At 67.5% G+C, this 55,505-nt stretch carries 59 protein-coding genes, 2 tRNA genes and 2 pseudogenes (2 of these 63 only partly in view); 32 read left to right on the forward strand and 31 right to left on the reverse strand.

The window, feature by feature from the left end:
• The 3 genes in view from ACQ86L_RS12270 to ACQ86L_RS12280 are tightly spaced (at most 45 nt apart) and all read right to left on the reverse strand, a layout consistent with a single transcriptional unit that may run on beyond the window.
• Positions 1-735, reverse strand: partial view of a thiamine pyrophosphate-dependent dehydrogenase E1 component subunit alpha gene (locus ACQ86L_RS12270; protein ID WP_434315650.1) — the 5' portion only. Its footprint begins 405 nt before the window's first position; only the first 735 of its 1,140 coding nucleotides appear in the window; its start codon is at positions 733-735; the stop codon falls past the left edge of the window.
• A 4-nt stretch (positions 736-739) separates the two neighbouring features.
• Positions 740-1,849: a histidinol-phosphate transaminase gene (locus tag ACQ86L_RS12275; protein ID WP_434315651.1), complete on the reverse strand. Its 1,110-nt coding sequence runs from the start codon at positions 1,847-1,849 to the stop codon at positions 740-742.
• A 45-nt stretch (positions 1,850-1,894) separates the two neighbouring features.
• Positions 1,895-2,386 (reverse strand): hypothetical protein, encoded by a 492-nt coding sequence (locus ACQ86L_RS12280; protein ID WP_434315652.1) that lies wholly within the window; start codon positions 2,384-2,386, stop codon positions 1,895-1,897.
• A gap of 60 nt (positions 2,387-2,446) precedes the next feature.
• On the opposite strand from ACQ86L_RS12280, the gene ACQ86L_RS12285 reads away from it, so the two are divergent.
• On the forward strand, positions 2,447-2,836 hold the full coding sequence (locus ACQ86L_RS12285) for a phage holin family protein (protein WP_382462004.1): 390 nt from the start codon (positions 2,447-2,449) through the stop codon (positions 2,834-2,836).
• Positions 2,837-2,897: 61 nt separating this feature from the next.
• Positions 2,898-4,277 (forward strand): adenylosuccinate lyase, encoded by a 1,380-nt coding sequence (gene purB, locus ACQ86L_RS12290; protein WP_434315653.1) that lies wholly within the window; start codon positions 2,898-2,900, stop codon positions 4,275-4,277.
• 28 nt (positions 4,278-4,305) lie between these two features.
• Here the strand turns inward: purB and ACQ86L_RS12295 are convergent, their stop codons facing one another.
• The 3 genes from ACQ86L_RS12295 to ACQ86L_RS12305 all read right to left on the reverse strand — a co-directional run bounded on the left by ACQ86L_RS12295 (position 4,306) and on the right by ACQ86L_RS12305 (position 5,894).
• Positions 4,306-4,665 (reverse strand): hypothetical protein, encoded by a 360-nt coding sequence (locus ACQ86L_RS12295; RefSeq protein ID WP_434315654.1) that lies wholly within the window; start codon positions 4,663-4,665, stop codon positions 4,306-4,308.
• On the reverse strand, positions 4,662-5,195 hold the full coding sequence (locus ACQ86L_RS12300) for a DUF308 domain-containing protein (RefSeq protein ID WP_434315655.1): 534 nt from the start codon (positions 5,193-5,195) through the stop codon (positions 4,662-4,664). The genes ACQ86L_RS12295 and ACQ86L_RS12300 overlap by 4 nt, the downstream gene beginning before the upstream one ends.
• 192 nt (positions 5,196-5,387) lie before the next feature.
• Complete coding sequence (locus ACQ86L_RS12305; protein WP_434315656.1) at positions 5,388-5,894, reverse strand: hypothetical protein; 507 nt, start codon at positions 5,892-5,894, stop codon at positions 5,388-5,390.
• Positions 5,895-6,000: 106 nt separating this feature from the next.
• Here ACQ86L_RS12305 and ACQ86L_RS12310 point away from each other — a divergent pair, with 106 nt between their 5' ends.
• Positions 6,001-7,023 (forward strand): prolyl oligopeptidase family serine peptidase, encoded by a 1,023-nt coding sequence (locus ACQ86L_RS12310; protein ID WP_434315657.1) that lies wholly within the window; start codon positions 6,001-6,003, stop codon positions 7,021-7,023.
• Positions 7,024-7,051: 28 nt separating this feature from the next.
• Entirely contained in the window at positions 7,052-7,207 is a 156-nt protein-coding gene (locus ACQ86L_RS12315) for a hypothetical protein (RefSeq protein ID WP_434315658.1), read from the forward strand.
• A gap of 28 nt (positions 7,208-7,235) precedes the next feature.
• On the opposite strand, the gene ACQ86L_RS12320 is transcribed toward ACQ86L_RS12315, so the two are convergent.
• Entirely contained in the window at positions 7,236-7,493 is a 258-nt protein-coding gene (locus ACQ86L_RS12320; protein ID WP_434315659.1) for a DUF4287 domain-containing protein, read from the reverse strand.
• A gap of 64 nt (positions 7,494-7,557) precedes the next feature.
• Here ACQ86L_RS12320 and ACQ86L_RS12325 point away from each other — a divergent pair, with 64 nt between their 5' ends.
• Complete coding sequence (locus tag ACQ86L_RS12325) at positions 7,558-8,400, forward strand: CPBP family glutamic-type intramembrane protease (RefSeq protein ID WP_434315660.1); 843 nt, start codon at positions 7,558-7,560, stop codon at positions 8,398-8,400.
• Positions 8,401-8,455: 55 nt separating this feature from the next.
• On the opposite strand, the gene ACQ86L_RS12330 is transcribed toward ACQ86L_RS12325, so the two are convergent.
• Positions 8,456-8,641, reverse strand: coding sequence for a hypothetical protein (locus ACQ86L_RS12330; RefSeq protein ID WP_434315661.1), 186 nt, complete (start codon positions 8,639-8,641; stop codon positions 8,456-8,458).
• A gap of 52 nt (positions 8,642-8,693) precedes the next feature.
• Between ACQ86L_RS12330 and ACQ86L_RS12335 the strand changes: the two genes are divergently transcribed.
• Positions 8,694-8,876 carry a hypothetical protein gene (locus ACQ86L_RS12335; RefSeq protein ID WP_434315662.1) on the forward strand — a complete coding sequence of 61 codons (183 nt, stop codon included), beginning with the start codon at positions 8,694-8,696 and terminating at the stop codon, positions 8,874-8,876.
• 115 nt (positions 8,877-8,991) lie between these two features.
• Positions 8,992-9,279: a hypothetical protein gene (locus tag ACQ86L_RS12340; protein WP_434315663.1), complete on the forward strand. Its 288-nt coding sequence runs from the start codon at positions 8,992-8,994 to the stop codon at positions 9,277-9,279.
• Between the two features lie 186 nt (positions 9,280-9,465).
• On the opposite strand, the gene ACQ86L_RS12345 is transcribed toward ACQ86L_RS12340, so the two are convergent.
• Positions 9,466-10,848, reverse strand: a complete 1,383-nt coding sequence (locus tag ACQ86L_RS12345; RefSeq protein ID WP_434315664.1) for a hypothetical protein — start codon at positions 10,846-10,848, stop codon at positions 9,466-9,468.
• A gap of 436 nt (positions 10,849-11,284) precedes the next feature.
• On the opposite strand from ACQ86L_RS12345, the gene ACQ86L_RS12350 reads away from it, so the two are divergent.
• Both ACQ86L_RS12350 and ACQ86L_RS12355 read left to right on the forward strand, forming a co-directional pair.
• Positions 11,285-14,038, forward strand: coding sequence for a hypothetical protein (locus tag ACQ86L_RS12350; RefSeq protein WP_434315665.1), 2,754 nt, complete (start codon positions 11,285-11,287; stop codon positions 14,036-14,038).
• Positions 14,035-14,973 carry a hypothetical protein gene (locus ACQ86L_RS12355; RefSeq protein ID WP_434315666.1) on the forward strand — a complete coding sequence of 313 codons (939 nt, stop codon included), beginning with the start codon at positions 14,035-14,037 and terminating at the stop codon, positions 14,971-14,973. The genes ACQ86L_RS12350 and ACQ86L_RS12355 overlap by 4 nt, the downstream gene beginning before the upstream one ends.
• Before the next feature lie 210 nt (positions 14,974-15,183).
• On the opposite strand, the gene dnaB is transcribed toward ACQ86L_RS12355, so the two are convergent.
• The 6 genes from dnaB to ACQ86L_RS12385 all read right to left on the reverse strand — a co-directional run bounded on the left by dnaB (position 15,184) and on the right by ACQ86L_RS12385 (position 20,529).
• Positions 15,184-16,557, reverse strand: coding sequence for a replicative DNA helicase (gene dnaB / locus ACQ86L_RS12360; protein WP_185275660.1), 1,374 nt, complete (start codon positions 16,555-16,557; stop codon positions 15,184-15,186).
• A gap of 547 nt (positions 16,558-17,104) precedes the next feature.
• Positions 17,105-17,557 carry a 50S ribosomal protein L9 gene (rplI, locus tag ACQ86L_RS12365; protein ID WP_434315667.1) on the reverse strand — a complete coding sequence of 151 codons (453 nt, stop codon included), beginning with the start codon at positions 17,555-17,557 and terminating at the stop codon, positions 17,105-17,107.
• Positions 17,558-17,571: 14 nt separating this feature from the next.
• Complete coding sequence (gene rpsR, locus ACQ86L_RS12370; protein WP_018189012.1) at positions 17,572-17,835, reverse strand: 30S ribosomal protein S18; 264 nt, start codon at positions 17,833-17,835, stop codon at positions 17,572-17,574.
• A gap of 65 nt (positions 17,836-17,900) precedes the next feature.
• Positions 17,901-18,416, reverse strand: coding sequence for a single-stranded DNA-binding protein (locus ACQ86L_RS12375; protein WP_345838781.1), 516 nt, complete (start codon positions 18,414-18,416; stop codon positions 17,901-17,903).
• Between the two features lie 4 nt (positions 18,417-18,420).
• Complete coding sequence (gene rpsF / locus ACQ86L_RS12380) at positions 18,421-18,816, reverse strand: 30S ribosomal protein S6 (RefSeq protein WP_345838780.1); 396 nt, start codon at positions 18,814-18,816, stop codon at positions 18,421-18,423.
• 288 nt (positions 18,817-19,104) lie between these two features.
• A complete protein-coding gene (locus ACQ86L_RS12385) occupies positions 19,105-20,529 on the reverse strand; it encodes a CCA tRNA nucleotidyltransferase (protein WP_434315668.1) in 1,425 nt (474 codons plus the stop codon).
• A 132-nt stretch (positions 20,530-20,661) separates the two neighbouring features.
• On the opposite strand from ACQ86L_RS12385, the gene ACQ86L_RS12390 reads away from it, so the two are divergent.
• From ACQ86L_RS12390 to ACQ86L_RS12415, 6 genes and pseudogenes are all read left to right on the forward strand, one after another.
• A complete protein-coding gene (locus ACQ86L_RS12390) occupies positions 20,662-22,935 on the forward strand; it encodes a DUF6049 family protein (RefSeq protein ID WP_434315669.1) in 2,274 nt (757 codons plus the stop codon).
• A complete protein-coding gene (gene murJ, locus ACQ86L_RS12395) occupies positions 22,928-24,535 on the forward strand; it encodes a murein biosynthesis integral membrane protein MurJ (RefSeq protein ID WP_434315670.1) in 1,608 nt (535 codons plus the stop codon). The genes ACQ86L_RS12390 and murJ overlap by 8 nt, the downstream gene beginning before the upstream one ends.
• A gap of 82 nt (positions 24,536-24,617) precedes the next feature.
• A pseudogene (gene trxB, locus ACQ86L_RS12400) lies at positions 24,618-25,605 on the forward strand (thioredoxin-disulfide reductase).
• 15 nt (positions 25,606-25,620) lie between these two features.
• Complete coding sequence (gene trxA / locus ACQ86L_RS12405; RefSeq protein ID WP_179604159.1) at positions 25,621-25,947, forward strand: thioredoxin; 327 nt, start codon at positions 25,621-25,623, stop codon at positions 25,945-25,947.
• A 150-nt stretch (positions 25,948-26,097) separates the two neighbouring features.
• A complete protein-coding gene (locus tag ACQ86L_RS12410) occupies positions 26,098-27,420 on the forward strand; it encodes a PLP-dependent aminotransferase family protein (protein WP_434315671.1) in 1,323 nt (440 codons plus the stop codon).
• 36 nt (positions 27,421-27,456) lie between these two features.
• Complete coding sequence (locus tag ACQ86L_RS12415; RefSeq protein WP_434315672.1) at positions 27,457-28,419, forward strand: D-alanine--D-alanine ligase family protein; 963 nt, start codon at positions 27,457-27,459, stop codon at positions 28,417-28,419.
• A gap of 42 nt (positions 28,420-28,461) precedes the next feature.
• On the opposite strand, the pseudogene ACQ86L_RS12420 reads toward ACQ86L_RS12415, so the two are convergent.
• The 8 genes and pseudogenes from ACQ86L_RS12420 to rpmH form a co-directional block, all read right to left on the reverse strand.
• A pseudogene (locus ACQ86L_RS12420) lies at positions 28,462-29,414 on the reverse strand (ParB/RepB/Spo0J family partition protein).
• Entirely contained in the window at positions 29,414-30,253 is an 840-nt protein-coding gene (locus ACQ86L_RS12425; RefSeq protein WP_434318887.1) for a ParA family protein, read from the reverse strand. The pseudogene ACQ86L_RS12420 and the gene ACQ86L_RS12425 overlap by 1 nt, the downstream one beginning before the upstream one ends.
• Before the next feature lie 220 nt (positions 30,254-30,473).
• Entirely contained in the window at positions 30,474-31,103 is a 630-nt protein-coding gene (gene rsmG / locus ACQ86L_RS12430; protein ID WP_434315673.1) for a 16S rRNA (guanine(527)-N(7))-methyltransferase RsmG, read from the reverse strand.
• A 14-nt stretch (positions 31,104-31,117) separates the two neighbouring features.
• Complete coding sequence (locus ACQ86L_RS12435) at positions 31,118-31,669, reverse strand: protein jag (protein ID WP_434315674.1); 552 nt, start codon at positions 31,667-31,669, stop codon at positions 31,118-31,120.
• Positions 31,670-31,673: 4 nt separating this feature from the next.
• Positions 31,674-32,642, reverse strand: a complete 969-nt coding sequence (gene yidC, locus ACQ86L_RS12440; protein WP_345838770.1) for a membrane protein insertase YidC — start codon at positions 32,640-32,642, stop codon at positions 31,674-31,676.
• Between the two features lie 9 nt (positions 32,643-32,651).
• Positions 32,652-32,963: a membrane protein insertion efficiency factor YidD gene (gene yidD / locus ACQ86L_RS12445; RefSeq protein WP_434315675.1), complete on the reverse strand. Its 312-nt coding sequence runs from the start codon at positions 32,961-32,963 to the stop codon at positions 32,652-32,654.
• Positions 32,960-33,376, reverse strand: a complete 417-nt coding sequence (gene rnpA / locus ACQ86L_RS12450) for a ribonuclease P protein component (RefSeq protein WP_434315676.1) — start codon at positions 33,374-33,376, stop codon at positions 32,960-32,962. The genes yidD and rnpA overlap by 4 nt, the downstream gene beginning before the upstream one ends.
• Positions 33,377-33,418: 42 nt before the next feature.
• A complete protein-coding gene (gene rpmH, locus ACQ86L_RS12455; protein WP_021763546.1) occupies positions 33,419-33,556 on the reverse strand; it encodes a 50S ribosomal protein L34 in 138 nt (45 codons plus the stop codon).
• Between the two features lie 444 nt (positions 33,557-34,000).
• Between rpmH and dnaA the strand changes: the two genes are divergently transcribed.
• From dnaA to ACQ86L_RS12505, 10 genes are all read left to right on the forward strand, one after another.
• Positions 34,001-35,425: a chromosomal replication initiator protein DnaA gene (dnaA, locus tag ACQ86L_RS12460; protein WP_434315677.1), complete on the forward strand. Its 1,425-nt coding sequence runs from the start codon at positions 34,001-34,003 to the stop codon at positions 35,423-35,425.
• Positions 35,426-35,862: 437 nt separating this feature from the next.
• Complete coding sequence (gene dnaN, locus ACQ86L_RS12465) at positions 35,863-37,008, forward strand: DNA polymerase III subunit beta (RefSeq protein WP_434315678.1); 1,146 nt, start codon at positions 35,863-35,865, stop codon at positions 37,006-37,008.
• 36 nt (positions 37,009-37,044) lie between these two features.
• Positions 37,045-37,932: a phosphogluconate dehydrogenase (NAD(+)-dependent, decarboxylating) gene (gnd, locus tag ACQ86L_RS12470; protein WP_434315679.1), complete on the forward strand. Its 888-nt coding sequence runs from the start codon at positions 37,045-37,047 to the stop codon at positions 37,930-37,932.
• Between the two features lie 6 nt (positions 37,933-37,938).
• Positions 37,939-39,093, forward strand: coding sequence for a DNA replication/repair protein RecF (recF, locus tag ACQ86L_RS12475; protein ID WP_434315680.1), 1,155 nt, complete (start codon positions 37,939-37,941; stop codon positions 39,091-39,093).
• 26 nt (positions 39,094-39,119) lie between these two features.
• The gene (locus ACQ86L_RS12480; RefSeq protein WP_434318888.1) at positions 39,120-39,566 is read left to right on the forward strand and encodes a DUF721 domain-containing protein; all 447 of its coding nucleotides are present in this window, start codon (positions 39,120-39,122) and stop codon (positions 39,564-39,566) included.
• Positions 39,567-39,689: 123 nt separating this feature from the next.
• A complete protein-coding gene (gyrB, locus tag ACQ86L_RS12485) occupies positions 39,690-41,699 on the forward strand; it encodes a DNA topoisomerase (ATP-hydrolyzing) subunit B (RefSeq protein ID WP_434315681.1) in 2,010 nt (669 codons plus the stop codon).
• A gap of 43 nt (positions 41,700-41,742) precedes the next feature.
• A complete protein-coding gene (gene gyrA, locus ACQ86L_RS12490; RefSeq protein WP_434315682.1) occupies positions 41,743-44,301 on the forward strand; it encodes a DNA gyrase subunit A in 2,559 nt (852 codons plus the stop codon).
• The gene (locus ACQ86L_RS12495) at positions 44,291-44,704 is read left to right on the forward strand and encodes a DUF3566 domain-containing protein (protein WP_369961733.1); all 414 of its coding nucleotides are present in this window, start codon (positions 44,291-44,293) and stop codon (positions 44,702-44,704) included. The genes gyrA and ACQ86L_RS12495 overlap by 11 nt, the downstream gene beginning before the upstream one ends.
• Positions 44,705-44,770: 66 nt before the next feature.
• Positions 44,771-44,847 (forward strand) — tRNA-Ile (locus ACQ86L_RS12500).
• Positions 44,848-44,872: 25 nt separating this feature from the next.
• A tRNA-Ala gene (locus ACQ86L_RS12505) sits at positions 44,873-44,945 on the forward strand.
• Positions 44,946-44,949: 4 nt separating this feature from the next.
• Here the strand turns inward: ACQ86L_RS12505 and ACQ86L_RS12510 are convergent.
• Complete coding sequence (locus ACQ86L_RS12510) at positions 44,950-45,414, reverse strand: Lrp/AsnC family transcriptional regulator (RefSeq protein ID WP_434315683.1); 465 nt, start codon at positions 45,412-45,414, stop codon at positions 44,950-44,952.
• 93 nt (positions 45,415-45,507) lie between these two features.
• On the opposite strand from ACQ86L_RS12510, the gene ACQ86L_RS12515 reads away from it, so the two are divergent.
• Positions 45,508-45,939, forward strand: coding sequence for a rhodanese-like domain-containing protein (locus ACQ86L_RS12515; RefSeq protein WP_434315684.1), 432 nt, complete (start codon positions 45,508-45,510; stop codon positions 45,937-45,939).
• Positions 45,940-46,043: 104 nt separating this feature from the next.
• Here ACQ86L_RS12515 and ACQ86L_RS12520 read toward each other — a convergent pair whose 3' ends face one another.
• Together ACQ86L_RS12520 and ACQ86L_RS12525 are read right to left on the reverse strand one after the other, a co-directional pair.
• Positions 46,044-46,646: a DUF3800 domain-containing protein gene (locus tag ACQ86L_RS12520; RefSeq protein ID WP_434315685.1), complete on the reverse strand. Its 603-nt coding sequence runs from the start codon at positions 46,644-46,646 to the stop codon at positions 46,044-46,046.
• Positions 46,647-46,664: 18 nt separating this feature from the next.
• Entirely contained in the window at positions 46,665-47,528 is an 864-nt protein-coding gene (locus ACQ86L_RS12525) for an Fpg/Nei family DNA glycosylase (RefSeq protein ID WP_434315686.1), read from the reverse strand.
• A 48-nt stretch (positions 47,529-47,576) separates the two neighbouring features.
• On the opposite strand from ACQ86L_RS12525, the gene ACQ86L_RS12530 reads away from it, so the two are divergent.
• Complete coding sequence (locus ACQ86L_RS12530) at positions 47,577-48,014, forward strand: NUDIX hydrolase (protein ID WP_434315687.1); 438 nt, start codon at positions 47,577-47,579, stop codon at positions 48,012-48,014.
• Positions 48,015-48,021: 7 nt separating this feature from the next.
• Here the strand turns inward: ACQ86L_RS12530 and ACQ86L_RS12535 are convergent, their stop codons facing one another.
• Together ACQ86L_RS12535 and ACQ86L_RS12540 are read right to left on the reverse strand one after the other, a co-directional pair.
• A complete protein-coding gene (locus ACQ86L_RS12535) occupies positions 48,022-48,225 on the reverse strand; it encodes a PspC domain-containing protein (RefSeq protein ID WP_434315688.1) in 204 nt (67 codons plus the stop codon).
• 83 nt (positions 48,226-48,308) lie between these two features.
• Positions 48,309-48,863: a hypothetical protein gene (locus tag ACQ86L_RS12540; protein WP_434315689.1), complete on the reverse strand. Its 555-nt coding sequence runs from the start codon at positions 48,861-48,863 to the stop codon at positions 48,309-48,311.
• A 124-nt stretch (positions 48,864-48,987) separates the two neighbouring features.
• On the opposite strand from ACQ86L_RS12540, the gene ACQ86L_RS12545 reads away from it, so the two are divergent.
• Both ACQ86L_RS12545 and ACQ86L_RS12550 read left to right on the forward strand, forming a co-directional pair.
• The gene (locus tag ACQ86L_RS12545; protein WP_434315690.1) at positions 48,988-49,527 is read left to right on the forward strand and encodes a peptidylprolyl isomerase; all 540 of its coding nucleotides are present in this window, start codon (positions 48,988-48,990) and stop codon (positions 49,525-49,527) included.
• A 27-nt stretch (positions 49,528-49,554) separates the two neighbouring features.
• Positions 49,555-50,412: a rhomboid family intramembrane serine protease gene (locus ACQ86L_RS12550; protein WP_434315691.1), complete on the forward strand. Its 858-nt coding sequence runs from the start codon at positions 49,555-49,557 to the stop codon at positions 50,410-50,412.
• Positions 50,413-50,592: 180 nt separating this feature from the next.
• On the opposite strand, the gene ACQ86L_RS12555 is transcribed toward ACQ86L_RS12550, so the two are convergent.
• Positions 50,593-50,853 (reverse strand): cell division protein CrgA, encoded by a 261-nt coding sequence (locus ACQ86L_RS12555; protein ID WP_434315692.1) that lies wholly within the window; start codon positions 50,851-50,853, stop codon positions 50,593-50,595.
• Positions 50,854-50,961: 108 nt separating this feature from the next.
• Here ACQ86L_RS12555 and ACQ86L_RS12560 point away from each other — a divergent pair, with 108 nt between their 5' ends.
• From ACQ86L_RS12560 to ACQ86L_RS12570, 3 genes are read left to right on the forward strand one after another with little or no spacing between them, the layout of a single operon-like run.
• Entirely contained in the window at positions 50,962-51,768 is an 807-nt protein-coding gene (locus tag ACQ86L_RS12560) for a class E sortase (protein WP_434315693.1), read from the forward strand.
• 3 nt (positions 51,769-51,771) lie between these two features.
• Positions 51,772-51,930, forward strand: coding sequence for a hypothetical protein (locus ACQ86L_RS12565; RefSeq protein ID WP_434315694.1), 159 nt, complete (start codon positions 51,772-51,774; stop codon positions 51,928-51,930).
• Positions 51,927-52,565: an anthranilate synthase component II gene (locus ACQ86L_RS12570; RefSeq protein ID WP_434315695.1), complete on the forward strand. Its 639-nt coding sequence runs from the start codon at positions 51,927-51,929 to the stop codon at positions 52,563-52,565. Before ACQ86L_RS12565 ends, ACQ86L_RS12570 begins: the two co-directional genes overlap by 4 nt.
• A 21-nt stretch (positions 52,566-52,586) precedes the next feature.
• Here ACQ86L_RS12570 and pknB read toward each other — a convergent pair whose 3' ends face one another.
• Together pknB and ACQ86L_RS12580 are read right to left on the reverse strand one after the other, a co-directional pair.
• A complete protein-coding gene (gene pknB, locus ACQ86L_RS12575; protein ID WP_434315696.1) occupies positions 52,587-54,281 on the reverse strand; it encodes a Stk1 family PASTA domain-containing Ser/Thr kinase in 1,695 nt (564 codons plus the stop codon).
• 114 nt (positions 54,282-54,395) lie between these two features.
• Positions 54,396-55,505 carry the 3' portion of a serine/threonine protein kinase gene (locus ACQ86L_RS12580; protein ID WP_434315697.1) on the reverse strand. Its footprint extends 606 nt past the window's final position, so the window shows 1,110 of its 1,716 coding nt (coding positions 607-1,716); its start codon lies off the right edge, out of view; the stop codon is at positions 54,396-54,398.

Raw genomic sequence — 55,505 nt, forward strand, 5'->3', positions numbered from 1 at the left:
GTCGTTGCCGTCGAGCTGCACGCCCGGGATGCCGAAGCCGCTCGACCGCAGGTAGAGCGGAGTCCGCGACTGCGTCTTCACCGGGACCGAGATGGCCCAGTGGTTGTTCTGCAGGAAGAACACCTGCGGGGTCTGGTAGCTGGCCGCGAAGACGAACGCCTCGCTGACGTCGCCCTGGCTCGTCGCGCCGTCGCCGAAGTAGGCGATCACCGCCTCGTCCACGTCCGGGTCGCCCGTGCCGACCTTGCCGTCGAGCTTGACGCCCATCGCGTAGCCGGTGGCGTGCAGTGTGTGCGAGCCGATGACGAGGGTGTAGAGGTGGAAGCCCTGGATCGCCGGGTCGGTCGGGTCCCAGCCGCCGTGCGTGGTGCCGCGCAGCAGGCCCATGATGCCGACCGGGTCGATGCCGCGGATCATGCCGACCACGTGCTCCCGGTACGACGGGAAGAGGTTGTCCTGCGGCTTGGCCGCCCGGGCGGAGCCGACCTGGGCGCCCTCCTGGCCGCGGCTCGGCACCCAGAGGCCGAGCTGGCCCTGGCGCTGGAGGTTGGCCCCCTCGTTGTCGACCGCCCGCACGCGGACCATGTCGCGGTAGAAGGTGCGGTAGTCCTCCTCCCCGAGTCGCTCGAGGTAGGGCAGGTACTCTCCGGCCGGGTCGCTCGGCTGGAACCGGCCGTCTGCGGTCAGCAGCTGGACGGTGTTCGCCGGGCGCGGGGTATCGTTCGTCGCAACCACCGTTCTAACCTAACCGCTTGCCGGGGTGCCCATTTGGTAGGTTCCGCACAAGATCGGCGGTGACCTCCAGGAGTTTCTCCACAGATTCCTGCTCCCCGACGCTGATCCGGATGCCCTCCGGCGGGAACGCCCGCACCGTGAGCCCGGCGTCGAAGAACGCGTCGTTGGCGACGGAGGTCTCCCGGCCGGTGTTCAGCCAGACGAAGTTGCCGTTGGCCTCCGGGACATCCCAGCCCTGGTCGATCAGGGCGTTCCGCAGCTTGTCGCGGCGCATGGCGATGCGCGCCACGCGCTCCATGAGTTCGTCCTCCGCCTCGATCGAGGCGAGCGCCGCGACCCGGGAGGCGTCCGTCACCGAGAGCGGGATGGCCGCCGACCGCGCCGCGTTCAGCACCGCCGCGGGACCCACGGCATAGCCGATCCGGAGCGCGGCGAGCCCGTAGGCCTTCGAGAACGTGCGCAGCACGACGAGGTTCGGGTAGCGCGTGAGCAGTGGGATGCCGTCCACCGAGGCGTCGTCGGTGACGAACTCGTAGTAGGCCTCGTCCAGCAGCACCAGGAGGTCGCGCGGAACCGAGGCCATGAACGCCTCGAACTCGGCGGCCGAGACGACCGGACCAGTGGGGTTGTTGGGCGTGCAGACGATGACGACGCGCGTACGGTCGGTGATCGCCGCGGCCATCGCCGGGAGGTCGTGCCCGCCGTCCGCCCGGTTCGGCACCTGGACGCTGGTCGCGCCCGCGACGGTGACCAGGCCCGGGTAGGCCTCGAACGACCGCCACGCGTAGACGACCTCGTCACCCGTGCCCGCGGCGGCGGAGATGAGCTGCGCGAGCAGCGCGACCGACCCGCTGCCGAGGTGGACCTGGTCGACCTCCACGCCGTGCCGCTCGGCGAGCCGCTCCCGGAGGTCGGCGCCGCCCGCGTTCGGGTACCGGTTGAGCTCGGCGAGGGTGCCGGCCACGGCCTCCACGACGGAGGGCAGCGGGGGATAGGGGTTCTCGTTGCTGGACAGCTTGAAACCGTCCGCCGGCGCGGGCCGCCCCTGCTTGTAGGCGGGGACCGCCACGATCTCGGGCCGCAGCCGCACGCGGAGCGCGTCTTCGTCAGTCACAGACCCAACTTAGTCGCGGGCGCATACCCGCGGGAGCATTCCTCTCTATTGGGGGCGACGACGCAGGATCGTGAGGCGGATGGAGGAGTTGAGGAAGGCAAGGCCGAGGAACAGCCCGCACACGACGCTGACCGCCGTCACGAGGTAGTGATCGACACGCACCGGGAGGAAGAATGCCAGTAGCTCCTCGAGGACATAGAACCCGCCGATGAACCACCCGATCCTCGGCCGCGCGGTCAAGCGCCACCACGGTCTCGGCGGTTGCACGGGCTCGCCCTCACCACGGAATGAGCGAGCGAGCGCGATGACAGCGGCCGGCCAGAGAACGTCGCTGACCACCGTGATCGCCGTCTGCGGGATCCCGAGCGTAGTGAGTTGTGCGGCCGCCCTCACCGCCGCCTCGAGCAGCACGATGAAGGCAAGCTTGTGCCACGGATTCATCACCCGAAGCGGCCACCACTGCAGCGGCGCGTACACCTTCTTCTCGCGCTGAGCTGGGAAGGACTCCGGCTCCACAAGGCCGTCTTTATGGGGCACGCTCGCGACTCTAGCGGCGAGCCCCTGCCCTCCGCGCCTCCCGTTTGGGAGGATGTGCCCATGAGATTCCTGCTCAAGGTGATCATCAACGCGGTGGCCCTGTGGCTGACGACCCTCATCGTCAGCGGCATCACCGTCGTCCCCTACGCCCCCGGCACCACGGCGACCGTCCTGACCTACCTGCTCGTCGCGCTCATCTTCGGCGTGGTCAACGCGATCGTCGGCACCGCGATCCGCATCGTCGCCTTCCCGATCTACATCCTGACGCTGGGGCTCATCTCGTTCATCGTGAACGGCCTGCTGCTGCTCCTCGTGTCGTGGATCAGCGGCCTGATGGGCTTCGGCCTCCACGTCGCCGGCTTCTGGTGGGGCGTCCTCGGCGCTCTTGTGCTCGGGATCATCGCCTGGCTGATCGGCCTGATCTTCCGGCCGTTCACGCGCGAGCGCTGACCTCCTCGCGAGTGCGGGAGAATAGAGGCGATCCCACCACGCCGATTCCGCGAGGAGCCTCATGACCGCCCTGCCTCCCCAGCCGCTCAGCCCCCTGGACGGCCGTTACCGGTCCGCGGTGCTCGGCCTCGGCGACCACCTGTCGGAGGCGGGCCTCAACCGGGCGCGCGTCCAGGTCGAGGTGGAGTGGCTCATCTACCTGACGGGCCACCGGATGTTCGGCTCCTCCCCGCTCACCGACGAGCAGGTCGGCCAGCTCCGCGCCCTCGCCGACGAGTTCGGCCAGCCCGAGATCGACCGGCTCGCCGAGCTGGAGGCCACCACCAAGCACGACGTGAAGGCCGTCGAGTACCTGGTCCGCGAGCGCCTGCACGCCCTCGGTCTCGACCACATCGCCGAGCTCACCCACTTCGCCGCGACCAGCGAGGACATCAACAACCTGTCCTACGCGCTCACCGTCAGCGCCGCCGTCGCCCAGGTGTGGCTGCCCGCGTTCCGCGCCGTCATCGGCGAGCTGCGCGCGCAGGCGGTCCAGTACCGCGACGACGCCATGCTCGCCCGTACGCACGGCCAGCCGGCGACGCCCACGACGATGGGCAAGGAGCTCGCCGTCTTCGTGCACCGCCTCGACCGCATCCGCACGCAGGTGGAGGCCACCGAGTACCTGGGCAAGTTCAGCGGCGCGACCGGCACCTTCGCCGCTCACCTCGTCGCGGACCCCGACGCCGACTGGCCCCGCATCTCGCAGGAGTTCGTGGAGAGCCTCGGCCTCGACTGGAACCCGCTCACCACGCAGATCGAGTCGCACGACTGGCAGGCGGAGCTGTACTCCCGCATCTCCCACGCCAACCGCGTCCTCCACAACCTGTGCACCGACATCTGGACGTACATCTCGCTCGGCTACTTCCGGCAGACCCCGGAGCCCGGCGCGACCGGCTCCTCCACCATGCCGCACAAGGTCAACCCGATCCGGTTCGAGAACGCCGAGGCCAACCTCGAGCTCTCCAGCGCCGTCCTCGACTCGCTCGCCGCGACGCTGGTGACCAGCCGACTGCAGCGCGACCTCACCGACTCGACCACGCAGCGCAACATCGGCGTGGGCCTCGGCCACTCCCTCCTGGCGCTCGACAACATCCAGCGCGGCCTGGCGCAGATCTCGCTCGACCGCGCCGCGCTCGCGACGGACCTCGACCTCAACTGGGAGGTGCTGGCCGAGGCCATCCAGACCGTGATCCGCGCGGAGGTCACCGCCGGCCGCTCCACGATCTCCGACCCGTACGCGCTGCTCAAGGAGCTGACCCGCGGGAAGCGCGTCGACCACGAGGCGCTCACGGCGTTCGTGGACGGCCTGGAGATCGGTCAGGCGGCGAAGAACCGCCTGCTGGCGCTCACGCCCGCCGGGTACGTGGGGCTGGCGTCGGAGCTGGTCGACCGGCTCTGACGCCGCTCGCGGCGGGCGCCGCGGGGGCTCAGTGTCCCCGGGGCTCCCGGTCGTCGCCGTCGGTCGGGGTGGCCGGCTTCGGGGCGTCGCCGTGACCCGCGGCCTTCTCCTGGGCTTCGACGTCCTGCTCGTGGATGTCCTCCACCTCGGCCGCGGTCGGCTTGAACGCGAGGGCGAACAGCGCCATCAGCACGAGCGACAGGATGAACGCGATCCCGAGCGCGACGCCGGCGAGGATGAACTCCCGCGTCGCGATCAGGACGATGAGGCCGACGAAGACGCCGAGGCCCGCGGAGATGCCGAGCAGCTCGGCGGGCAGGAAGCGGTCGCGGCGGGTCGGCTGGAGGCTGTTGGTCACGCTGGGGTCTTTCTTGTCGCGCTTGGTCACGATCCGCTCTCCGTCCGGCGGGCGGCCGCGGCGGAGCGGGCCGCCGATCGCAGGGAGGCCGCGCCGATGCCCTGGAAGACGCCGACGATCACGGCCCAGGCCCCGAACAGTCCGATGGCGAGAACGGCGTCGGCGGGCACGAAGACGAGCACCAGGGCCAGGATCGCGGTGAGCGCCCCGGTGATGAGCCAGTCACGCGCTGCCGCGTCGTTCCGGCGCTCGCGCACGCCGCTGTAGAGCTCGAGGATGCCGGTGAGCGCCGCCCACACGGTCACGACGTAGAGGTAGAGGCCCAGCCCGCTGGTGTTGAGGGCGAGGGCGAACGCTCCGGCGAGGATGCCGATGCAGCCCTGGACGGCGAAGAGGATGCGGCTGAGGCCCTTCGGCGCGAACAGGAGGCTGAGGACGCTGGTCGCGAGTCCGTCGGCCACGGCGAAGACGCCGAAGACGATCAGGCCGAACTGGGGGGTGTGCGCGTCGCGGGTGAAGGTGACGACGGCGGCCGCGGCGAGCGCGACGATCGCGCGCACGGCGGGGACGACCCAATAACGGCTCGAGTTCGGATCGCCCTGATTCTGGGGAACGGCGGGTGCCACTCGGCGACCTCTCTCAGTCAGGATGCCGTCCCAGTCTAGTCGCGGGCTACCTGCGCGTTTGCCGCGCGGCGGCCTTCCCAGGCCGCTGCGAATCCTCAGATTCGGCGCGGTCGCGGGCCTCCGCCGTCAGGCCACGGCGGGGAGGTCGTCGGAGTCCGGTCGCGCCCACGCGACGATCCACGCGATGGCCCCCACGACCAGGACGAACGCGCCCGTGGGCAGGACGGTGCTGCCGATGGGGTGGTGCCAGCTCACCGCGACGAGGATGCCGGCCGCGGCGCCGAACAGCGTCACGATCGAGAAGGCCACCGACACCACCCGGGCGATGCCGGTCTGGAAGAGCGACCGGAACGCCAGCGCGACGGCCACGATGACCCACGTGACGGCGAGCGGCGCCGCCACGAACGCGCCGAAATCGTCCTTCAACAGAACCCCGGGCACGACGTAGACGATGGCCGCCGCGACCAGCAGCAGAGCGCCGACCGCGGAGAAGCCGGCCAGCCTCCCGCGCTCGGGCCCAAGGCGCTCGACGGGTTCGATGAGGGAGGGCCACGTGAACGCGAGCGCGAACGACACCACAGCGAGCGCGACGGGACCGGCGCCCTGCAGCAAAGGGATGAGGATGGTGTTCACCCTTCCATTTGACGTGTCCCGGCGCCCGCGCGCGTCCTCCCTGAGGATGATCCGGGTCTACCGCGGGTCATCCGCCCCGCGGTACCCTGCGGCGGAAAGGCCGATCGTGTTCCGCACTGCCGCGTGTGCTGCCGTGCTGACGGCAGCGGTGATCCTCCTGACCGGGTGCTTCCCGGACAGCAGGCCACCCACGGCCACGACCACCGCCGTCGACGCGTCGACCGTTCTCCTCGAGTACGCGCCCAGCGACCCCAGCACCGGCGAGGGCCACCTCCTGCATCTGTACCTGCCCGCTCGGAACGGGGAGAAGCGTCTGCCGCTGATCGTCTGGACGGGCGGCAACGGCTGGCTCCGGGACGACGGAGGCGACAGCGGCGAAGGCGTGGCGGAGCTCTTCGGTCCCGCGGGATACGCGGTCGCCGGTGTGAACCTGCGCAGCAGCGCCCAGGCCACGTTCCCAGCGCAGCTGACCGACATCCAGGCCGCCATCCACTACCTCCGCGCCAACGCCGGCACGTACGGGCTCGACCCCGACCGATTCGGGGTCGCGGGTGACTCCTCCGGTGGATGGGCGGCGCTGATGGCTGCGCTCACCGAACCGCAGGGCGGTGCAGCCGGCGGCCCGCACGCGAACCCGGTCAGCGCGGTCGCCGCATTCTTCCCGCCGACCGACTTCGCGACCATGGACGCGGACCTTCCCAGCAATTGCGTCGGACCTCCCAAGACGAACATCAGCACCTGCCAGGATGACGCCTCCTCACCGACCTCACGGCTCCTCGGCTGCGCGCTGCCGACCTGCCCGGCCGCACTCGTCCAGGCCGCGTCTCCGGTCACGTTCGTCGACCGGAAGGAGCCGCCGATCCTTCTGCTGCACGGTCAGCAGGACGACACGGTCGGATGGCAGCAGAGCCGGCGGATGTTCGACGCCGCGCAGGCCGCCGGCGCCCGGGCTCAGCTCATCCTGATCCCACGTGGCCACCACAACGAAGCCGGGCAATTCCTCTACAGCGGCGCGGTCGGCGAGGGCGCGACCTCGACGTCCACGTCCGGCGGTGTCACCACGCCGCCCGCGCCGATCCGGATGAGCCCCGACGTCCTGGTCGACTTCTTCACGGAGGCGATGAGATGAGAACCCCGAACGAGAAGGGAGAGAGATGATGGCTGCCGGACGACGCAAGCCGTTGCTGTGCCGGCTCAACCTCCACCACCACTGGCATCTGGAGAGCACTCCTGACGGCGACCGCTACATGCGCTGCAGCAAGTGCGGCAAGGACCGCGACGAGGACCTCGACATCCCCGTGGACTTCTTCTAGGGCGGAGCCGCGGGTCCGCCCCGAGTGCTCACGCCTGCTCGGCCAGCTTGCCCTTCGCGTAGCCGACGAGGGCGTTGGCGTGCCCGTGCCCCATCCCGTAGTCGGACTTCAGCCAGCCGACGACCTCCATGTGCGTGGCCCCGGAATCCAGCCGCTCGACCACGAGGTCCAGCCACTCCTGCACCGGCCGCCCGTAGTTCTTCTCGATGCTCGGGAAGTACGACGGCGGCCCCATGACCTTCTCACCGGGTGCGATCACGGGCGCGACGACGCGGTGCTGGGTCATGCCGGGAGTCTAGCGCCGGAAGCGCGGGCTCCCGCTGCCGTCTCCTGGGCAATAGGTTCTGGGTATGTCGGAACACGAGACGTCCTCCCTCTGGCGGCGATTCTGGGAGAAGGGCGGCTGGTGGCGCTCGCTGCTCGTGGTCGTCGCCTACTTCGTCGTCTACGAGGGCGTGCCGCTGCTGTTCGCTCCGCTGTTCCCGGCCTCGCCCGGGCCGGCCGCGAGGGTCTGGATCTTCACGGTCATCCCGATCGCGTTCGGCGGTCTCGTGCTGGTCGCCTTCGCGTGGTCGCTCGGTTGGCTGCGCGAGCTGTTCGGCCCCCAACCGGTCCGCGGTCGCGGCTGGATGTGGATCGCGGTCGCCGTGGTCCTGGTCTTCAACATCCTGCGATTCGCCACCGTGGACTACGCCAAGGCGGGCGCCGGTATGGTCGTCGCGTGGCTGGTCGCCGGACTGTGCATCGGTTTCGCCGAGGAGACGCTGACGCGCGGTTTCGTCGTGAACCTCCTGCGCAAACACGGCTACCGGGAGATCGCCGTGGCGTCCGTCTCGGCCGCGCTCTTCGCCGCCCTCCACGCGGGCAACCTCCTGACGGGCCAATCGCTCGTGGCGACCGCGATCCAGTTGGTCTACACCTTCGCGTTCGGCATCCTGATGTACCTGACGCTGCGCGTCACCGGCAACCTGATCTGGCCGATCCTCCTGCACGCGTCGACGGACCCGTCGACCTTCCTCTCTACGCTGTACCCGACACAGGGCCCGGTGGCCGCCGTCGCCGGGCTCGGGAACCCCTCCGTCATCGTCGCGGGGCTGGTGCTGCTCATCTTCATCCGCGGGAGGGTCGCTCAGAGCACGGAAGAAGGACTCGAACCTCCGGCGCGATTGTCGACGCCTGGAAAGGCGGGATGACCCGGCATCCATACGATCACGGCACGACGACACGGTGCTGGATGCTTCGGGACGCTTAGCGTCGGAAGCGGGAGGAGGTGCGGACGAAGGCCGTCACGACGACGACCGCCACGATGACCGCGAGAATCACGAGGGGCAGCCACGAGGGCGTCCCTCCGGCGATCACCGCGGTGTCGACACAGGTCCCACCGGCCGGGGGAGCGGTCGCGCAGGACGCGTCGACGATCTGCAGGACGGTCACGCAGACAGTGTTGCACGCTGCGACGGCGAGTTGCGGGAGTAGGCTGCCCGCTGTGAGCAGCCTCCGGGAACGCATCGTCAGCTGGTTCAAGCGCGAGCGCGCCTATCAGCCCCCGCCGGGCCGGCTCACCGAGGACACGACGCAGCGTCTTCCCAGCGGCGGCGTGATCCAGCGCATGCCCGGGGACGGCGTCGACCCGGGGAGCTTCAACCCTCAGACGGGACGGAACCCGTAGGCGCTCACCGCGCAGCAGAACCGTTTTCTCTGACGACGTGTCGATTTCGTATGCGATCGCACGTCGTACTGCTGAGTCGACATCTCACGTCGACCAGAATCAGAAGGAGCCGACCATGTCTGCTTTCATTCTTGCTTTCCGCAACGACCCCACCGTGAACGCCACCGAGGAGGAGGTCGCCGCCTGGGGCGCCTGGTTCCAGAAGCTCGGCCCCGCGGTGACCGACATGGGCAGCCGCGTCGGGGCGACCACGCTGCTCGGAACGTCCGCCGGAGCCAACGCGTTGTCCGGCTACGCGCTTGTGGATGCAGCCGACCTGACTGCGGCGAGCGCCCTGGCCGAAGGATGCCCCGGCCTCTCCTACGGGGGCAGCGTCGAGGTGGGCGAAGTCATCGAGATGTAGTCCAGCGCGGTTGCCGGGCGCAGCTGTCGGCCGTTCGAATAGATTGTCCCGATTCGCCGACTTCTTGCCCCGTCCGCCAAGAGATTGTCCTCGAAGCCCGCCAAATAGATTGTCCTGGACATAGTTCGTTCGCCGCAGGGCTGAGCGTGCTGTGTCGAGGTCAGGGATGAGGGGAATCGTGCATGCTCAGAATGGCAGTTCCGGGGAACTGGTCACGACAGGATCCGCCAATGGCGCTACGTCGTCGTTCTGCCACTCTGTCCTGATGGCGACGATTAGTTCTCGCTTCTTCGAACCAAGCAACTTCTTGAACGACTTGGATCGAGCCCTCGTCGTGCCGACGAAGCCCCTCGAAATCAACTGTGTGAAGGCGCTGCGGCCGATGTACTTGGTGTTGTCGTAGGTAACACGGAAGCCACCCCGCGCCCCGGACCTGAGGGAGCCATCCGCCACCGCGAGCCGCAGCCAGTCGGCCGGTACGTGCATACCCTTCAAGGTTTTTTCATCGAGTCGGGTTCCAGCATCACCGCGGACGAACTTAAACCAGAATGGCGTCCCGAATGCACGCCAGTCTGCAGCCGACGACGATGACACTCGTCCGGCCGGCATCAAAGCGAGCTGTTTCGTAATCTCGGACTCACGCAGATACGCCCACTCGGACTCGCCCGTCGGCTTGCTCGTCTTCTCTAGCCGTTTGTACTGGATGAAAGTGAAGGCGTCATGAACCTGGTCCCAGTAGAGAAGGTCGACGCCGAGTTCAAGCTCAATCGGCTTCTTGTTAACCGACATCACGACCAGCCTCGCGCGCCCCCTCGCGTCCTCGAATACCGCTAGGCTGGCGCTCTCCTGCTTCCCAGTCAGTTTCCCGTCGAAGCGCTGGAGATCCAGAGGAAGCAGTTCTTCCTCGAGATCCTGCTCATATCCCGCGTTGATGAGCGTCTGGAGCAGCGTCTCGTTCTCTGTCATTGCCGGAGGCGAGACGAAGGCATCCGGCGGGAGTTCGACGTCCGCAAATTGAGCAGCAAGCTGCACAGCATCCCTCGCTTCGGCACGAGATTGATTGACCGCGACAGAAAACTCACGAGGCGCAGTCAACTGCCCCACTAGCCATGCTTCAAGATCAGGGTCAAGGCCCTTCAGACGCCTGATGAGAGCAGTGGCCAATCGCGGAGAGAGCCGCTCGGAGTAGAACGGGGCCGGGACCTCCCCAAGCTCGATCTCTGTGGTTCGCAGCTCCGATATCAGTACTGGTCGGACCATGGGGTAGATGGGTGAGAGGGTAGCTCGCACCGTGCCGCTGGCCACGCCTGCTACCCCGCGCACGATGGCAATAGCGATGACTCGTCCGTCGCTGTCATCAGTGCCGTCATCGCCTTCGTCTGGGTCCTCAAGGCTGTAGTCATCTGCTTCGTACTGGACGAGGACACAGACGTCCCCGATCTCGGGAGAAGCGTTCTTTTCGAATGCTTCAGAGATACTCGTCGCACTCCAGTGCCTGATCCGATTGGCGCCTTTCGCCACAAAGAGACGAAGTGGCCGCGGGAACGGCTCGTCGTCGTGGCTGGGCATAGCGACATCTAACCAGAGTGTCTGAACCCCGCAGCGGGTGAGGCTCCTGGTTTAGGATTCCGGCGGCATTCAGGGTCGCTGCGCTGTGCCACTGCACAGGTGTCTGTTCGCGCCGCGAATGCGACATCTTCAGATCCAAAGACCCCTGCGTCACCACAGTCGAACCGGACGTGGCACTCACCGTGAGCGGGATCGTCGGGTCCGGAGTACTGGGCGTCGCGGAGCGAGTGCTGCGAGCATTCACCGCCTTCCTCGAAGGAGACGTACACCCACGGGGAGGAGGCTATCCGGGGCGGCCGACATTTGAGAAGGGCGCCCGACCGTCGGTCGTAAGCGGTGCAGAAGCCTGTGCCGACGCTTGCTCGGCCGATCAGGGCGGAACCGGGCCTTAGTCTCAATGCGCACTGATGTCAGTTTCCACTCATAGGCTCAATCTGTGGGGCGGAACAAAGCGAAGAAGCCGAAGAAGGCAAGGTCGAATGCGCTAAGCAGCCTCGACCGGCTGGTACAGACATATCAAGCCGATGACCTTTGGGAACTGATTGTCGCGGCTGGCGCATCGCCGAATTTGCGCCATCGTTGGGCTTCAGTGGGTGCCGTGGCGCATGCCAGCATCCGAGCCAATTGGGCCGGATCGGGCGCCGCCGTCGGTACGGACGCACTTGAGCCGCTCCTCGACGGGGCGGTGGATGTCTTTCCGGACCTCGCGTGGAACGAAGATTTCGTTGCCGCCGATCCACGCTTGGACGTCCGGCTGCGGATAGGCGACTCGCTACGGCGCCTTTTCCCTGGATGCATCGAGCGCCCCGTCGCGGATATCGATCGCGCAACCCTCACTTCGCGCGCGATCGATGAGTTCGTTGTTGCCGTTCATGGATTCGGCATTCAGGATGTTGTTGACGTCATCACCGCCCACGTCGATGCGTCGTTGAGGGTCCTCGCGCCCGCATGGCCAGCGTCCATCTCTCAAGATGATGACGAACCGACGGAAACCCTCCATGAGGCGGAATTGACCGCTTCGCGAGAGCTACTGGCCACTGAATCTGCTGACGTCGATACTCAGAGCCGCCAAGTCGCGCTCGAATGGCTGACAAAGGATGCGTCCGCGGTGGCTTTCGATCCGACGCATCCAATGAGCGCTTTCGGTAGATGTGCGCGGGTGCGGCGCGGCTCCGATTTCCGCTGGCTACCTTTGGCTTTCTTGCCTGAAGTGCTCAGCTATGCCGTCGGCGAACTGGCTGCCTCTGTCGCGAATCTGCCTGAGGCCCGTCTTCGATTTGCTCAGGAGTCGGCGGCTGCGGCCCGCAACTACCTATGGAGGTTCTCGTCGTCGGTCTTGGGCCCAAATGATCTGAGCGACGGGCCAACGGTGTCGCCGCGCAACGTGGTGCAGTGGATCGCACCCGTCGCCCGGGATGTGGCCATAGCCGTCCAGATGCTTTCCCAGCTGGGTGACCTGGTCGGCTTCCGCGAGAAACCGATAGTCAAGCAGATCGCCGACGCGAGCCCGTCACCCACGCAGCTCTCCGTCCCGATGGCGTACCGCGGCTTACGTGTTCCAGCGGGAACCGAGGTCGTCCCGCTTCTCATTGCCTCGTCACCGCACCACATCACCGCCAGCCCAGGAGGACCGGGACTTGCTTCCATGTCACTTGACGAGCTGCGCTGGATCGCGCAAACCGCTGATGACGACCTCGACCTAGCGCACTTCTGCAAGGATTTGGCGAACCCGACGGGCCCGCAACTATTCGGGTGGGAGGTCATCGACCGCTGGGAAGCCTGGCGCAGCGGCGGCAAGACATTCTTCGCTGGCGGCGCTAGCCCGCCAATGATCGCTTTCGCCCCGCACAGTGGGGAGGCCGAGTGGCAACTCGCGGCGACACATAGCGACGTCGAGGCAGCCCTCGCCACACTTCAATTACCCATAGCGCACGACGCTGCACTCGTAGAACGATCCGGGACCGACGCACCCACGGTCGCCGCCTGGAGGACGCCGGCAGCCGACGGCACACCTGGGATCAGTGAGACGGCCCGAGAGGTCAACGCCTGGACGCTGCATGTCGGTCAGAGTCCCGTCGCTGTGACGTGGTCAGATCAATGGCCAGCCGATCAGTGGAAGCTCGTCATGGACATCGCCGGCGCAATCCCCTTCGGTATTGCGCAGGTCTCGTCGGAGTGGGAGACCGCGCACACCGCAGAAACGGCGCGAGGCCACATCGTCGAGCTGGTTCCTCCGAACGCAGCGGACCAGACGACCCTCTTTTCGATCGGCACCAACGAGCTGGGCTCCGATGGCATCCAGCGCGTTTCAGTTGGCCTGGCCTTTTCAGTCCTCGAGGGCTTCGAAGGAGAAGACTCGGACCTCCGCATCCGCGAAGAGATGGCAGTGCTAATCCGGAAGTTGCTTCACCTGAGTGGCGTTGCCCGGTCAGATTGTGACGCAGTCGAGAGCGCGTGGCGGACGGCCCCGCCGACACTCACGTTCCAGATCATCAACACGATCACTCGCCACAACGACCTCCGGCCCCCCGTGGATTTCAACGAGTCTCTGGGCTCGGAGATCGACCGGGTGATCGCGACGAAGGTTAAGGACGCCGGGGTCACACCTGGCATATTCACGGGCGCCGAGGCGAAACGGCTTGATCGCGAGATCCTTTCCCGGGCGGCACTCGATGCACTTCGAGCGAAGCTCGCTTTCTACGACCGCGACGATCTCGTCCGATATGGAATGACACAGCTCGAACGAGGCGCAGCCCAAAGAGATGCCGCATTGCGCGGTATACGCCAGTCGCAAAAGTCACTCTCGCTTGCGTGGGATCCGGTTACTACGGCGAACAAGGTTCAGAGCGACGCTTTCCAGCTTCGCCGCGCGAACGAAATGATCGTCGAAGCCGCCCTTCGTGATAGTCCGCGGGGTGAATCGCAGATCAACGAGATCACGTGGGCGAGCCTCCTGGCCGCAGCTAACGCGTTCGTTGAAGCCACTACCCGCAGCGAAGGAGTACACCTGCAGGTGACCCCCTTGGCGCTTGAGATCAACGACCTATACGAGATAGCCACGATCGATGACCCCACGCCAATTGAGCCGCATGAAGGCGCCCCCTATCGCTTGAACCAGCATGAGCTGAGTCTGGCAATGGCTGCGGAGCAGTTCGATTCCGACTCCGGGGAAGTCCCGGCGCCCCCATGACTGCAGAGATCGATGGCGCGATGGCGGCCGCGTATGGAATCGGCGTAACGGATCTCTTTGCCGTGTTTGGCGGCCTCGCGTCATGGCCGTTGGACGGGTCCGCCGGCGATATCGCCGCGGCCACCCCACCCGAGGTCTCGCAGCAGGTGCTTGACCTCACCGATCTCGGAGCAGACGACGATGGAGCGCAGAAGGTCGAAGCTGCGATGAACCTTCTAACATCCACAACTGACTCGCTAGCAGATGGGGAATGGCAGCCCTGGCGCACGAGACAGAGAAAGCGTCGCCTGCTGGCTCAACCGATCCCGGAATTGTCGGATGGGACCGTTGTCATCGCGCCGCACTACCTGCTCACCAGCCTGCGGGTCTACCAGGGCTACCTGTCGCAAGGCGTCTTGCCCTGGACACAGCCGCAACCTCCGAAAGAGCTCGACCTAGCCCTCCAACGGTTTCGTGACGCCAAGAACAAGGCGCTCGAAGACGACGTCGCGACGCTTCTTGAGGATTACGGCTGGAGTGTGGAGAAGAACATCAAGGAATCAAAGGCACGACGCCTGAATCTTGAGGTTCTCTCTACTGAAATCGATGTCGTGGCGGGTAAGCCCGGGAAGAAAACCCTGCTTCTTCTCGAGGCGAAAGATCCGGCCTCCGTTCACGCCCTCTCGCAGATGCGTGATCAACTGGACGATTTCTACCTCGACCGAAGCAACAAGCCTGCTTACGCGACCCAACTTGCGCGCAAGCGAGATGATCTGATCTCTCACGAGTTCGAAGTCGCTGCGGCGCTCAACTTGCCGGCATCCGCAACTGGGCAGGTGGTCCGCCCCTTGTTCGTATCGCGGCACCCAATACCGGCCGGGTACGTCGACGGACCGTTCGAGGTTCGGACGATTGCTGAACTACGAAACATGCTGGAGCAGGATCTGATCGACTAGGCGACCTCTGCGACGACTTCTCCGCGCTGACCGCACCCAGTCAGAGCTGAAGTCTCGTCACAGCATTTCCGTGAGGAAGATCATGCCGGCGTCGATAGCGCTCGACGTAGGCAGCATCGCGGTGGCCGGTTTGCTCTCGAATCTCTGAAGAAGTCGAACCGTCGAGCATCGCCGGAAAGACAATCTGTCTTGGCGGTCGACAGCAGCCGATTAGATCGGCGCCATGTCCGCGAACCGCGAGTACATGCCCTGGAACGCCACCGTGACGGTCTTCGTGGGGCCGTTGCGGTGCTTGGCGACGATCAGGTCGGCCTCGCCCGCGCGGGGGTTGTCCTTCTCGTAGGCGGACTCACGGTGGAGGAGGATGACGACGTCCGCGTCCTGCTCGATCGAGCCCGACTCGCGGAGGTCGCTCAGGGCGGGGAGCTTGTCGGCGCGCTGCTCCGGGCCACGGTTGAGCTGGGACAGCGCGATCACGGGTACCTGCAGCTCCTTGGCGAGCAGTTTCAGTGCGCGGGAGAACTCGCTGACCTCCTGCTGGCGGCTCTCGACGCGCTTGCCGCTCGTCATGAGCTGGAGGTAGTCGATGATCACCATCTTGAGGCCGACGCGCTGCTTGAGCCGTCGGCACTTGGCGCGGATCTCGACCAGGGTCATGTTCGGGCTGTCGTCGATGTAGAGCGGGGCGTCGTTGATGCGGCCGCGCGTGGAGGCGATGGTGGTCCAGTCGCGGTTGTCGACGGTCCCCTTGCGCATGTGCTGCAGCGGGACGGTCGCCTCGGCGGAGAGGAGGCGCATCGCGATCTCGCTGCGCCCCATCTCCAGCGAGAAGAAGATGGTCGGCATGTCGTGCTTGATCGCGGCGGCGCGTGCGAAGTCCAGCGCCAGCGTGGACTTTCCGAGGGCGGGTCGGGCGGCGACGATCACCATCTGGCCGGGGTGGAGGCCGTTGGTCAGCTCGTCGAGCTCGGCGAAGCCGGTCGGCACGCCGGTCATCGAGCCGTCCTTGTGCTTGGCCGCCTCGATCTCGTCGATCGCGACGGTCACAGCCTCGGTCAGGGGGACGTAGTCCTCGACCTCCTGGTGGCCGGTGACCGAGTAGATCTCCGCCTGGGCGTTGTTGACGAGGTCGAGGACCTCGCCCTCCGCCTTGTAGCCCATCTGGGTGATGCGGGTGCCGGCCTCCACCAGGCGGCGCAGCAGTGCCTTCTCGGTGACGATGTTGGCGTAGTAGCCGGCGTTCGCGGCGGTGGGGACGAGGCTCGTGAGCGTGTGGAGGTACTCGGCGCCGCCGGCACGGGACAGCTCGCCCAGCTTGGTCAGCTCATCGGTGACGGTGATGACGTCGGTCGGCTCGCCGTGCGAGTACAGCGAGAGGATCGCGTCGTAGATGATCTCGTGCTTGGGGATGTAGAAGTCCGTGCCGCGCACGACCTCGACGACGTCGGCGACGGCGTCCTTGCTGAGCAGCATGCCGCCGAGAGCGCTCTGCTCGGCGAGGAGGTCGTGAGGAGGGGTGCGCTCGGGAGAGCGGGCCTCGCCCGGCTCGCGGCTGTCGGCGAGACCGATATGGGCGATCGACACGTGCTCTCCTCAGTTCTCCTGTTTCGGGCGCGCACCGGTCGGTGCTTCCCCCAAGCCTGCGCCGCCCACGTCCGGACGGCACGCGGGCACGCCGGGTGCGGCCGCCTCCGCACGTTGTCCTGACCGTGCCGTGGAGGCCGCGCCGAAGCGCGTCCGCTCGCAGACTACGGACGGCCACCGACAACGTCCCGCAGCCTGCTGCGAGCCGATCCTCGGCGGTCTTCCGTCGACGTCGCTCCACCCTACGAACCCCTCGCCGCGCCCACAACTCCACCTGTGGATAACTCTGGGGATAATCTGGGCGAAACGCCGACGCGGCTGTGCACAAGGTGTGGGATACGCTGTGGAAAACCAAAAATCTTCACACCGAAACGCCTGGTTGATCAGGGGTTTATGTTTGCACAGGCTGTGTGTAAAAGTTCCCTGCGGCCTGTGGTCGACCTCGTCCGGCGGGGCCTGTGCACTGTGGATGGAGCCGGGGAAAACTCCGTTAACGAGGTGTAGCGGCGGGCTCTCGCCCGCCGCTACACTGTGAGATTTCCGTCCGCTACTTGGCGGCGACCACCTGCAGCGCGATGACGGCCGAGAGGTCGTCGTGCAGGCGGACGGTGGCCTCGTGGTCACCGACGACCTTGATCGCGTTCGGGAGCTCGATCTTGCGCTTGTCGAGCTCGCCGATGCCTGCGGCCTTGACCGCGTCGGCGACGTCGCCCGTCTTCACGGAGCCGAACAGACGGCCCTCGCGGCCGGCCTTGACGACCAGCTTGACGCGGGTCGCCTCGAGCTTGGCCTTGAGGTCCTGAGCGGCCTCGATCGTGTGCAGCTCGCGAGCGGCACGGGCCGCCTTGATCTGCTCCACCTGCTTCTCGCCACCACGGCTCCACACGATGGCGAAGCCCTGGGGGACGAGGTAGTTGCGTGCATAGCCGTTCTTGACGTCGACGACGTCACCGGCGGAGCCGAGGCCGGTGACCTCGTGCGTGAGAATAACCTTCGACATTCTGTCCCTACTCCTTAACGGCCAGAGCCGGCGTAGGGGAGGAGTGCCATCTCGCGCGCGTTCTTGACTGCGCGGGCGATGAGGCGCTGCTCCTGCACGGAGACACCGGTGATGCGGCGGGCGCGGATCTTTCCGCGCTCGGAGATGAACTTCCGCAGGGTGGCGACGTCCTTGTAGTCAATGACGCCCACGCGGACGGACTTCGCCGGTGCGGCGTTCTTCCCGTCCTTGCCCTTGCGGATCGGCTTGCGGCGGTCGCCGCTCGACTTTCCAGCCATGATTTCCTTTGCTTTCCGCCTGACGTGGCCGAGGCCGGCCAGGCAAACTCAGTTGGAGGGACCCTTTAGAACGGGGTCTCGTCGTTGTAGGAGCCCGGAGTGTTCCAGACGTCGGCGCCCGCGGACGGGTCCGCCGGAGCGGAAGCGGCCCACGGCTCCTCGACGGCGGGAGCGCCGCCACCGAAGCCACCGGCGCCACCCGGGCCACGGCCCGAGGACTGCGCACGGGTCACCTGAGCGGTGGCGTACCGCAGCGACGGCCCGATCTCATCGATCTCGAGCTCGATGGAGGTGCGCTTCTCGCCCTCCTTCGTCTCGTAGGAGCGCTGCTTGAGACGCCCCTGAGCGATGACACGGGACCCCTTGGTCAGCGAGCCTGCGACGTGCTCGGCGAACTCGCGCCAGACGCTCGCGCGCAGGAAGAGAGCCTCACCGTCCTTCCACTCGTTCGCCTGACGGTCGAACGTGCGGGGAGTGGATGCGATGGTGAAGTTGGCGACAGCCAGCCCGTTCTGCGTGTAGCGCAGCTCGGGGTCGGCCGTGAGGTTGCCCACCACGGTGATGACGGTCTCGCCGGCCATGGGACTAGGCGCCGGCCTTCTCGGGGGCGGCAGCGGCCTTGTCGGCGGAGGTGGACGCCTTGCGGGCGGCCTTCTCGTCGGCGCGCTTCTGAGCGGCCGCGACCTGGGCGATGGCCTCTTCGGCGCGGAGCACCTTGGTGCGCATGACGGCCTCGCTGAGCTTCAGCTGGCGGTCGAGCTCCTTCGTGGTGTCACCGGTCGCGGTGAGCTGCACGACGGCGTAGATGCCCTCGGACTTCTTGTTGATCTCGTACGCCAGGCGACGACGACCCCAGATGTCGATGTTGTCGACAGATCCGCCGTCGTTGCGAACGACGTTGAGGAACTTGTCGAGGCTCGGAGCTACGGTGCGCTCATCGATCTCGGGATCGAGGATGACCATCAACTCGTACTGATGCATGACTAACCCACCTCCTCTGGTCTCAGCGGCTGCAGACGTTCTGCAGCAGGAGGGTTTGACATCGGTTGCGCAGGCAGGACTCCGCCCGGGCAACTTATCTAGGGTAGCCGATGGGCCGCTCCCGCGCCAACCGGGGCGCTGGGCGGTGGGGTCTGCGATGGTCTCTGCGATGCTCATGCGTCCAGCCTCGCGATGAACGGAGGCCCGCAGGGCGGCGTCCGCGAATCTGTGGACAACTCGTCCGGGTGCCGACGCTGTGGAGGACTTGGTGCCGTGGCGGCCGCCGGCCTACCGCGCCTCCCACCACGCGAGCAGGCGCCGCGTGGCCTCCTCCTCACCGAGCGGTCCCTCATCGAGCCGCAGCTCCAGGAGGAAGGAGAGCGCCTGTCCGACCTCGCGTCCGGGCCTCAGCCCCAGCAGCCGCATCACCTGCTCCCCGTCGAGGTCGGGGCGGACGGCGTCCAGCTCCTCCTGCGCCTTCAGCTCGGCGATACGCCGCTCGAGGTCGTCGTACGCGAAGCCGAGCCGGTCGGCCTTGCGCCGGTTGCGCGTGGTCACGTCGGCGCGGGTCAGCATGTGCAGGCGCTCCAGTTCGCCTCCGGCGTCGCGCACGTACCGGCGGACCGCCGAGTCGGTCCAGTGCGCGTCGGAGTACCCGAAGAAGCGGAGGTGCAGCTCGATGAGGCGCGCGACCGAGTCGACCGTGGCCTTGTCGAAGCGCAGGGCGGTCAGCCGCTTCTTGGCGAGCTTCGCCCCGACGACGTCGTGGTGATAGAAGGAGACGGCTCCGCCCGGCTCGAACCGCCGCGTCGCGGGCTTGCCGATGTCGTGCAGGAGGGCGGCGATCCGCAGCACGAGGTCGGGCGCCTCGCCGGGGTGGCGCTCCTTCTCATAGCCGATCGCCTGTTCCAGCACGGTCAGGCTGTGCTGGTAGACGTCCTTGTGGTGGTGGTGCTCGTCGACCTCCAGGCGCAGCGCGGGCAGCTCCGGCAGCACGTGGTCGGAGAGTCCGGAGTCCACGAGCAGCTCGACGCCGGGCCGCGGGTCGTCGGCGGACAGCAGCTTCGTGAGCTCGTCGCGCACGCGCTCGGCGCTGACGATCCCGATCCGCTCGGCCATGTCGGCCATCGCCTCGCGCGTCTGCTCGTCGACGTCGAAGCCGAGCTGGGCGGCGAACCGCGCGGCGCGCATCATCCGCAGCGGGTCGTCGCCGAACGACACCTCCGGGCTCGACGGCGTGGTGATGCGCCGGGCCAAAAGGTCCTCCACGCCGCCGGACGGGTCCACGAGCCGCACCTCCGGGACGCGGAGGGCGAGCGCGTTGACGGTGAAGTCCCTGCGCAGGAGGTCGCCTTCGAGCGCGTCCCCGAACTGCACCTCCGGCTTGCGCGTCGCGCCGTCGTAGCTGTCGCTGCGGTAGGTCGTGATCTCGACCGTGTCGTCGCCGAAGCGCGCGCCGATCGTGCCGAACGCGCGGCCGATGTCCCACACTGCGTCGGCGATGGGCCGGACGACTCCGAGGATGTCGTCCGGGCGCGCGTCGGTGGTGAAGTCCAGATCGTGCACCTCGCGGCCCAGGAGGGCGTCGCGCACGGGACCCCCCACGAGCGACAGCTCGAACCCGGCTGCGGCGAACGCCTGTGCGAGCCGATCGACCGTCGGGGTCCTGGCCAGGGCGCCGAGGCGGTCGAGGGATTCGGCGACGGACTGCATGGTGACTCAGTTTAATGGGAGGCCGGACGCGCCGCTCGCCTCGGCGCGAGGCCGCGTGCTCGCCGGGCTCTCACAGGGGGCGGCCCCTAGAATCGTCGACATGGAGGCGGAACCGGGATCGTGCGTCGGCGCATGAGCGTACCCGGCTTCCCCCTCCGGGGTGCGCGACTGCCTGCTGCCCTGATCGGTGCGGGGGTGGCCATCGTCACCCTCCTGGCCGGTCCCGCCGCGAGCCCAGCGTCAGCGACCTCCGGCCCCGTGTCCGTCGCCTCGGCCTCCCTCCGCACAGCGACGAACGCCTCGATCAGCGCGTCCCTGACCGCCGACAACGGAGGGGTGCTCGCGCCGGGGCAGGAGCTGGTCGCGTCCGTCACGGTGACCAACCCGACGGACGCCGCCTACACGGGCGGCTCGGTCGGGCTGTGGCTCGACCCGCAGCCGCAGAAGTCACGAGCGGATCTCGCCTCCTGGCTCACCTCGACGGACACGGTCCCGGGCCGGGTCGACCTCGGCACGGCGACCCTCCCCATCCTCGAACCGGGCGCCAGTGTCGTGGTGCGCGTGAACGTGCCCGCGGCGGCCGTCCCGTTCGCGGGGAGGACCACCTCGGCCGTCTACGGGATCGGCGCCACGGCCGACATCGGCCGGGCGGTCGCGAACGCCCGGGGATCGGTCGTCTGGAACCCGGGCGACCCCTCGACGCGCTCCACCGTCGGCGTGGTGATGCCGATCGTGAGCCCGTCCACCGGTGACGGCCTCATCTCCGCGCAGGAGCTGGCCACCTACACGGCGCCCAACGGCGTGCTGACCCGCGACCTCGACGGGCTCCAGAACCACGCGACCGTCACGGTCGGCATCGACCCGATGATCCTGGCGTCCATCCGCGTGCTCGGGAACACTGCGCCCGCCAGCGCGACGGCGTGGCTCGACCGGCTGAGCGCCCTCCCGAACGACACCTTCTCACTCGGTTACGGTGACGCGGACGTCGCCGGCCAGATCCAGGCCGGTCTTCCCGCGCCGCTGCAGCCGACGGCGCTGGGCTACGCGCTCGACCCCAAGAACTTCTCGCCGGCCCCGACGGCGATCGGGGAGCCGCAGAGCCCGACCCCCACTCCCGCGGCGACGCCCAGCCCGACGCCGACGCCCGGCACCGGACAGACGCTCCCCACCCTCGACCGGCTGCTGGCCTGGAACTACACCCTCCGCGGCATCGCGTGGCCCGGCGACGACACCCTCCGCTCGGCCGACCTCGCGCCCCTCGCGGCGGCAGGGCTCGGCACCGTCGTCGTGTCGGGCGGCAACACCAACGCCGACAAGCTCGACTCGACGCCGAACGCGCCGCAGCACAGCGGGTCGTCGACCCTCGCGGTCTCGGATCAACGGCTCTCCGAAGCGCTGCGCCAGGCCGTCTCCGCGCCGAGCGACCTCGCCTGGAACGCCGCGATGTCGAAGCTGAACGCCCAGCTCCAGCTCGTCAGCGCCGAGGGGACGACGCCCCGCCACCTGCTGCTCGCGCTCGACCGCTCCTGGCCGTCGAGCGGGACGCAGCTCCAGCGCACGCTGGACGCCCTGTTCACCAGCCCGTTCGCGGCGCCGTCGACGTTCCCCGCCCTGCTGTCGTCCGCGCCGTCGTCCGAGCTCGCGCTGACCGACGCCCCGGAGTCGCAGACCCGGATCGACAGCATCCACCTGCTGCTGCAGGACGAGAAGTCGATCGACGCGTTCGCGACCGTCCTCAGCGACCCGACCACGCTCACCGGGCAGACGCGGGCGCAGCTGCTCACCCTGCTCGCGGTCTCGTGGCAGAACCCGCGCACCGGCTGGACGGCCGCAGTGAGCGGGAGCAGGCAGGCGACGGTCAAGACCCTCCACGCGGTCCACATCCTGCCCACCGAGAACGTGAACCTGGTGAGCGCGCAGGGGTCGATTCCGTTCACGGTCAGCAACGAGCTGAGCACGGAGGCCGTCACAGTCGTGCTCAGCGCCTCGCCGTCGAACAGCCGGCTGGAGATCGACGCGCCGACCACGAAGACGATCCCGCAGGACTCCCGGGCGACGATGCTCGTGCCGGTGAAGGCCAAGGTCGGTAACGGCCAGGTCATCCTGTCGCTGCAGCTCTACAGCCCGACAGGCGTGCCGATCGGCGACCCGAGCTCGGTCACGGTGGATGTGCACGCCGACTGGGAGGGCATCGGCGCGCTGATCTTCGGCGGCCTCCTCGTGCTGCTGTTCGGCTTCGGGATCGTGCGCAACATCCTGCGCCGCCGCGACCAGCGCCGGAAGGGCGAGGGCGCCGAGGACGAGGATGGCGCAGCCGCCGCTGACGGTGACGCCTCCGACGAGGCCTCCGGCAGCGCCGAGGACGCGGACACCACCCGCCCCGCCCCGGGAGGCGCCGATGGCTAGCGTCGGCCGGGCGAGCGCGATGCTCGCGTCCGGCACCCTCGTCTCGCGCGTCCTCGGGTTCGGGAGGGCGTGGCTGCTCGTCCAGGCGATCGGGCTGTCGAGCATCGCCGCGAACGCGTACAACACCGCCACGATCGTTCCGAACAGCGTCTATGCGATCATCGCCCAAGGCATCCTCAACGCCATCCTGGTGCCGCAGATCGTGCGCGCCTCGGTCAACCCGGACGGCGGACGCGCCTACATCAACAAGCTGATCACGCTCGGGATGGTGGTGTTCGCGGGGGTGGCCGCGATCGCCACACTGCTCTCACCGGTCCTGATGTCGCTCTACGGCCTCCGCGGGGCCCAGGCGGAGCTCGCGACCGCGTTCGCATACTGGTCGCTGCCGCAGATCTTCTTCCTCGGGCTGTACACGCTGCTCGGGGAGGTCCTCAACGCGCGCAAGTCGTTCGGTCCGTTCACCTGGGCGCCGGTGGTCAACAACGTCGTCGGCGTCGCCATGCTCGGCGTGTTCGTGCTCGCCTTCGGCGCCTACGCCACCGGGAACAACCATCCGGTGTGGTCGCCGGGGATGGTGGCGCTGCTCGCCGGAGGAGCGACGCTGGGGCTGGCGGCGCAGGCGCTCGTGCTCTTCCTCTTCTGGCGGCGGATCGGCCTCCGTTTCCGCTTCGACTTCCGCTGGCGCGGGGTGAACCTCGGATCGGCCGGAAAGGCAGCGGGCTGGACCTTCGCCATGCTCATCGCCACCCAGGTCGCGGGTCTCGTGGAGACCAACGTCGCGAACTCCGTCGGTGAGGGGCACGCGGGCTCCTTCGCGATGACGAACGCCTGGCTCGTCTTCATGCTCCCGCACGGCATCATCGCCGTGTCGATCGTGACGGCCTTCTACACGCGGATGGCGGAGCACGCCCACCGCGGAGCCGTCGAATCCTTCCGCGACGACTTCTCCAGCGCGGCGCGGTCCATCATGTTCCTGATCGTGCTGGCGTCGGCCGTGCTGATCGTCCTCGCCTATCCGGTCGCCCGGGTGTTCACCTCGTCGTACCAGTCGATGGGCAATGTGCTCATCGCCTACCTCATCGGCCTGGTGCCGTTCTCCCTCGTGTTCATGGCGCAGCGCGCCTTCTACTCGCTCGGGGACACCCGCACGCCGTTCATGTTCACCCTCGTGCAGACCGTGGTGATCGTCGTCGGCGTGCTCGCGTGCTTCGCGGTGCCCGCCGACTTCCGCGCCGCCGCCATCGCCTTCGTGGTCTCCGGCGCCAGCGTCGTGCAGGCGGGCCTCGCGTTCGCGTTGCTGCGCCGCCGCACCGGGGGAGTGGACGGCCGGCGCATCCTGAACGGGATGTGGCGCTTCCTGGTCGCCGGTGTCGCGTCGATGGTGGCGGGTGGCGGGTTCCTCGTCATCCTCGGGGGAGTGGACCACGGCTCCTTCCCGGTGAGCGGCCCGATCGCCGCCGTCGTCTCGTCGGCGATCGTCGGCGTGATCATGCTGGTCGTCTACCTCGGCTTCCTCGCCCTCCTGCGATCGAGCGATCTGGAGGCCGGTCTGGCGCCCGTTCTGGAGCGCGCCGCGGCCCGTTCCTCCGCTCGCAGGTGACACGGAATAGCATCCGCCTAGGATGTGTTCTACAGGGCGGTGTCTCCGGACGGAGCACCGCAGACCATCAAGGAGTTCCTCCGTGCGGCAGATCATCATCATCGGTTCCGGCCCTGCCGGTTACACGGCGGCCATCTACGCCGCTCGCGCCAACCTCAAGCCGCTGCTGATCGCCTCCTCCGTGGAGGCCGGCGGCGAGTTGATGAACACCACCGAGGTCGAGAACTTCCCCGGCTTCCCCGACGGTGTCATGGGCCCCGACCTCATGTTCAAGATGCAGGCGCAGGCCGAGAAGTTCGGCACCGACATCGTCCTCGACGACGTCGTGTCCGTCGACCTCTCCGGCGACGTCAAGACGGTCACGCTCGGCTCCGGCGCCGTGCACGAGGCGCTGTCGGTCATCTTCGCCACGGGCTCCGCGTACCGCAAGCTCGGGCTGGAGGACGAGGAGCGCCTGTCCGGTCACGGCGTGTCCTGGTGCGCCACCTGCGACGGGTTCTTCTTCCGTGAGCGCACGATCGCCGTCGTCGGCGGCGGCGACTCGGCGATGGAGGAGGCGACCTTCCTGACCCGCTTCGCGGACAAGGTGTACGTCATCCACCGCCGCGACTTCGCTCCGCGCCTCCAAGATCATGCAGGAGCGCGCGTTCGCCAACGAGAAGATCGAGTTCATCTGGAACTCGGAGGTCGTCGGCATCAGCGGCGACGAGCAGGTGCGCGCGGTGACGCTGCGCGACCTGGAGACCGGCGAGCAGAGCGAGCTGGAACTGCAGGGCCTGTTCATCGCGATCGGCAACGACCCGCGGGTCCACCTGGTCCACGGCCAGCTCGACCTCACTCCGGAGGGGACCATCGCGGTCGCCGGCCGGAGCTCCAAGACGAAGGTCGCGGGCGTGTTCGCCGCGGGCGACGTGATCGACCCCACCTACCGCCAGGCGGTCACCGCCGCCGCGTCGGGTACGGTCGCCGCGCTTGACGCCGAGCACTACCTCACGACCCTCCCCAAGGACCTGCTGGAGCGCGCTGCGGAGGGCGCGTCCGGCGATCTCGAACTCACGACCACCGCATAAGGAGAATCAGCAACTATGTCAGCAGCACGTTCCGTCACGGACGCCACTTTCGAGCAGGACGTCCTCAGCAGCGGAAAGACCGTCCTCGTCGACTTCTGGGCCGAGTGGTGCGGTCCGTGTCGCGCCGTCGGTCCGATCCTCGACCAGATCGCCGCCGAGCACGCGGACAAGATCGAGATCGTCAAGCTCAACGTGGACGAGAACCCGCAGACCGCGGCGAAGTACCAGATCACCTCCATCCCCGCGATGAAGGTCTACCAGGGTGGCGAGGTCGTCAAGACCGTCATCGGCGCCAAGCCGAAGCCCGCCCTCGAGGCCGACCTGGCCGCCTACCTCGCGTAGCGCGACAGCCAGGCAGCTTCCACACACTGTCAGACCCGTCCGGCGCTCATCCGCCGGGCGGGTCTTTCGTGTATCCGGGAGTCGGCTCGATTTCCAGCGGGGTGCATGCCGCCCCTAGCATGAATGAACGACACGAGAAACGGACGATTCGTGACAGAACAGGGCAGCCCTCGCCAGCAGGGAAACAATCTGGACCCGTGGTATCACCACTACGCACAGCGCACCAGCGGCCTGGCCGCCAGTGAGGTCCGAGCCCTGTTCGCCGTCGCCAGCCGCCCCGAGGTGGTCTCGCTGGCCGGCGGCATGCCGTACGTCGCGGCGCTCCCCGATGATCTGGTCGTGGGGGCGATGGACCGGGTGATGCGCGAGCAGGGTCCGGTCGCTCTCCAGTACGGGTCCGGTCAGGGCGTTCCCGCGCTCCGGGAGCAGATCCTGGAGGTCATGGCCCTCGAGGGGATCAGCGGCAGCGCTGACGACGTCATCGTGACGACGGGCTCGCAGCACGCGCTCGAACTGTTCAGCAAGCTGTTCATCGACCCGGGCGACGTGGTGCTGGCCGAAGGCCCCAGCTACGTGACGGCGATGGTCATCTTCCGCTCGTACCAAGCGGAGGTCGACCACATCCCGATGGACGAGCACGGGCTCATCCCGGAGGCGCTGCGCGAGCACATCGCCCGGCTGAAGGCAGCGGGCCGGCGGGTGAAGTTCCTCTACACGGTGCCGACGTTCCACAATCCGGCCGGGGTCACCCTGTCCTGGGAGCGGCGGCTCGAGATCCTTGAGATCGCCCGCCAGAACGACATCCTGGTGCTGGAGGACAACCCTTACGGGCTGCTCTACTTCGGAGAGAAGCCTCCTGCCGCGATGCGGTCCGTCGAGCGTGAGGGCGTCGTCTACCTCGGCACCTTCTCGAAGACTCTCGCGCCCGGATTCCGGGTGGGCTGGGCGCTCGCTCCGCACGCCATCCGCGAGAAGCTCATCCTCGCCAACGAGGCGGCCGTCCTGAGCCCGAGCTCGTTCAGCCAGCTCGTCATCTCGGAGTATCTGCGCGATGCCGACTGGCGCGGCCAGATCGACACGTTCCGCGGGGTGTACCGCGAGCGCAAGGAGGCCATGATCGCCGCGCTGGAGGAGTACCTCCCCGAGCTGTCCTGGACGAACCCGAACGGCGGCTTCTACGTGTGGCTCACGCTGCCCTCGCACCTCGACTCCAAGGCCATGCTGCCGCGCGCCGTCACCGAACTCGTCGCGTACACGCCCGGCACCGCCTTCTACGGGGACGGGTCGGGCGCGCAGAACATCCGACTGTCGTTCTGCTATCCGACGCCGGAGAGCATCAAGGTCGGGGTCCGCCGGCTCGCCAATGTCATCAACGGCGAGCAGGACCTCCTCGACACCTTCGCCGGCACCGGCCCCCTCACCGCGTCCCGCGCCAGCCGCACCAGCCCGAACCCGCCGACGGATCTGCGCTGATCCCCGGCGCATCCATTGCCGAAGAAAGAGCAGATCATGGCCGAAAAAGAAGCACTCGACATCGTTGTTCTCGCCGGCGGAATCTCGCACGAGCGCGACATCTCGCTGCGCAGCGGACGACGTGTCGCCGACGGCCTCCAGTCGTTCGGACACCACGTGACTGTGCGCGAGCCGGACGGCGCGCTGCTCGGTTACCTCAGCGAAAGCCGCCCGGACGTCGTCTGGCCGGCGCTCCACGGATCGAGCGGTGAGGACGGCGCCCTGCGCGCGCTGCTGGAACTGGCCGGCGTGCCGTTCGTCGGGTCGACCACCGACGCCGCCCGGCTCGCCTGGTCGAAGCCGGCCGCCAAGACCGTCGTGTCCCGTGCCGGCGTCGCCACTCCGGCGTCGGTGACGCTTCCGAAGGAGACGTTCCGGGAGCTCGGCGCCAACAGCGTACTGGCCACGGTGCTCGGCGCGTTCGATGTCCCGCTCGTGGTCAAGCCGGCCCACGGCGGCTCAGCGCAGGGCGTCACCATTGTCACCGCTGCCGAGGAGCTTCCGCGAGCGATGGTCGACGCGTACACGTACGCCGACGTCGCGCTGATCGAACGGAAAGTCGCCGGCGTGGAGGTCTCGGTCGCCGTACTCGACACCGGAGACGGTCCGATCGCGCTTCCGCCGGTCGAGATCGAGCCGATCGAGGGTACGTATACGTTCGATGCGCGGTACAACGCGGGGGAGACCCGGTTCTATGTGCCGGCGCGGCTGGACGAGTCGACCACCGAGGCAGTCTCGGGCGCGGCGACCGCAGCACATTCCGCGCTCGGCCTCCGGCACCTGTCCCGCGTCGACCTGATCGTCGACGCGGCGGGCATCCCGTGGTTCCTGGAGGCGAATGTTCTGCCGGGTCTCACGGAGACGTCGATCATGCCCCAGGCGATCGCGGCGTCCGGTCGCGACCTTGGGGACGTCTACGCGACGCTCGCGGCAGCGGCGATCGCGGACGCAGGGGAGTAGGCGGGGGTTTCACGTGAAACGGGAGGCTGATTCACCCCCGTTTCACGTGAAACGGACCGGCGAGCTGTAGGTCGGCTGGCCGATCTCGTCCAGGATCCGGTTCAGGTCCTGGATCGTGGCGAAATCGACCACGATCTGGCCTTTTCGTGCGCCCAGGCTGATCTTGACCCGGGTGTTCAGCCGGTCGCCGAGCCGCTCGGCCACCTCGTCCAGGTGGCCGCGGTGCTTGCCCGGGGAGGCCTTCGTCCGGACCGGCTTCGGTGATCTGCTTGCGGCGGCCTCCGCCGCGCGCACCGAAAGGTCCTCGTTGACGATCTTGTCCGCCAGTCGCACCATCGCGTCCTCGTCGTCGCCGACCGAGAGGATCGCGCGAGCGTGGCCCGCGCTGAGGACGCCGGCCGCCACGCGCGACTGCACAGGCGCCGGGAGCTTCAACAGGCGGATCGTGTTCGTGATCTGCGGGCGCGAACGCCCGATCCGGGTCGCCAGCTGCTCCTGCGTGATCCCGAAGTCGGCGAGGAGCTGCTGGTATGCCGACGCCTCTTCGAGCGGGTTGAGCTGCGACCGGTGCAGGTTCTCCAGGAGGGCATCCCGCAGCATGTCCTCGTCCGCGGTGTCTTTGATCACCGCCGGGATGCTGTCGAACCCGAGTTCCTTGGTCGCACGCAGCCGGCGCTCACCCATGATGAGTTCGTACTTGTCCACCTGCCCGGCGACCGGGCGGACGACCACCGGCTGGAGCACGCCGACCTCGCGAATGCTCGCTACGAGCTCGTCCAACGCCTCGCGGTCGAACTCGACGCGTGGCTGCGCTGCGTTGGGGACGATGTCAGCGGGGAGAGGTTCGCGAGCCGAGCGCCGGGCACCGCGACGAGCTCCGCCGTTGCCACCGCGGACGTCTCCGGGAAGAAGACATCCACCGGTCGCGACGCCTGATCGCTCGTGGGGATGAGTGCGCCGATACCGCGGCCCAGTCCAGTGCGCTTCGCTGCCATTAGCGGGGTACTCCTCTTCGTGCGATTTCAGCGGCCGCCTCGAGGTACGAGAGCGACCCGGACGAGTTCGCGTCATAGCTGATGACGCTCTGCCCGTAGCTCGGCGCCTCCGAGATCCGCACAGAGCGCGGAATGATCGTGTCGAGCACCTCGTCGGGGAAGTGTTGCCGGACATCGTCCGCCACCTGGTGGGCGAGGTTGGTCCGCGAGTCGTACATGGTCAGCAGGATCGTCGACACCCGCAGCTTCGGATTGAGGTGCCGCTCGATGAGCTGGATGTTCTTCAGCAGCTGGCTCAGGCCCTCAAGCGCGTAGTACTCGCACTGAATCGGGATGAGGACCTCGGTGGCAGCGACGAAGGCGTTGATGGTGAGCAACCCGAGCGAGGGCGGGCAATCGATCAGGACGTAGTCGATGTCGAATTCGTCCAGGAAACGCGAGAGCGCGCGCGAAAGACGCTGTTCACGGGCGACCATCGAGACGAGCTCGATCTCGGCGCCGGCGAGGTCGATGGTGGCGGGAATCACGAACAGCCCATCGAACTCGGGGCTCTTCTGGATGACCTCCTCGAGCTCCTTGTCGTTGACGATCACGTCGTACACGCTCGGCGTGCCCTCCCGGTGCTCCACGCTCAGCGCGGTGGAGGCGTTTCCCTGGGGGTCGAGGTCGATCGCAAGCACGCGCGCGCCGGACTTGGCCAACGCGGCCGCGAGGTTCACGACCGTCGTCGTCTTTCCTACGCCACCCTTCTGGTTGGAAATCGTGAAGATCCGAGTTCGTGACGGCAACGGCAGCGTCGTTGAAGCGATGGCTTGTCTCCTCCTGGCCAGATCCTGCATCTCGCGCGCAAGTGGCGTCGACGCATCGAAGGTGATCTCACCCACCTCAACGGGAGCATCCTGGTCGGGTTGTTTCACGTGAAACCTCGTTGCTTGGTACGGTGTACGGCCTCGCCGCGGGGGAGTTACTGGAACGCGGTGCGAACCACTCGTCAACTCTAGCTTGACTGTCCGGCGACACCCTTCAGCATCGCGGAAGCTGTGGAGAACGCAGTTATCCTCAGCGGACCTGCGCCCGAATGACCCGGGTGACGTCGTCCAGGACGCCCTCACCCAGCGTGAGGACTTCAACGTCATGGACGCGATACTTGCGCATCTCCTTCGAGGCCGCTTCGACCTCCGCGGGCGCGCCGGCGCCCTTCATCAGCACCAGTTCACCGCCGTCGCGCAGCAGGGGAGAGGTCAGAGGAATGAGTTTGCGGAACGCGCTCACGGCTCGGGCGGTGACCTGGTCCAACGGCTCAGCAAGCCGTGCATCCTCGGCCCGATCCCGCACGACGGTCACGTTGTCGAGTCCGAGCTCGCTCACCTGCTCATTCAGCCAGGCGACGCGGCGCTCCATCGGCTCGATGAGCACGAATTCCACATCAGGACGGGCGATCGCAAGCACGAGTCCAGGCAGACCGGCGCCGCTTCCGACATCCCCAACGCGTCCCGGCTTGAGCAGCGGCGCGACGATCGCGCAATTCAGGATGTGACGCGACCAGATGCGGGGGAGTTCGAGGGGTCCGATCAACCCACGCTCTTCACCCTGGGCGACCAGATTGGCCGTAAATGCGCGAGCGACGTCGATTCGCTCACCGAAGAGTGTCCCAGCGACCGCAGGTTCGGTCTCGACGGAATCAGTCACCGTTTCACGTGAAACTATGCAGCGGTGATGACCGTGTGGCGGTCACGACCCTCGCCGCGGGAGTTGGACACGTAGCCTCGCTCGGACACGATGTCGTGCACGAGCTTGCGCTCGTACGAGGACATCGCGGGCAGCGACGCCTCGGCCGAACCTTCCTCCAGCCGGGCGATCGCCCGGTCCACCAGGGTGGCGAGCTCCGCCTGGCGCGCGTCGCGCGAACCGGCGATGTCGAGGATCAGGCGCGAGAATCCACCCGTCTGGTTCTGAACCGCAAGGCGGGTCAGCTCCTGCAGCGCAGCGACCGTGTCCGGCTTCGACAGCAGGCGGAGGTTGGTGCCCTCTTCAGCGTTCACCGAGATGTACGCGCGGCCGTTGCGGGTGTCGATGTCGATGTCGCCATCGATGTCCGCGATGTCCAGCAACTCCTCGATGTAGTCCGCGGCGATGTCGCCCTCACGGTCGAGATCGGCAGGGGCCGCCGACTCGGCGTCGCCCTCCACGTCAGCAATGGGGGAGTGGACGGCTTCCTCCTCGGAAGGCGTGAACTCGGTCTGCACGTCGGTCATATCCCTACTTCTTTCCGGCCTGCTTCTTCGCGCGGTTCTTGTTCACCGGCTGCACGCGCTGCGTGGTGACCGGCTTCTGCGGCACTTCGTCGACCTGGAGGACGACGGCGCCGTCCTGCACCAGTTTGCCCTTGCGTGCGAGGCGGGCCTCGCGGGCCTTGGCCGCGTCCGACCCCGGCGTCGGCATGTTGCGGATGACCAGGAACTGCTGGCCCATCGTCCACAGGTTGGAGGTCAGCCAGTAGAACATGACGCCGAGCGGGAACGCGAAGCCCGAGAACAGGAACACGAAGGGGAGCAGGTACAGCAGGATGCGCTGCTGCTTGAACTGCGGGCTCGCCTTGGTCTCCGGCGACATGTTCTTGGAGACGATCTGCAGCTGGGTGAGGAACTGCGATCCGGTCATCAGCACGACCATCGTCGCGGCGATCACCATGACGGCGACCTGCTGCGGGTGGGCGTTCAGAGCGCCCTGGAAGCTCTGGTGCAGCGGGGCCACACCGAACAGCGTCGCGTTGCCGAACTGCTGGGCGAGCGTCGCGTTCAGCGGACCGACGCCGGCCTTGCCGCTCTGGGCGCCGTTCAGCACCTGGAACAGGGCGAAGAACACCGGCATTTGCAGCAACAGCGGGAGGCACGAGCTCAGCGGGTTGGTGCCCGTCTTCTTGTAGAGCTCCATCGTCTCGCGCGACATCGCCTCGCGGGAGAACTGGTCCTTCTTGCCCTTGTACTTGTCCTGGATCTTCTTGAGCTGCGGCGCGATCTCCAGCATGCGGCGCTGGTTCTTGATCTGCCGGACGAAGATCGGGATGAGGGCGGCGCGCACGACGACGGTCAGGCCGACGATGGACAGCACCCAGGTGATACCCGCCGCGGGGTCCATTCCGATGTTGCTGAACACCCAGTGCCAGGCGACGAGGATGAGTTCCACGACCCACTTGATGGGCCAGAGGATGGTACCGATGATGTCCATGTCTGGGTGCTAGGCCTTTCCCTGGCTGGTGGCGACGACGAATCCGAACGGAGTGACCCGGTAGCGCCGCTTCTTCTTGAGGGGGACGTCATCGACCCCTCCGGCTGCCCACGGGTGGCAGCGCGCGATGCGACGGATGCCGAGCGCGCTGCCGATGATCACTCCATGCTCCTGAATCGCCTGCAGAGCATAAGCGGAGCACGAGGGGTAGTACCGGCAGACATCGCCGTACAGCGGGGAGATCACCGCTCGGTACGCCCGGAGCACCAGCACGGCAGCGTTCCTCGGAGCGAGGAGCACAGCTGCGATCGCGGTGTTCATGGACGGACGTTGCCTTCGCTGGTGTCCCGTGGACGGTTGTCGCGCGGACTGGTGGTGTGACGGCTGAGGAAACGGTCGGTGGCCCGCGCAACCTCACCGTGCAGATTAGCCCAGGTCAGTTGGGCGGACGCTGGTAATGCCCGGATCACCACATCGATGCCGGCACCGTCGGCGGCCGCCGGCGACAGGTGGGGGAGCAGGTCGTACGCCGCGGCCTTGAGGCGGCGGCGGACGCGGTTGCGGACGACCGCGTTCCCGACCGCCTTGCTCACGATGAAACCGAATCGCACCACGTCGGAGTCGCGGTTGAACCGGACGTACGCGATCGTGCTCGCTCCGTTGAAGCGAGCACCTCGTCGCACGGTCGCCCGGTACTCCGCGCCCCGCGTGATGCGATGGTTCTTCGCGAGCACGCGCCGCGACCTACGCCGGAAGGGGCTCTGACCCGGAAGGGGTCAGGCCGAGAGCTTCTCGCGGCCCTTGGAGCGGCGCGCCGAAAGGATGGCGCGGCCGGCACGCGTGCGCATGCGGAGGCGGAAGCCGTGGGTCTTCGCGCGCTTGCGGTTGTTCGGCTGGAACGTTCTCTTGCTCATATCAATCTCCGTGGTGGTCTCTTCACAGGCCGGTGCTGAAAGGAATTCGGCCAGCACGGGGAGGCCAGGAAAGTTTCTGGGCAGCCGAAACGGCTGAAGTCAACTTATTAAAACTACGTCCTGAGGCCGACCGAGGTCAAACCGATCGCCCCGAAACCCTTGATTATGCACGGGATTAGCAGGAAGCGCGTGATCGACGCGCCGGAGTATTCCGGGAACCGAATTTGATCCACACCTGTGGACAAGTTAGCGTGAACTCCAAAGTTATCCCCAGGCCATCCCAAAATCGGCCGGAGATCGCTACGGTATTGCACACACAGCGGTGGATAACTCTGTGAATACCCCACGGCGGCATCCTTGCCGCCAGCCCAGCGCGAGTCACACGGGGGACGACTCGTCTCGCGCCGGGCCGACGGCATCCACGAAATTCGAAGACGGGGAACGATGGCAGGCGGCGAAGAGTCCATTTCTGCGGCATGGCAGAACGTGCTCGACAATCTCGAGACGGACGACCGCATCACCCCCCAGTTGCACGGCTTCCTCAGCCTGGTCGAGCCCAAGGGCATCATGGCCGGCACCTTCTACCTCGAGGTGCCCAACGAGTTCACGCGCGGGATGATCGAGCAGCGCAGCCGGGTCCCGCTCCTCAACGCGATCGGCGCGCTCGACCAGGCGCTCGAAGTCAACACCTTCGCGATCGTGGTGAACCCCGAGATCCAGCAGGAGTCGATGGCCGGCCCCGCCGAGCCGGAGCCCGCCCCCTATCTGGACGCGGTCGCGCCGATGGTGGCGCCGCCGACCGAGATCACCGCGCCCCCGCGCAACGGCGACACCCGCCTCAACTCCAAGTACAGCTTCGACAACTTCGTCATCGGGCAGTCCAACCGGTTCGCGCACGCGGCCGCGGTCGCCGTGGCGGAGGCACCGGCCAAGGCGTACAACCCGCTCTTCATCTACGGCGACTCAGGCCTGGGCAAGACCCACCTCCTGCACGCCATCGGTCACTACGCCATGAGCCTGTACCCGGGCATCCGCGTCCGGTACGTGTCGAGCGAGGAGTTCACGAACGACTTCATCAACTCGATCGCGAACAACCGGGGCTCGTCCTTCCAGGCGCGCTACCGCAACATCGACATCCTGCTGATCGACGACATCCAGTTCCTGCAGCGGGCGGTCGAGACGCAGGAGGCGTTCTTCCACACGTTCAACACCCTCCACGACCACAACAAGCAGGTGGTCATCACCAGCGACCTCCCGCCGAAGCACCTGACCGGCTTCGAGGACCGCATGCGGTCGCGCTTCGAGTGGGGTCTGATCACCGACGTCCAGGTCCCCGACCTGGAGACCCGCATCGCGATCCTCCGGAAGAAGGCGCAGAGCGAGAAGATCCTCGTCCCGGACGACATCCTGGAGTTCATGGCGTCGAAGGTGTCGAGCAACATCCGCGAGCTGGAGGGGACGCTCATTCGCGTCACGGCGTTCGCGAGCCTGAACCGCACGCCGGTCGACATGCCGCTGGTGCAGACGGTGCTGAAGGACCTGATCACCCTCGACGACGACAACGTGATCGCGCCGACCGACATCATCACCAACACCGCGGAGTACTTCAAGCTCAGCGTCGACGACCTCTACGGGTCGAGCCGTTCGCAGGCGGTGGCGACCGCCCGCCAGATCGCGATGTACCTGTGCCGCGAGCTGACCAACCTCTCGCTGCCGAAGATCGGACAGCTCTTCGGCGGCCGCGACCACACGACCGTGATGTACGCGAACAAGAAGATCAGCGAGCTCATGAAGGAGCGGCGCTCGATCTACAACCAGGTGACCGAGCTCACCAGCCGGATCAAGCAGAACCACCGCTACGGCAAGTAAGCCGGCGGACGGCATCGACTGCACGCCACGCCGCGGCCGTCGAGAAAGTTATCCACAGATTGATCCCCAGAGTGGGGAGAGTTCGTTATTAACACCTGGGGATAACTTGTGGAGAAGTTCCGGAAAGTCGCTCGATTAATGGGGACTACGGCTGCGGGGCTGTGAAAAGCCGTCGATCGGGCTCGGGCTCGACATCCTTGTCAACAGTGGGATTCCACCGGTCATCAACAAGTCACGAGGGTGTAGTTCCCACTGATTGCAAGGTATCCACCGAGTTATCCACAGTTTCCACAGCGGTTAACACCATTAATGATTAATCCTTCTCAGTTAAGGCCGGCCGACAACCTCAAGCGCTGGCTCGAATGACAACTTCTCCGCCGAAGGCCAAGCGCTAGGATCGGTGACGTTCGTATCCGAGCGCCGACCAGGGAGACTTCGTGAAGTTCCAAGCCAATCGGGATGTCTTCAGTGAGGCCGTCTCCTTCGCCGTGAAGCTTCTTCCGCAGAGGACCACCCTCCCCATCCTGAGCGGCGTACTGATCGAGACCACCGACACGGGCCTTCAGCTCTCGTCGTTCGACTACGAGGTGTCGGCGCAGACGCAGATCGCAGCCGAGGTCGAGGAGCCGGGCCGCGTGCTCGTCTCCGGGCGCCTCCTGGCGGAGATCGCCGCCAAGCTCCCGAACGCGCCCGTGCAGTTCTCGACCGAGGAGTCGAAGATCGTGGTCCGGGCCGGCTCGGCGAACTTCACGCTCCTGTCCATGCCGGTGGAGGAATACCCGAGCATCCCGCAGGTCGGCGGGGAGGCCGGACTCGTGCCCGCCGAGGAGTTCGCCGAGGCCGTCGCCCAGGTGGGTGTCGCCGCGTCGCGCGACGACGTCACCCCGGTGATCACCGGAGTGCAGCTCGAAGTCGGCAACAACACGCTCGGCCTCGTCGCGACCGACCGCTACCGCGTGGCCGTCCGCGAGATCGACTGGGACAACGGCACCACCTCCGGCGAGCCCCAGACCGCGCTCGTCCCCGCCCGCACCCTGACGGAGATCGGCAAGACGTTCGGCCACTCCGGGACGGTCTCCATCTCGATCACCAACCGCGACGACCGCGAGCTCATCGCGTTCACGGCCGACAAGAAGACGGTGACGTCGCTGCTGATCAAGGGCAACTTCCCGCCGGTCCGCCGGCTCTTCCCCGAGCAGGTCGACAACTACGCGGTGATGAACACCGCCGAGCTCATCGAGGCGACGCGCCGCGTCTCCCTCGTCCTGGAGCGCGAGGCCGCGCTCCGCTACACCTTCACCGCCGACGGGCTGACGCTGGAAGCGATCGGCTCGGAGCAGGCGCAAGCATCCGAGAGCATCGACGCTCTCCTCACTGGCCAGGAGACGGTGGTTTCATTGAAGCCGCAGTTCCTGCTCGATGGTCTCGGTGCCGTGCACTCGGAATTCGTGCGCATCTCCTTCACCAAGACCGAGAACCCCAACAAGCCGGGTCCGGTGCTCATCACGAGTCAGACCTCGAAGGATCAGTCCGGTTCGGACTCCTACAAGTACCTGCTGCAGCCCAACCTGCTGCTCCGCTAGGACCCGGTCCCGCTCCACGAGAGAAGAAGGACAATCATGCACATCGGCCTCATCGGTCTCGGACGCATGGGCAACAACATGCGCGCTCGCCTGGAGAAGAAGGGCATCGAGGTCACCGGCTACGACACCAATCCCGACGTGTCGGATGTGGCCACCCTCGCCGACCTCGTCGCGGCGCTCCCTGCTCCGCGCACCGTCTGGGTGATGGTGCCGGCCGGCGAGGTCACCGACTCGGTGATCTCCGACCTGGAGCCGCTGCTGGAGAAGGGCGATCTCGTCATCGACGGCGGAAACTCGAAGTTCACCGAGGACTTCAAGCACGCCGAGCAGCTCGCGCCGAAGGGCGTCGACTTCATGGACGCCGGCGTCTCCGGCGGCATCTGGGGTCTCGACAACGGCTACGGCCTGATGGTCGGCGGCTCCAAGGAGCAGGTCGAGCGGGTCATGCCCGTGTTCGACGCGCTGCGTCCGGAGGGCCCGCGCGACGAGGGCTTCGTCCACGTCGGCGAGGTCGGCGCCGGCCACTACGCGAAGATGGTGCACAACGGCATCGAGTACGCGCTGATGCAGGCCTACGCCGAGGGTTACGAGCTCCTCGACACGCGCAAGGACATCATCAAGGACGTCACCGGCACGTTCAAGGCGTGGCAGCGCGGCACGGTCGTCCGCTCCTGGCTGCTCGACCTCCTGGTGCGCGCGCTGGAGCAGGACCCGGAGTTCGAGCACATCGAAGGCTTCGTGCAGGACTCGGGCGAGGGCCGCTGGACCGTCGAGGAGGCGCTGAACAACGCCGTCCCCGTCCCCACGATCAGCGCCTCGATCTTCGCGCGCTTCGTCTCGCGCCAGAAGGACTCGCCCGCGATGAAGGCGGTCGCCGCCCTCCGCAACCAGTTCGGCGGCCACGCCGTGAAGGCCGTGGACTAACCCTCATTGAGAGTTACGCACCTTTCCCTGACTGATTTCCGCAACTATCTCACCGCGGACGTCCCGTTCGCGGCCGGCGCCAATCTGTTCGTCGGCCGCAACGGTCAGGGCAAGACCAACCTCGTCGAATCGCTCGGCTACCTGAGCACCCTCGGGTCGCATCGGGTGTCGAGCGATCAGGCGATGATCCGCAAGGACGCCGATTCGGCGATCGTCCGAGCGCGCATCGAGCACGACGGTCGCGAGCTCCTCGTGGAGGTGCAGCTCAACCGGTCCTCGCCGAATCGCGCGCAGGTCAATCGCGGCGCGATCAAGCCGCGCGAGCTGCCGCGGTACTTCTCCAGCGTGCTGTTCGCCCCGGAGGATCTGGCGCTGGTCCGCGGTGAGCCCGGTATCCGACGCCGGTTCCTCGATCAGCTCCTGATCCAGCGGAGCCCGCGCTTCTCGGCGGTCATCGCCGATTACGAGCGGGTGCTGAAGCAGCGGAACACCCTGTTGAAGTCGGCCCGCGCCTCCCGAGTGAAGCCCGACCAGCTCGGGACCCTGGACATCTGGGACGAGCGCCTGGTCGCGCTCGGCACGGAACTGGTGGATGCGCGGCTCGACCTGGTCGCCCGGCTCAGCGACCCGCTCGTGGCCGCGTACCGGTCGGTCGCCGGCGATGACCACCATCCGCGGCTCATCCCGCAGCTCACGATCCGCGGCGCGCACGTGGACGATGAGGACGACGATGCCGACACGACGGTAACCAGCTCAGCCGGTGACACGGCGGACGTGTTCCGCGGCGCCCTGGCCGCGGTGCGCGGCAAGGAGCTGGAGCGTGGCCTCACCCTGGTCGGCCCGCACCGCGACGACGTGCTGTTCGAACTCAACGGTCTGCCGGCCAAGGGCTACGCCAGCCACGGCGAGTCCTGGTCGTTCGCGCTCGCGCTGAAGCTGGCCTCCGCCGAGCTGCTGCGCCGGGAGTCCTCGACCGGCGACCCCGTGCTGATCCTCGACGACGTCTTCGCCGAGCTGGATCAGGCCCGCAGGCGCATGCTCGCAACCGCCGTAGCCGGTTACGAGCAGGTCCTCATCACGGCTGCCGTCTACGACGACGTCCCGGAGACGCTCACCGCCCACACCGTGCGGATCGAGGCCGGGACTATCGTGGGATCGTGAGCGAGGCGTCGGCCGTCTACCTGCGGATGAAGGAGCTCTTCACGGGCACCCCCTCCCGCAGTCGCCGCACGAAACGCGGCGCGGAGGACCCGTCGGCGTCCAAGCCGTTCGGGGCCGGTCGCGACCCGCGCGGGCTCGGCGACGTTGTCGACGCCCTCGCGCAGCAGCTCGGCTGGACCGCGCCGCTCGCGAAGTCCGACCTCCTGGAGGGCTGGGAGCAGCTTGCCGGCGAGGAGACCGCCAAGCATGCGGTTCCCGACCAGATCACCGACGGCGTGCTGGTCGTGCGATGCGAGTCGACGGCCTGGGCGACGCAGCTGCGGATGATGCGTTCGGAGCTGCTGGTGCGCATCGGCGAGCGGTTCCCGGACGCGGACATCCAGTCGATCCGTTTTCAAGGCCCGGACGCCCCCTCCTGGAAACGCGGTCCCAGGTCGATTCCAGGGCGCGGTCCGCGCGATACTTACGGCTGACAGCACAAAAGAGGTCGCCCATTCGAAGAAAACGCGTCAGAGGGGCGATTTCGGGTATTCCGGCTCCCTGCCCTTGGTAGAATGGAGAGTCACTGTCAGGTGCGGTCAGGAGCCAAATTTCATATGACGATGGAACCGAACAGGGCCGAGGCGGAACACGACTACGGCGCGAATGAGATCCAGATCCTCGAAGGTCTCGAAGCCGTCCGCAAACGACCCGGAATGTACATCGGCTCCACCGGTCCCCGCGGCCTCCACCACCTGGTCTACGAGATCGTCGACAACTCCGTCGACGAGGCGCTCGCCGGCCACGCCGACAACATCGAGGTGACGATCCTCCCCGACGGCGCCGTGCGGGTGGACGACAACGGCCGCGGCATCCCGGTGGACGAGCACCCGACCGAGAAGAAGTCCACGGTGGAGGTCGTCCTCACGATCCTGCACGCCGGTGGAAAGTTCGGCGGCGGCGGCTACGCGGTCTCCGGCGGTCTCCACGGCGTCGGCAGCTCCGTCGTGAACGCGCTCTCCTCGCGTCTCGACGTCGAAGTCCACCGTCAGGAGCACGTCTGGCGGCAGAGCTACCGCAACGGCGTGCCGCAGGCCCCGCTCGAGAAGGGCGAGCCGTCCGACCGCACCGGGACGATCATCACGTTCTGGCCGAGCGCCGACACGTTCGAAACGATCGTGTTCGACTACGACACGCTCCGCACACGGTTCCAGCAGATGGCCTTCCTCAACAAGGGTCTGCGCATCGCGATCACCGACCAGCGCGCGCCCGAGGTCGAGCCCGTCGAGGGCGAGGTCGAAGAAGACGCGACGGTGTTCGCCGCGCGCTCGGAGGTCTTCCTCTACGAGCGCGGCCTGACCGACTACGTGCACTACCTCAACTCCGCCAAGAAGGCCGACGTGGTCCACGACGAGATCATCTCGTTCGAGTCGGAGGACACCGATCGCAAGATCGCGCTCGAAGTCGCGATGCAGTGGACCACGAGCTACAACGAGTCCGTCTTCACCTACGCGAACACGATCAACACGCACGAGGGCGGCACGCACGAGGAAGGGTTCCGCGCTGCACTGACCACGCTGGTCAACCGGTACGCGCGCGAGAAGAACATCCTCAAGGAGAAGGACGATAACCTCTCCGGTGAGGACGTGCGCGAGGGCCTGACCGCCGTCATCTCGGTCAAGCTGTCCGAGCCGCAGTTCGAGGGCCAGACCAAGACCAAGCTCGGCAACACCGAGGCCAAGGCGTTCGTGCAGAAGGTCGTCGGCGACCAGCTCGGCGACTGGTTCGACCGCAACCCGAACCAGGCCAAGGAGATCATCCGCAAGGCACTCCAGGCCGCGACCGCCCGCCTCGCCGCTCGCAAGGCGCGCGAGACCGCGCGCCGCAAGGGCCTGCTGGAGAGCGGCGGGATGCCGGGCAAGCTCAAGGACTGCGCCTCCAAGGATCCGACGCTGTCGGAGATCTTCATCGTCGAGGGCGACTCGGCCGGCGGCTCGGCCGTCCAGGGCCGCAACCCCGAGACGCAGGCGATCCTCCCGCTGCGCGGCAAGATCCTCAACGTCGAGAAGGCCCGGCTCGACCGCGCCCTCGCGAACAACGAGGTCCAGGCCATGATCACCGCGTTCGGCGCCGGTATCGGCGAGGACTTCAACCCGGAGAAGGCGCGCTACCACAAGATCGTGCTGATGGCCGACGCCGATGTGGACGGCCAGCACATCACGACCCTGCTGCTGACCCTGCTGTTCCGCTACATGCGACCGCTCATCGAGCTCGGCTACGTGTACCTCGCGCAGCCGCCGCTCTACCGGCTCAAGTGGTCGAACGCCGAGCACGAGTACGTCTACTCCGATCGCGAGCGCGACGCGTTCCTCGCGGAGGGCCTCGCCGCCGGCAAGCGCATCCCGAAGGACAACGGCGTGCAGCGCTACAAGGGTCTGGGTGAGATGGACTACAAGGAGCTGTGGGAGACCACGATGAACCCGGAGACGCGCACGCTGCTCCAGGTGACGCTCGACGACGCGGCCGCCGCCGACGAGATCTTCGCCACCCTGATGGGCGAGGACGTCGAGTCGCGCCGTTCGTTCATCCAGAAGAACGCCAAGGACGTGCGGTTCCTCGACATCTGAGGACCCGCGACGACGAGACCCCACGGTCTGAGAAGAGAGCACTGTGACGGACGAGACCCCCACCGGCGAAGGCTTCGGCATCCACGGCAGGATCGACCAGGTCGACCTGCAGTCGGAGATGCAGCGGTCGTACCTCGACTACGCGATGAGCGTCATCGTCGGGCGCGCGCTGCCCGAGGTGCGCGACGGCCTGAAGCCGGTCCACCGGCGCGTGATCTACGCGATGTTCGACGGCGGCTACCGGCCGGACAAGGCGTTCTCGAAGTGCGCCCGCGTCGTCGGCGACGTGATGGGGCAGTTCCACCCGCACGGTGACTCCGCCATCTACGACGCGCTCGTGCGCCTCGTGCAGCCGTGGAGCCTCCGCTACCCGCTCGCGCTCGGCCAGGGCAACTTCGGATCACCGGGCAACGACGGAGCCGCCGCCCCGCGATACACCGAGACCAAGATGGCCCCGCTGGCGCTGGAGATGGTCAGGGACATCGACGAGGAGACCGTCGACTTCCAGGACAACTACGACGGCCGCACCCAGGAGCCGGCCGTCCTCCCCAGCCGCTTCCCGAACCTGCTGGTCAACGGCTCGGTCGGCATCGCGGTCGGCATGGCCACGAACATCCCGCCGCACAACCTCCGGGAGGTCGCGGACGGCGCCCTCTGGCACCTCGCCAACCCGGACGCCTCCCGTGAGGAGCTGCTGGAAGAGCTGATCAAGCGGATCAAGGGCCCGGACTTCCCGACCGGCGCGCAGATCCTCGGCATCAAGGGCATCCAGGACACCTACCGCACCGGCCGCGGCTCGATCACGATGCGCGCCGTCGTCAGTATCGAGGAGCTCCAGGGCCGCGTGTGCCTGGTGGTCACCGAGCTGCCGTACCAGGTGAACCCGGACAACCTGGCGATCAAGATCGCGGAGCTGGTCAAGGACGGCCGCGTCGGCGGCATCGCCGACATCCGCGACGAGACCTCGGGCCGCACCGGACAGCGCCTCGTGATCGTCCTCAAGCGCGACGCGGTCGCGAAGGTCGTGCTGAACAACCTCTACAAGCACACCCAGCTGCAGGAGAACTTCGGCGCCAACATGCTGGCGATCGTGGACAACGTCCCGCGCACGCTGGCCCTCGACGGCTTCATCACTGCGTGGGTCGAGCACCAGATCGACGTCATCGTGCGCCGCACCCGCTTCCGCCTCCGCAAGAAAGAGGAGCGCGCCCACATCCTGCGCGGCTACCTCAAGGCGCTCGACGCGCTGGACGAGGTCATCGCGCTCATCCGCCGGTCGGCGACCGTGGAGGACGCCCGCGACGGTCTGAAGACCCTGCTCGACGTGGACGACGTCCAGGCGGACGCCATCCTCGCCATGCAGCTGCGCCGCCTCGCCGCCCTGGAGCGCCAGAAGATCATCGAGGAGCACGACCAGATCGAGCTGGAGATCCTCGACCTCAAGGCGATCCTCGAGGACCCGACGCGTCAGCGCACGATCGTGAGCGAGGAGCTCACCGAGATCGTCGACCGATTCGGCGACGACCGCCGCACCGAGATCATGTTCGGCTTCGACGGCGACATGAGCATGGAGGACCTCATCCCCGAAGAGGAGATGGTGGTCACGGTCACGCGCGGCGGCTACATCAAGCGCACGCGCAGCGACAACTACCGCAGCCAGCACCGCGGCGGCAAGGGCGTCAAGGGCGCCCAGCTCCGCGGCGAGGATGTGGTCGACCACTTCTTCGTCACCACGACGCACCACTGGCTCCTCTTCTTCACGAACAAGGGCCGCGTCTACCGCGCCAAGGCGTACGAGCTGCAGGAGGCCGGCCGCGACGCGAAGGGCCAGCACGTCGCGAACCTGCTCGCCATGCAGCCGGACGAGGAGATCGCGGAGATCCTGGACATCCGCGACTACAAGGCCGCGCAGTACCTCGTGCTCGCCACCCGTGACGGCCTCATCAAGAAGACCGCGCTGGAGGAGTACGACACCAACCGCTCCGGCGGCATCATCGCGATCAAGCTCCGCGAGGACGACGAGCTCGTCTCCGCACTGCTGGTCGAGGAGGACTCCGACCTCCTGCTCGTTTCCCGCAAGGGCATGTCGATCCGATTCACAGCAACCGACGAGGCGCTCCGGCCGATGGGCCGCTCCACCTCGGGTGTGATCGGGATGCACTTCCGCGGCGACGACAGTCTGCTCGACGCGGCCGTCGTCTCCGACGAGGGCTACGTCTTCGTCGTGACCGAGGGAGGCTACGCCAAGCGCACCTCGGCCGACCAGTACCGCCTCCAGAACCGCGGCGGACTGGGCATCAAGGTTGCCAAACTGAGCGACGACCGAGGGGATCTGGTGGGTTCTCTCATCGTCGACGAGGACGACGAGGTCCTGGTGGTTCTTGCCAGCGGCAAGGTGGTACGCTCTGCCGTGGCCGAGGTACCCGCCAAGGGCCGAGACACTATGGGTGTCGTTTTTGCACGATTCGCCGAGACAGACAAGATCATCGCTCTGGCGAAGAACACCGAGCGCAACCTGGATTCCCAGGAAGCCGATGCAGAATCGGTAGCCGACGATGAAACCGGTCGTGCCGGGAAGGATGAAGCCGTTGATGAGCAGTAGCGTCGCCGAGAAACTCGCGAGGAAGTCGACACGACGACCCACGTCCGCCAAGCAGGTGCGACTGAAGCTCGTCTATGTCGACTTCTGGTCGACCGTGAAGCTCTCGTTCCTCGCAGGCATCTGCCTGGCGATCATCGCGATCGTCGGCACCTTCCTGATCTGGACCGTCCTCGACCGCACCGGCATCTTCGACCAGCTCAACGGCCTCGTGAAGGACGTCTCCGGCGCGAGCGGCGGCGACCTCCGCTCCGTGCTCGGCCTCGGCCAGGTCATGGGCTTCTCACTGGTGGTGGGCATCCTCGACATCGTCGTGGTGACCGCTCTCGGCGCCGTGTTCGCGCTGCTCTACAACCTGTCGGTCAAGATCACGGGCGGTCTGCTCGTGGGCTTCACCAACAACTGAGCGCGGCCGGCGCTCGATTTCACCATCCGGGCTCAGATCAGGTACCCTCTTATCTGTTGCCCATTCGGGGATATAGCTCAGGCGGTTAGAGCGCTTCGCTGATAACGAAGAGGTCCGAGGTTCAAGTCCTCGTATCCCCACCATGTGTCGTGACGGACACCATCCCCCGGGGCCTTAGCTCAGTTGGTAGAGCGCCTGCTTTGCAAGCAGGATGTCAGGAGTTCGAATCTCCTAGGCTCCACAGTTCATTCACCCGGCGGCTGGATCGCTCGCGTCGGCACGGTGCTCGAGTACGCGATGCTCGTCGTCACGCTGCCGAGGGTCCCGATCGTGCCGGACACCTGTTCGAGGTGGCGCATCGAGGTCGCGACGACCTTCAGGATGAAGCAGTCGTCTCCCGTGACGTGGTGGGCCTCCACGACCTCCGGCGTAATCGCGAGCAGGTCGTGCAGCGGCGTGTACTGGCTGCTCGGGTAGCGCAGCCGCAGGAACGCGAGGATCCCGTACCCCAGGCGCTCCGGGTCCACTACCGCGCGATAGCCCGAGACCACCCCCGCTTCCTCCAACCTCCGAACGCGCTCGGCGACAGCGCTGTTCGACATGTGGACGGTGCGGGCGAGCTCCGCGATCGACTGCCTCCCGTCGCGCTGGAGCTCGGCGAGGAGGGCGCGGTCGACTCCGTCGGCGGTGAATGGTGGATTCGCGGTCATGAGTGGATTCTGGCACGCGATTCACGGTCAATGAGGTCGAATGCCGTGGATCGCCTGTTCAAATAGCGCTCCGACCTCCCTACTGTTGTGTCCATGACGACGACCTCCGAGGCCGCGCAGCACTTCGCGGCCAAGCTCCGCTTCGAGACCGATCCCTCCGACGTGCGCGCGGCGCAACTGGCGGGGGACCGCTTCACGTTGATCGACAGCCGCGGCGATGCGGCGTGGGCGCAGGGCCGGATAACGGGCGCCGTCCACCTCCCGACGGCGGAGATCGCCGCTCGGGCCGGCGCGCTCGTGCCGCTCGACCTGCCCGTGGTGGTCTACTGCTGGGGCCCGGGCTGCAACGGAGCGACCCGTGCCGCCCTCGCGTTCAGTCTGCGAGGCTACGAGGTGCGCGAGCTGATCGGCGGCTTCGAGTACTGGGCACGCGAAGGCCTTCCGGTCGAGGACGACCACGGGCCTGTGGAGCGTGCGGCGGACCCGCTGACCGCGCCGGTGGGTGCGGTGAGCTGCGCGTGTTGATGGAGGTGGACGCGGCCGGGTCGGTGGGATAAGATATTTCGAGCAGGACTCCTCAGGGACTCCCGCACCTGCCAACGCCCCGCCGACGCGGGGCGTTGTGTTTTTCACGGGCACCATACGTATTCGGTGAGGGTGATCGATCGCACGTTGGCGACGATCTTGGCGACGGCACGTCGAGATCGTGGATCGCGTTCTTCGATCGTTCGAGCGCGGTTGACGAAGAACGTCGCCACGTCGGCCGCCTGGAGGAGCCGGCTTTCGTGGGACGGCCCGAAGTAGATCGTGTCCGCGATGCAGTGGAGGGCGTCGGTCGTGTATCCCGGCGCCGCAGCGGATTTGAAGTCGCGAAGACTGCGGCGAGCACCTGTCGCCGCGTGATGCTCGTCGGCCAAGACCAAGCCCAATGCATCCTGATCGTGCCGCGAGCTGACGCTGGACCTCAGCGAGCGTGTGCGCGAGCGTGAGGAGATGGGGGGATGCGGACGACGATATCGCGAGCTCAGCGCAACGAGGTCGACACCCCGGAACACGTACGCGACAGTCGAACGTGCGAGCACCTTGGCGACGAGGTCACACGCCTTCACCCTCCACGCCAGCGGAACAGCGCGCCAGTCGCGGCGCCCATGAAACATGTCGACGGCGTGAAACTCGGCGCGAGGATCGAATGAGGGCACGTGGGCCGACACGAGACCGGCGATGTCGTTCAAGCCGCTCTTACTGAAACTCTACTTGAGCAACCGGGACAGCACCCGATCCGCCAGCGGCTTTCCCCCGGTCTGGCAGGTCGGGCAGTACTGCAGCGTGGAGTCCGCGAAGATCACCTGCCGGATCGTGTCGCCGCAGACCGGGCACGGCTGGCCGGTGCGCCCGTGGACGCGCATCCCGGACTTCTTCTCGCTCTTCAGCTCCGACGCGGCCAGGCCCTCCGAGCGGGCGAGGGCCTCGTGCAGCGTCTCCTCGAGCGCGGCGTAGAGGCGGTCGACCTCCTCTGCGCTCATCGAGGCGGGCTTGAAGGGGGACATCTTCGCGACGTGCAGGATCTCGTCGGAGTAGGCGTTGCCGATTCCGGCGATCAAAGCCTGATTGCGCAGCACGCCCTTGATCTGCGCGCGGCCCTGGCCGGCGAGGATGGCGGCGAATGCGTCCCGGGTGAACGCCGCGTCGAGGGGGTCCGGGCCGAGGCGCGCGACGCCGGGCACCTCCGCCGGATCGCGGACGATGGAGATGGCGAGACTCTTCTTCGTGCCGGCCTCAGTGATGTCCAGGCCGGAGCCGTCATCGAGCACCAGGCGTGCAGCAAGTGGTCCCCTGCTGGGCCGCCCGGTCGGCGGGGGCGGCGGGGTCTCGCGCCAGCGGATCCAGCCGGCCCGCGCGAGATGGATGACGACATGCAGGCCGCCGGCTGCGATGTCGAGGAACTTGCCGTGCCGGCTGACCCCGGTGATCGTCAGCCCCTTCAGCGCCTCGGGCGGCGGATCGAACGTCTTCAACGCGGAGAACGCGACGATGCTGAGCCGGTCGATGACGCGACCGGTCAGCCGCTCGCCCAGGTCGGCGGCGAGGGCGGTGACTTCCGGCAGTTCGGGCACCACCCCATACTGCCGCTCTCCGCCGACCAGCGGCAGTAGGGTGTCGGAATGGACATCAGGGTCGCCGCCTACGGCGTCATCGTGGACGGGCCGCGCATCCTGCTCGCCCACTGGAACGAGAGCGGCCGCTCCGGGTGGACGCTGCCCGGCGGCGGCATCGAGCCCGGCGAAGACCCGCTCGACGCGGTGGTGCGCGAGATCGAGGAGGAGACCGGCTTCGAGGCGCGGGCGGACGAGCTGCTCGGCATCGACTCGAAGATCGTCCCCGCCGAGGCGCGCTTCGCCCCGGAGGCCGGGCCGCTGCACGCGCTCCGGATCGTCTACCGCGCAACCGTCACCGGCGGGAGCCTGAGGAACGAGCTCGACGGGACGACGGACGAGGCCGCATGGTTCGCGTTGGCGAGCATCCCGAACCGGAGGGTCGACCTGGTCGACGTCGCGCTGCGCATGGCCGGTCTCGGCGACTTGGCCCGTCCGCAGCGCTGAACGGCGGTCAGGCCACCCTGGTGACCGGGCGCTGCTCGGACGGGATGATGATCCACATCGCGATGTAGGCGATGAACTGCGGTCCCGGCAGCAGCAGGGACAGCAGGAACAGCAGTCGTACGGTCAGTGGCTTCACACCGAAACGGTCGGCCAGTCCGGCGCAGACGCCGCCGAGGATGCGGCCGTCGAGGGGTCGTTGCAGAGTGTTCATGACTCCAGCCTCGTCATCACGAGACCGGAGCACCATCGGGGAAACCCCCGATTCGACCCTGGGGTCGACCGTACTCCGAAGGACTACTCCGCGGCGGGAGTCGAGGGCTCCTCGTCGGCGACCCAGAGCTCGTCGTCCGCGCGGAAGGTCTGCCAGACCGCGTAGAGCAGGCCGGCAGCCGCGATGACGCCCAGGCCGACCGCGATGATCGTGCCGGCTCCTGGGCCGGAGTTACGGGACGCCGCGGAGGCCTTCTTGGTGATCTCCTTGCGCGCCTTGGTGAAATCACCGGCGAAGGCGGCGCTGCGTGCGGCCCGTGCGTGGTCGACGACCGAGAGCGCGGTTCCGACGGCGGTGCCGACGGCCGGGATCACGTCGCCGACGAGGCGGTCGCGTGCGACGCCCGCATAACGGCCGGCAGAGTCCCTGGCCGTCTGGGCCACGGGACGCACGTACGAGTCGTAGCCCTCGCGCACCCGCGGGGCCAGCTCCTCACGCGAGTAGTGCGCGGCCTGCTTGCGGGCGGCGGCGGCCAGAGCGTTGGCGTTCGCGATCACTTCCTGCTGCTGCCCCCACAGCTCCTGCGCGTCACTCCGCAGACGGTCGAGCTCCTTCTGGCGCTTCCGTGTCAGGCTCATTTTGGACCTCCATTGCGTCGGCTGGGCGAACTCACTCCATCTTGCCACCGAAAGCCCTGAGGATGGCCCGAGAGCCGAAGTGCGCTCCCGAAACCCAACTGGGCCCTGTGCAAGAATTAGTGGCATGTCTAAGCACACCGCTGTCGCCACGCTCCACACTAACTACGGAGACATCAAGGTCAACCTCTTCGGCAACCACGCTCCGAAGACGGTCCGTAACTTCGTGGGCCTCGCGACCGGTGAGATCGAGTGGACGCACCCCGCCTCCGGCGAGAAGACCAACAAGCCGCTCTACGACGGCGTGGTCTTCCACCGCATCATCCCCGGCTTCATGATCCAGGGCGGCGACCCGCTCGGTCAGGGCATCGGCGGCCCCGGCTACCAGTTCGACGACGAGATCAACCCTGAGCTCGACTTCACCCAGCCGTACATCCTCGCGATGGCCAACGCGGGTGTCCAGGGCGGCCGCGGCACGAACGGCTCGCAGTTCTTCATCACCGTGGCGCCCACCACGTGGCTGCAGGGCAAGCACACGATCTTCGGCGAGGTCGCGGACGACGCGTCCCGCAAGATCGTCGACAAGCTCGCCGAGCTGCCGACCGACGCCCGCGACCGTCCCCTCGACGACGTCGTGATCGAGTCGGTCGAGATCGACCAGGCCTGAGTTCTGCTGGAGGGCGGAGAGGGAACCATGTCTCAGCCCGTCGACGCTCCGGCGAGCGTCTGCTACCGGCATCCCGATCGCGTCAGCCATGTGCGCTGCCAACGCTGCGGGCGCGCGATCTGCGGCGAGTGCCAGACTCCCGCCGCGGTGGGAGTGATCTGCCCGGAGTGCATGGCGCAGCAGCGTGCCACCGCGCCCCGCACCCGCTCGCCGTGGGTGTCCCGGCTGACCGGCCCGGGAGCACCCGTGGTCACCTACGCGATCATCGGCATCTGCGTCGTGGTGTTCATCCTGCAGAACCTGCCCGTGATCGGCAATCAGGTCACGAACTCCCTGCTCTACGCCGGCGCCTACTCGTACCCGACCCACTCGCTGTCGCCGGTGCTCGCGTTCGAGCCGTGGCGGATGCTGACCTCGGTCTTCCTGCACGCGAACATCATCCACATCGCGCTCAACATGTACACGCTGTGGATCTTCGGGATGGCGCTGGAGCCCGTGCTCGGGCGCGCGCGCTTCCTCACGCTGTTCCTGATCAGCGGGTTCGCCGGCTCGCTCGGCGTGCTGCTGCTCTCTCCGGCCAACCAGCCGGTCATCGGCGCGTCCGGCGCGATCTTCGGCATGCTGGGCGCCTTCTTCATCATCCAACGCCGGCTCGGCGGCAACGGGATGCAGATCCTGGTGCTGGTCGGACTCAACCTGGCGATCGGCTTCCTGCCGGGCATGAACATCGCGTGGCAGGCGCACGTCGGCGGTCTCGTCGGCGGCGCCCTGGCCGGACTGATCTACGTCGAGACGCGCATGCCGTCGCGCCGCCGCTGGCAGACCCCGCTCATCGTGGTGCTCTGCGCGGTGCTCGTGGGCGCGAGCCTGCTGCACTTCGTCTGACGCCGGGCACTTCCCCACAACGCGTGGATAAGTTATCCACAGCCTTATTAACAGTGGGGATAATTACACCGGTGTAACTCTCCACAGGCTTATTAACACTGGGGAGAAGCCGACTGCGGGGCTGTGGGCTGTGGGGAGAAGTGCTGTGGATAAGTGGAGGAATTGCGGTCGAGGACGCGGTCAGCGCCAGCGGGTCGTCATGAGGAAGCCGATGAAGGCGATCCCGAAGCCGACCAGGATGTTCCAGGCGCCGAGGGCCGGGATCGGGTACTGGTTCTGGCTGACGTAGAAGACGATGATCCAGATGAGCCCGAGCAGCATGAAGCCGAACATGACGGGCTTGAACCAGACGGGGTTGGGGGCGTCATCGCCGGTTGCGGCCGAGCTGCGCTCGGGACGGGCGGAGCGCTCGAGCTTGGTCTTGGACTTGGTGCGTGCCATAGCACACAAGTGTAGCGGGAGCGGTCTGGACGTTCGTGGCGATGCAGGCGTGCAGTTCCCGGGAAACACCCGGTTTGGCGGGGCGCGCTCCCGCTTAGAATGTGTCATATGACCGAGCCCGCTGAGCCCGAGCGCTACCGCGCCGGCTCGCGCCGCGCGGCCCGGCCTCGCCGCCGCAAGCGCAGCGCCGGCGAGGTGGTCCTCACCGTCATCGGTGAGCTGCTCATCACGGCTGGAGTGCTGGTCGGCCTCTTCCTCGGCTGGCAGGTGTGGTGGAACAACCTCGTCCTGTCGGGCCAGCAGACCTCGGCGGCGCAAGAGCAGAGCAAGAAGTGGATCGACGACGCGATCAAGGCCCCGCAGCCGACACCGACGGACCCGGCGTCTCCGGAGGCGGTCGACCCTCCCGTGATGGCGCAGCCCGCGGACTACGAGCCGTTCGCCGTGATCTACATCCCGCGCCTCGGGCCGGACTGGAAGCGCACGATCCGCGAGACGGTCGATGTCGAGAAGGTCCTCAACAGCTACACCGCGGGCGTCGGGCACTATTCCGGCACGGCCATGCCGGGAGAGGTCGGCAACTTCGCCGTCGCCGGCCACGACTCGGGCTGGGGCAACACCTTCATCGACCTGTCCAAGCTGCACCTCGGCGACCGCATCTACGTGCAGACCAAGGACGGCTGGTACACCTACGTATTCCGCAACTTCGAGTACGTGCAGCCCACGCAGGTGCAGGTGATCGCGTCGGTGCCGCACCATCCCGACGTCCAGCCCGTCGACAGGCTCATGACGATCACGACGTGCAACCCGCCGTTCCACGCGGGCGAGCGGCTGATCGCCTACAACGTCTACGCGGGCTACCAGCCCACGCAGGACGTTCCGAACGAGATCCGCGCCGCGGTGACGGGAGGCTGACCCATGTACGGAGCACTGTGGCGCATCCTGCCCGGACCGGTGTGGCTGCGCATCGTCCTCCTGGTGGTCGTGTTCGCGGTCGTGCTGTGGGCGCTGGTGACGTGGGTCTTCCCCTGGGTGGATTCGCTCCTCGGACCCCAGGAAGGTACCGTTGGGCCGTGACCCGCGTACTCGTCATCGACAACTACGACAGCTTCGTCTACACGCTCAACGGCTACCTGCGTGAGCTCGGCGCCGAGACCGAGGTCGTCCGCAACGACGACATCGCGATCGAGGACCTGCCGGCGCGCGTCGCGGAGTTCGACGCGGTGCTGGTGTCGCCCGGGCCGGGCAAGCCGGCCGACGCCGGGGTGTCCATCCCGGTCGTGGAGCTCGCGCTGAAGGCCGGGAAGCCGCTGCTCGGGGTCTGCCTCGGGCACCAGGCGATCGCGGAGGCGTTCGGGGGCGTGGTCACCAACGCCGAGGAGCTGATGCACGGCAAGACCTCACAGGTCGAGCACGACGACAGCCTGCTGTTCGACGGCGTGCCGCAGCCGTTCACCGCGACGCGCTACCACTCGCTGGCGGTCGTGGATGGCACCCTCCCCGACGAGCTCGTCATCACGGCGCGCACGGCCGGCGGCGTGATCATGGCGCTGCAGCACACGACCGCGCCCATCTACGGCGTGCAGTTCCACCCGGAGTCGGTGCTCACCGAGGGCGGTTACCGGATGCTCGGCAACTGGCTGGAGAAGGCCGGTCTCGCCGGCGCCGCCGAGGCGTCCCGGTCGCTCAACCCGCTCGTCAAGCTGGGCTGAGGCGACGCGCCTCCCGCTGGGTCAGCCCGAGCAGTAGGTGAGGCCGACCGTGCTCCCCTGGGGCACGTCGCCCGGCGCGACCGTCTGCGTGTGCACCAGCGGAGCGCCGCTGTTCTGCTTGCAGGTCGAGTCGGCCTTCGGATCCGCCGTCAGACCGAGCTGCTGGAGCAGCGAAGTCGCCGCAGGCAGGGACTGGCCGGTGAGGTCTGTCAGCGTGACCTTGCCGCTGGAGACCGTGAGCGCGATGGCGTCGCCCTCGTGGGCGTTGCTTCCGGCGGCAGGCGCGGTCTGGATGACGACGTTGGCCGGCACGGTCGCCGAGTTCTGGGTCGTGACCGGGCCGAGGGTGAGTCCCGCCGCCGTCAGCGCCTGTTTCGCGGCGTCCTGCGTCATGTTGGTGAGGTCGGGGACGGAGACGGCCTTCTTGCCCGTGGACACGAAGACGTTGATCGTGTCGCCGGTGGCCACCACGATCCCGGCGGCCGGGTCGGTGCGGATGACCTGACCCTGCTCGTAGGTGGAGCTGGCCTCCGTGGACTGCGTCCACTTGAGCTTGAGGTCCTCCAGCTGCTTCGTGGCCTTGTCGAGTGTCTGCCCGGACAGGTTGGGAACCTGGCGGGAGCTGTCCGGCATGGTCGTGCTCGGCCCGATCCTCAGCACCCAGGCGAGGACGGCGACGATGACCACCGCCATCACGGCGATGCCGGCCCAGATCCAGATGACCGGTGGGCGGCGCTGCGTGCGGACCATCGTCTGGTCCTCCGCGAGCTGGCGGAAGGCGGCTTCGGGGCCGGAGACCGAGCTCGGCGGCGCCCCGAAGAGCGTCTCGGAGAACTCGTCGGGCTGCTTGTGGACGGGGACACGCCCTGCGGCGGCCTCCTCCAGGTCGTGACGGAAGTCGGCGACCGTCTGGTAGCGCTCGAAGCGGTCCTTGGTGAGGGCGCGGGCGACCACGGTGTCCATCGCCGGCGAGACCTTGGGGTTCACGGTGCTCGGCGCGACGGCCGTCTCGCTGACGTGCTGATAGGCGACGGCGACCGGGGTGTCGCCGCGGAACGGCGGCCGGCCGGTCAGCATCTCGAACAGGACGACGCCGGTCGAGTAGAGGTCGGTGCGGGCGTCGACCGTCTCGCCCTTGGCCTGCTCGGGCGAGAAGTAGCTGGCGGTGCCGAGCACCGCGGTCGTCTGCGCGACCGTGGCCGAGGAGTCGCTGATGGCGCGGGCGATGCCGAAGTCCATCACCTTGACCTGGCCGGTCGTCGTGATCATGACGTTGCCCGGCTTGATGTCGCGGTGCACCACGCCCGCGCGGTGCGAGTACTCGAGGGCCGTCAGGATGCCCTCGGTGATCCGGACGGCCTCGGCGACCTCCAGCGGGCCACGCTTGATGAGATCTTTCAGAAGAACGCCGTCGACGTACTCCATCACGATGAAGGGGAGCTGCGCCTCGTGCCCGTTCGGCTCGCGGACCGTCTCCTCGCCGGCGTCGAACACCCGCACGATGGTCGGGTGCGTCATCCGCGCCGCGGCCTGGGCCTCCTGGCGGAAGCGCGTGCGGAACGCCGGATCGGTGGCCAAGGACGGCTTGAGCAGCTTGATGGCGACCGTGCGGCCCAGCCGGGTGTCCGTCCCGCGGTGCACGTCGGACATGCCGCCACGCCCGACGAGCTCGCCCACCTGATATCGGCCTGCGAGCAGGCGGCTATCTGGGCTCAAGACGGGCTCCTTTTCGGGTGGTGGCTGGTGGCTCCGGATAGTGTAGCGGTCCGACTCTGGATGTCTCCCCCGGGCGGGGGCAGACCGAACGTCGTCAGCGCGGCGCGGCTGCCATCACGGCGTGGGGAGGGCGGTCGAGCCGTTGGCGGCCACCACCGTGTACGGGGTCGTGGGCGACTGGGCGGACTCGACCGACTCGCCCTGGTTGCAGAAGATCGAGTAGCTGAGCGTGTAGCTGCCCGCTGCCGTCGGCGACCAGGTGAACTTGGAGTCGTTGACCGGGGCCTGCGGCTGCCCGTTGACGAACAGCCGGCGCCCGGTGAGGTTCTGGCCCGCCGGGCAGGTCGCCGAGCCGAATGACACCGTGATCTGCGAGTTGGCGGCTCCCTGGCCGGACGGCGGGTTGGCCGAGACCGTGTCGCTCGGCGTCGGGATCGGCGTCACCGGTCCGTACACCTTGACCGTGATCGTCGTGCCCTTCTGCACGGGGCCGGTCGGGTTGACCGAGTACACCGTGTTGACCTGGCCGGCGGAGGACGCCGCCGAGCCGGTCTGCACGTCGGCGACCATCCCGACGCCCTGGAGCTTCTGCCTGGCCTGGTCGGCGGTCAGGCCGAGGTAGTCGCCCTCGCTGATCTGCACCGTCGTGCTGGTCGGGGTGGCCGACGGAGTCGGCGAGGCCGGCGGGGTGGTGTGGACGACGGGCGGCGTCGTGGTCGTCGTCGCGACCGGGGTCTTGGGCTGCGCGAGCAGCGCGATGATCGTCCCGATCAGGACCAGCGCCAGGAGCGCGATGAGGGCGATGAGCGGCCAGGTCCACGGGCTGCGCTTCTTCTCCTCGACCGGCTCCTCGGTCTCCTCCTCCTCGACGGCGGCGCCGGCCGCCGCGGCGGGCAGCACGGTGGTGGCCTGGGTCGGGGCGGCGTTGGGGGAGGTCATCAGCACGGTCGCGGCGTCGGCGGCGACCGCCGCGCCGAGCACGGCGGGCACCGACGCGGCCGCGGCACGGATGTCGCCGCGGCGCAGGGCCTGCGCCGCGCGCGCAAGGTGCGCAGCCGAGGCCGGGCGGTCGGCGGGGTTCTTGGCGATGCAGGCGAAGACGAGGTTGCGAACCGGCTCGGCGACCGTGGCCGGGAGCTCCGGCGGCGCCTCGTTGATCTGCGCCATCGCGATGGCGACCTGCGACTCGCCGGTGAACGGCCGGCGGCCCGCGAGGCACTCGTA

This window comes from Leifsonia sp. P73, from assembly GCF_051059105.1.
Taxonomy (GTDB): Bacteria; Actinomycetota; Actinomycetes; order Actinomycetales; family Microbacteriaceae; genus Leifsonia.

Bases quoted from the DNA above. Each gene is read 5' to 3' on its own strand.
- ACQ86L_RS12510 (WP_434315683.1), bottom strand. From the start codon at position 45,414: ATGACCGCGAATCCACCATTCACCGCCGACGGAGTCGACCGCGCCCTC.
- ACQ86L_RS12435 (WP_434315674.1), bottom strand. From the start codon at position 31,669: ATGACCGACGTGCAGACCGAGTTCACGCCTTCCGAGGAGGAAGCCGTC.
- ACQ86L_RS12375 (WP_345838781.1), bottom strand. From the start codon at position 18,416: ATGGCCGGCGAGACCGTCATCACCGTGGTGGGCAACCTCACGGCCGAC.
- yidD (WP_434315675.1), bottom strand. From the start codon at position 32,963: ATGAACACCGCGATCGCAGCTGTGCTCCTCGCTCCGAGGAACGCTGCC.
- ACQ86L_RS12560 (WP_434315693.1), top strand. From the start codon at position 50,962: ATGACCGAGCCCGCTGAGCCCGAGCGCTACCGCGCCGGCTCGCGCCGC.
- dnaA (WP_434315677.1), top strand. From the start codon at position 34,001: ATGGCAGGCGGCGAAGAGTCCATTTCTGCGGCATGGCAGAACGTGCTC.
- ACQ86L_RS12515 (WP_434315684.1), top strand. From the start codon at position 45,508: ATGACGACGACCTCCGAGGCCGCGCAGCACTTCGCGGCCAAGCTCCGC.
- rpsR (WP_018189012.1), bottom strand. From the start codon at position 17,835: ATGGCTGGAAAGTCGAGCGGCGACCGCCGCAAGCCGATCCGCAAGGGC.
- ACQ86L_RS12390 (WP_434315669.1), top strand. From the start codon at position 20,662: ATGAGCGTACCCGGCTTCCCCCTCCGGGGTGCGCGACTGCCTGCTGCC.
- ACQ86L_RS12315 (WP_434315658.1), top strand. From the start codon at position 7,052: ATGGCTGCCGGACGACGCAAGCCGTTGCTGTGCCGGCTCAACCTCCAC.
- ACQ86L_RS12355 (WP_434315666.1), top strand. From the start codon at position 14,035: ATGACTGCAGAGATCGATGGCGCGATGGCGGCCGCGTATGGAATCGGC.
- ACQ86L_RS12550 (WP_434315691.1), top strand. From the start codon at position 49,555: ATGTCTCAGCCCGTCGACGCTCCGGCGAGCGTCTGCTACCGGCATCCC.
- trxA (WP_179604159.1), top strand. From the start codon at position 25,621: ATGTCAGCAGCACGTTCCGTCACGGACGCCACTTTCGAGCAGGACGTC.
- ACQ86L_RS12425 (WP_434318887.1), bottom strand. From the start codon at position 30,253: ATGCAGGATCTGGCCAGGAGGAGACAAGCCATCGCTTCAACGACGCTG.
- ACQ86L_RS12320 (WP_434315659.1), bottom strand. From the start codon at position 7,493: ATGACCCAGCACCGCGTCGTCGCGCCCGTGATCGCACCCGGTGAGAAG.
- murJ (WP_434315670.1), top strand. From the start codon at position 22,928: ATGGCTAGCGTCGGCCGGGCGAGCGCGATGCTCGCGTCCGGCACCCTC.
- ACQ86L_RS12565 (WP_434315694.1), top strand. From the start codon at position 51,772: ATGTACGGAGCACTGTGGCGCATCCTGCCCGGACCGGTGTGGCTGCGC.
- ACQ86L_RS12540 (WP_434315689.1), bottom strand. From the start codon at position 48,863: ATGAGCCTGACACGGAAGCGCCAGAAGGAGCTCGACCGTCTGCGGAGT.
- rpsF (WP_345838780.1), bottom strand. From the start codon at position 18,816: ATGCATCAGTACGAGTTGATGGTCATCCTCGATCCCGAGATCGATGAG.
- purB (WP_434315653.1), top strand. From the start codon at position 2,898: ATGACCGCCCTGCCTCCCCAGCCGCTCAGCCCCCTGGACGGCCGTTAC.
- rpmH (WP_021763546.1), bottom strand. From the start codon at position 33,556: ATGAGCAAGAGAACGTTCCAGCCGAACAACCGCAAGCGCGCGAAGACC.
- ACQ86L_RS12415 (WP_434315672.1), top strand. From the start codon at position 27,457: ATGGCCGAAAAAGAAGCACTCGACATCGTTGTTCTCGCCGGCGGAATC.
- ACQ86L_RS12345 (WP_434315664.1), bottom strand. From the start codon at position 10,848: ATGCCCAGCCACGACGACGAGCCGTTCCCGCGGCCACTTCGTCTCTTT.
- ACQ86L_RS12530 (WP_434315687.1), top strand. From the start codon at position 47,577: ATGGACATCAGGGTCGCCGCCTACGGCGTCATCGTGGACGGGCCGCGC.
- gnd (WP_434315679.1), top strand. From the start codon at position 37,045: ATGCACATCGGCCTCATCGGTCTCGGACGCATGGGCAACAACATGCGC.
- ACQ86L_RS12480 (WP_434318888.1), top strand. From the start codon at position 39,120: ATGAAGGAGCTCTTCACGGGCACCCCCTCCCGCAGTCGCCGCACGAAA.
- ACQ86L_RS12545 (WP_434315690.1), top strand. From the start codon at position 48,988: ATGTCTAAGCACACCGCTGTCGCCACGCTCCACACTAACTACGGAGAC.
- ACQ86L_RS12495 (WP_369961733.1), top strand. From the start codon at position 44,291: ATGAGCAGTAGCGTCGCCGAGAAACTCGCGAGGAAGTCGACACGACGA.
- rplI (WP_434315667.1), bottom strand. From the start codon at position 17,557: ATGTCGAAGGTTATTCTCACGCACGAGGTCACCGGCCTCGGCTCCGCC.
- ACQ86L_RS12285 (WP_382462004.1), top strand. From the start codon at position 2,447: ATGAGATTCCTGCTCAAGGTGATCATCAACGCGGTGGCCCTGTGGCTG.
- ACQ86L_RS12325 (WP_434315660.1), top strand. From the start codon at position 7,558: ATGTCGGAACACGAGACGTCCTCCCTCTGGCGGCGATTCTGGGAGAAG.
- gyrB (WP_434315681.1), top strand. From the start codon at position 39,690: ATGACGATGGAACCGAACAGGGCCGAGGCGGAACACGACTACGGCGCG.
- yidC (WP_345838770.1), bottom strand. From the start codon at position 32,642: ATGGACATCATCGGTACCATCCTCTGGCCCATCAAGTGGGTCGTGGAA.
- ACQ86L_RS12340 (WP_434315663.1), top strand. From the start codon at position 8,992: ATGTCTGCTTTCATTCTTGCTTTCCGCAACGACCCCACCGTGAACGCC.
- ACQ86L_RS12385 (WP_434315668.1), bottom strand. From the start codon at position 20,529: ATGCAGTCCGTCGCCGAATCCCTCGACCGCCTCGGCGCCCTGGCCAGG.
- ACQ86L_RS12535 (WP_434315688.1), bottom strand. From the start codon at position 48,225: ATGAACACTCTGCAACGACCCCTCGACGGCCGCATCCTCGGCGGCGTC.
- ACQ86L_RS12555 (WP_434315692.1), bottom strand. From the start codon at position 50,853: ATGGCACGCACCAAGTCCAAGACCAAGCTCGAGCGCTCCGCCCGTCCC.